Origin of the sequence: Paraburkholderia sp. SIMBA_054 (assembly GCF_046534875.1) — a bacterium.
Taxonomy (GTDB): Bacteria; Pseudomonadota; Gammaproteobacteria; order Burkholderiales; family Burkholderiaceae; genus Paraburkholderia; species Paraburkholderia hospita.
This window is the reverse complement of the sequence record NZ_JAWRXV010000084.1, coordinates 1-41381: the sequence shown is the minus strand read 5'-3', so window position 1 is coordinate 41381 and position 41381 is coordinate 1. Positions and strand designations below refer to the sequence as shown.

Below are 41381 nucleotides of genomic sequence, written 5' to 3'. Positions count from 1 at the left end.
AACAGGGGTGCCGTCACTACCGTTGCGCGTAAACGTCAGATCGGCGCGCGGTACACCGATTTATGCAACAACGCCGATCGCCAGCGAGATAACCCTTCTTAAGCAAAGCTCTGACCTTTTGCGATACCGACTTCTCGGACAGGCCGGTGCTCTTTTTGCATTGCACACGCGTCGCGTCAGGGTTCGCCTGGAAGAACTCACACACGATCCGCTGTTGCAGGCTCATAGTGCGGTTGCGATTGGTCGTTTTTTCGGTAATCACGCTGCCTCCCCATCCAATTCCTTCACCTCAATCTCGACGCGTGGCTCGCGCCCATATCTCTTCCTGGCTGACAACTCGACCACCTGTGAATCGTCTTCGTAGACAATCTCGTTCATCGCGTCCTTGACTGCCTTGACGACGTTGTCGGCGTCCGGCTTGTTCGTAGCGCGGACAACGTCCTGCGCGGCTTTCGTCTGTCGCGCCTTCGGCCAGCTAGCGGGAATCGGCAGATAAATCTCCACCTTCAGCGAGACGGGGCGCCCGAACGGAATGCCGCCGAACATCGCGGCGGTCGCTGCCGCGCGAATCTTCGATTCATACGATTTCGTCTTTTTCGGCGTGCGCATGCGGATACCGGTATCCGTGCGCGACGCGCGCGGGCGCCCCTTCGCCACCGGCTCGCCATCTACCGTGAATGACACCATGCGTTTCGCGATCGGCTCGTGCAAAGTGCAAAGGTCGAAGTCGTCGGGCTCTTGGACCGGCGCATTCCCCGTGACGCGCTCGATCTCGCGCTCGGCAAAGCCAACGACGCGTGCCGTCCCGAACTTGCCGTCTTGGATGGCACTTTCCGGATAGCGCATAGAGTTCGTGCGGCTCGTCACGCAACCTCCTTGCGAATCCAATAAATCCATGCCGCGCCTCTCAGCGGATGATCGTCCGGGAGAGCGCCGGAGTAACAAGCGTGCTCATTGCACCCGGGCTCTTCACCCGAAAGGAACACGCAGCCAATGCAGCCGCGCTCGCCCTCAGGCATCTTGGCCAGTTCGAATCCTTCGTGGGCGATGATCTGGTCGTTAAAGCGTGTGATGGTCATGCGGCCTCCGCGAGCGCTGCCTTATCGCGCGGGATGTCGTTGAAATAGGCATCAAGGGCTTCGTAACGCTCCTCGCTCTCACGGCCAACGGTGCGCAGCATGTCTTCGCGCCACTCGCCCGGCCCAGCCGCCTTGAACACCTTCGCCTTGAACTGTTCGAACAGTTGATCTGGCCGCTCGACGACGCCCAGTTGCTTCGCACGCTCACGGATTCCAAGGGCGGTCTTCCACCAATCCGCCGGAGCCACGCTGGCGCCCTTGGATTCGCTGGCGTCCTGGGCTTCCCACAACCCGGTCCAGCCACGTAGAACCGCTTCGTCGATTGCAGCAACGACATCGATACCCTTGTCGTGCAGCTTCGTGAGCTTCTTGACCGAGACCTTCGCGGCCGGTCGCGTCCACGGCACGCCGACCTTCTTTTCCTTCGCTTCGCGGTGCTCGCACCAATCGACCCACGATTCACGCGGCAGCCAGTCGGGAAGTTCGCGATTGAGAAGTTCGTCATGCAACGCAATTCGCGACGCACGTCGCGCGGGTTGACGGTTACCTGATGGTTCTTTGACGGTTACTGATGATTCGGGTGCAACAGCTATTGCACCCTTTAGTGCTGCGTTTTGCACCCTTTCGTGTTCCGGATTGCACCCTTTCGTGTCGACGTTTGCACCCTTTGCGTCGCCATCAATGGGTGCAATTTCTTCACCCTTTTCGTTATCCACAATGGGTGCAAGATCTGCACCGTTTATCCATGCAGGACTGATGCGGTATTCGCGGGACTTCCCACGACCGCCCTTCCCCTGGCCGACGAGAATCAACCAGCCGGACTTCTCCATACTGCGTAGCTGGTACTGCACCGCGCGCTCGGACTGACGCGTCTTCTCAGCGAGGCTGGCAATGCCGGGAAATATGTGGGTGCCGTCGTCGTGCGCGTGATCCGCCAGCTTCAACGCGAGAATCATCTCGCCGCCGCCGGTCGGATAACGGTCGAAGACCATGCCCATGATCTTTACGCTCACGCGGCCGCCCCCAGCTTCACACGGAAGCTCTCTTTACCACTTTTGATCACAAGCTCGACGAGCCCATCAGCGATCAGGGCGTGTAACTGGGTGCGCACGGCAGACGCGGACAGACCGCATTTAGCCGACAGCACACGAACCGACGGCGCGCACTCGCCCGTCGATTGCTGAGCGAAGTCGGCCAATGCGAGCAGGACGATCTTCTTCGCCGCGCGCACGTCGCACTGCCACGCGAGATTGACGAGATGGAAGCTCACGCGATCACCTTCGTCGCGAGAGCCAACAATTGCTGGCTCGATTGCGTGGCGAGGTCCTTGCGCTTGCCGACGACGACGAGGCGCTCAGCGTCGAGCAGCTCACGCACGCGGCCGCAGACGCTGCTCAGCTTCATGTTCGTAATCGACGCAATGTCTTCGCGCGTCAGCGGCGGCCGACCGTGATCGAACGCGTCGAGAACCATCCGCTGCTTTGCGGCCAGATCCTTGACGCCCAAAGCGTGAAAGGAGTCTTGCTGTGTCTCGGCGACGCGGCGGCCCGAGCGGCCACTGTAGATTTCCGTCTGCATGGCGGATCTCCGGTCAAAAGAACCAAGTGCTTGAGTGCTGCTGCATGGTCGGCGCCGAACGCTTTTCGCCGTTAGGGTGCGTGTCGACCATGTAGAAGCGCTTTGCGCGCTCCTGCTCCTTTAGGCCGGTGTGCGGCATGTGGTTGCGACTGGATCGCGACAGCTTGCGCGAGACGTAGCGACGCAACGCAGAGGAAACAGACGACGTGCGCGGACGATCGTCGCCGATGGTGACAACGTCGCCGCCGAACGAACGGCTAGCCATTGCACCAATCCCGGACGCCATCAGCGCGCCCAAAACAGCAATGCTTCTCGTGCTTCTCATGGGTGATCTCCTGCGGCGTCTGCCGCGTAGGACTACTAATCGGAAACAGAAGGCGGCTGGCATTTCAATCGCCTTGTGTTGCAGATCAGCTTCTGATCCCCGGTCGAGATGACCGCGTTTTCAGCGGCCATCCCTTCAATGCTTCGTTTCCTGATGAGCGTCGAGTAGCAGATGGCCAAATACTCGGAATGCTTCTGCCACTTCGGGTTTTTGCGCAGCTTGTTGTTCAATTCCTTTCAACAGTTCGTCTTTGTCATTGCCCCCAACCTGCTTCCGGGCTTCCTCTGCGGCCTGTCGGCCTATGCGAAGAGCCTCGTCGTGTGTCATTTCATAGAGTCTCCTGTCTTTGAATCACCTCTTCCATCAGGGTGAGCATCGCCATGCGTGTAAGCCATTGCGACACTGCGCGATTCCCTACAACGCGCTCGAAGTCAGCGACCAGGCGCGCCGGCAGATCTTGCCGAGGCTTTCCGTGACGGTCGACGGCTTCTCGGTTGAGCATGTTCGACATGTGCGACGGCTTCACGTCGAGCAGCTCGGCCAGCGTTCTTTGCGTCATGCCGCTCCTGGCTCGGTGTTTCCACCCCAGGAGCACGGCATCACGGAAAGTTGCGCAGGCAGCAATTGCTTCGCGCGGAAGGAAGCGCATCGACACACGCGGAGCGTCCGGCGGCGCATGATCCAAGGCATATGCAGGTGCCTTGTGCGGCGTTTCTTGTGTCTGCATGAATACGTCCCCGTTGAAAAATTCAATCGACTTACGACTGGAGTTACGACTCGGCCACCGCTTCAAATGAAGGCGTCCCAATGACGCCTTCATTCCATGACCGACCTACGAAACTGCTCTGGCTCGCGCCATCTTGCTATCCTTCTTGATCCCGCCAACGGGCGGTTGAACGTCGTCGGACGCATCCGGTCTGCCCGGCTCGATCAGTTCCGGCCAGATCGATTGCCAGTCGTCCGGCCGCAGCATCTGACGCGTGACAATGCCGCCGGTTGCCTGTTCGATCGGCGTACAGTGTTCGATCGGAACTCGACGGTCTGCCGACATCCATTGATGAACCGCGCCCTTCGTAACGCCAAGAATGTCGGCGAGCGCCTTGTAGCCACCAACGGCAGATGCGGCGAGCGCGACGGGGTGCTTGTTCATGTGGAGGTTGGCAATGAGTGAGCTTCCGGCCAAGTATAGGTTTTGTAGACTCGAAAGTAAAGAAAAACGAGACCCGCTCGGTTTAGATTTTGTATACCCTCCGCGCATGGAAATGAGAAACTGGATCAGGTCCGCCCGCAAGAAAGCCGACCTAACACAAGAACAGCTCGGCGAAAAGCTGGGAGTGACCAAGGGAAACGTGTCTGCTTGGGAAAATGGCAGGCATGAGCCCAGCTATGCTCAGATCCAAGAGATTTCGGTCATTACGAAGTACCCGATGCCGGACTCTCAGCCGGGCATTTCCCCTACTGTCGCGCTTGAGTCGAAAGACGTCGCCGAACGAGTACAGGAAATGCTTACTGAAACGGGTATGGATGCGGCAGCTTTTGCTGCTAAAGTTCAGATTCCGCTGGAGAGGGTGGAATCTTGGCTTAAAGGATCGGCGATCACCGTTGCCGACGCCGTGGCAATCCAGAACGCTTTTGGCTACAACAGCGCCTGGGTGCTGGCCCGCGTGGGCGAGAAGAAGGCCGCTATCCAGTACAACGACGAGTACCGACCAAAGGCGCTCGGCAAAAGAAAAGCACTGGCGGTGAAAGGCATGGCTCAGCTGGGCGATAACGGTTTTTGGGCGGCACTGGAATACCCAGTTGGTCATGGCGATGGTTACATCGACTGGCCGACCAGCGACCCGAACGCATACGCGATCGAATGCTCGGGCGACTCAATGCGGCCGCGCATCAAGCACGGCGAGTTCGTGATCATCGAGCCGAATCACCCGTTTCAGCCTGGCGACGAGGTGCTCGTCGCGTCGAAGGACGGTCGAGTAATGGTCAAAGAGCTTGCGTACAAGGCTGCCGGCCGCTATCACCTGCTCTCCGTCAACGAGGCGCATGGAAAAGTCACGCTCGAGGAAGCTGACATCGACCACATCCATTACGTCGCAGGCATTGCGAAGCCGTCAATGTGGCGACCGGATTGAAAGTCCACCGAACAAACAGAGCGCCAGATGGAAGTAGACCCCAAAGATAAGGAAATTTCGGAGCTAAAACGCAACCTAGCGATAGCTAACCGCGCCTTGAAAATATACAGCGAGATGTTCGGGGAGTTGCAATCGGCCGTTGGCGAAGTATTGACGGAGATGGATGAAGCTACAAAAGGCGGAGATCCCGTTACCGAAGGTGACCGTGCGCGCTTTGAGTTCTCGAAGAAAATACACAGAACGATGTCGGATACAATTGACAAACTGGCGGAGGCCCTTCGTGGGATCCGTTAGTGACCTCCGTCGCGAATTTTCCAATCTCCGGACACCGAATCCACCCTTCTCGAGTGGTTCATAGCGACTGCAATTGCGCTCACCGGCCTTGCATTCGCTGCGGCGAAGCTGATTCACAATCCCCCACTCTGGCGAATCACTAACGGCCCAATCCTGTCGGGCCGTTTTGCTTTTCGCCGCTGTTACAAATTTTCTCGCCCAGATAGTCTCGATTTTCTTGACTTCGGTTGTCTAGTTTTTCTATACTTCATCTCAAGCGCTGGATGCCGGCGCGGACGTGCGGAGCGCCCTAAGCTCAGAACATTGCAGCGCAGTGTTTTGTACTTAGAGCGCATCTCACACACCACCAGATAGTCTGGAGTGAGAGATGAACGTCAGAAAAGCGATGCACCGTGCAGCAGCAAAGAGCCTCGACGGCCATTGCCGTTTTGTGGTTCGCGTCGGTCGTTCCATTGCAGTCCGCACCCTCTCTGATCTGGTCCGTTACCGCGTGAAGGTAGACATCCAGATGGCCTTCGATAAGGGCCGTCCGCGTCTCCCCTCACTGAGCCACAGGTGATCGAGATGGAATCCGTTCAACCGCTGCACTCCTACGCGACGCGAGTCGTCGACGAAGTCGAGTACTTCGTCGCTATGCCGCCGCTGACCGATGCCGAGCTGGCGCAGTACTCGCGCCGCACGACGAAGCGTCCGCTGCTCTGCTTCGCGATGCTCGCTGCCCTGCCATTCGTTGTCGAAGGCGTCTGCCGTCTGCTGAAGGTGTGGTGATGCGCGAACAAATCCGAATCTGGGCAGGTGCAGCCGCGTTGATCGTCGTCTACCTGCTTATGTGCGCCACGTCAGAACATCGCGCGGCCGAAGTTGAACGCTGCAGCGTGGTTCGCTGCACCTGATCCCGTAAAGGCTCACCGATGGAAATCTTCCTTTACTTCTATTCAGGATTCCTACTCGTCGTTGCCATCGTGGTAGGTGCGGCAATCCTGATGAATCGACGCTGCGCGATGTACGACCAGCAGTTCGAAACGAAAGACGAACACGAAAGCGACGCGGCGCCCTACCCGCGTTACTACGAATAAGCGCAGTCCTTCAATCACGGAGAAAAGCAATGAAGAAGGCTTTTACGCAGACCCTCATGGAGTTGCGCGGGGGCGCAGTCGTCGAAGAGGCGACCAACGAACTCAACACGCTGGTCGCGATGGTCCGCGACACCGGCAAGGCCGGGAAGATCACGATCACCCTCGAGGTGAAGCCCTTCGCAAAAGTGCAAGACGCGCTCGAGGTGACGGGCAAGGTCGTCGCGACGCTGCCGCGCGAAAAGGAAACGGCCGAGGTGTTCTTCCCGACCGTCGAAAACAATCTCTCGCGTCACAGCGAGCGTCAAACCGAGTTGCCTGGTATCTCGCTGGCAGACAGCCCGCGTTCCGTCTCGATCGGCTAATCCCGCACGGCAATCAATCACCCTTCACTCTCATACGGATAAAACATGCTCCACGATTTCCAGGGCGAACAAAACGTCGCCGCCGTTCTTGCCGCAGGCACCTCGCTGGCCGGCGCACAAAAGAGCCCGCTGCAGGATGGCAAGCCGTTCGTGATCGTGCCGGAAGGCTACAAGGCTCAGATCGTCGACGAGGTGTTCAACAACCCGGCGCGAGTGACCGGCGTCGTGAAACTTCGCGACGCAACAAGCTTCGTGAACTACTTCAATCGCCAAAAGCGCCCCGAGAGCCTGATTTACGCGTCCCTCGACCCGGCGAAGATCCTCGGCGTCATCGACGATCACTTGGCATACGAATATGCCGGTGACGGCGATCCATCCAAGGGTGCCAACTGGCGCGGCTATCGCGTCGAGTTCCCGGTACCGGCCTCGCGCGAATGGAAGATCTGGACGGGCTCGGATCGCAAGGGCCTCAATCAGCTGCAGTTCGCCGAACTGATCGAAGACAACCTGCCCGACATCGTGACGCCGGATGGCTCGACGATGCTGAGCGTCGCGCTCAACTTCGAAGCCAGCAAGGAAGGCAACTTCGTGTCGGCAGCTCGCCTGCAGGACGGCAGCACCAACTTCGTCTGGAAGGAAGACGTCAACGCGACCGGCAACAAAGTCGCCATGCCGTCGCAGATCACGCTCGAAATCCCGGTGTTCGAAAACGGTCAGCCCTCGGCCGTCGAAGCTCGCGTCAAGTACCGCATCAAAGACGGCAATCTGACCATCTGGTACGAGCTCGTGCGCCCGCACAAGGTGCTCGAAGCTGCCTTCCGCTCGATCTGGTCGCAAATCGAAGAGCAGACGTCGACAACGATTCTGCTGGGCTCCCCCGAGTAACTGCGAGTGCGGCGGCTCCCCCGAGCCGGCGATTTGAGGGTGCAGTCCCGACCCTCTCTTTTTTGAACGAGATGGAGGACTCTGCCGCAGTCAACAGATCGTCCTGATTAGCGATCGATTGAGAGCTACCAGATCCCCCCGGACGCTGGCAGGTCTCGCGGCAGAGCAAATTCAGTTTAGGTCACACGGAACGACCATGAAAGAACGTCCGATTCTCTTCAGCGGCCCGATGGTGCGCGCTCTGCTCGACGGTCGCAAGACGCAGACGCGCCGCGTCGTCAAATCGCGTCCGTGGACGACCGGCGACTACTTCGCCAGCGGCGAGTACTCGACTGACCTCGGATACGAGGCCTCACGCGGTGAATTCTGGGCGGGATTCCGGCACCCATCGATCCACCCAGACGGATCGGCCTGCTATGAGAGGTGCCCGTATGGCGCCCCCGGCGACCGTCTGTGGGTGCGCGAGACGTGGCGCGGCGTCGTCGCGATTAACCCGCCCGGAAAGACGACCGAGTTGGGCGTCGCTCGATACGTACCGGACCAACAGTATTGCCGCCGCGTCGAATTCCAGGCAACGCAAGCTCGCGACAGCGAACCGTGGCGTCCGTCGATCCACATGCCGCGCTGGGCGTCGCGCATCACGCTCGAAGTGACTGGCGTGCGCGTCGAGCGGCTGCAGGACATCACGGAAGCCGACGCAGCGGCTGAAGGCGTCGAGAGCCTGCGCAACGAAGGCGAGTACTGGAAAGACTACCTGCGGTCAACCGCGCAATGCGACGAGCTGGTCTGCCTCAACGCCCGTGATTCGTTCTGGACGCTCTGGGACAGCCTCAACGCGGCACGCGGCTTCGGCTGGGATGCTAACCCTTGGGTCTGGGTAGTTGAGTTCACGAGGATCAACTGATGTCAGTCTCGAACGTTCTCAGCCATCAGTCGTGCTGTCTCCTCGCCCGCGCTCAGCGCCTCATCTTCAGATTCGTGGCGCAGTCCGCTCTCGACTCGACTTTCAGATTTCCCATCACGCTCATGTTTGATGTAGCTGATCGTCGCTGTAAAGCCTCCATCGGTAAGCGCCACGGAAGCAATCTTGAATTCGTGTTTGCCAGCACGAACCGTTCGTTCGGCCATGGTGACCTCCAAATGGTAGTCATCGAGAGTACCACGCCTAAATTCAGCCTAATTTGATCGCCGAGACATGACCATGCCAATGAGAGCGCAACCGGCATTACTCGCAGTCCCGGCGACCCTGACTGCTGCGTGTCTGTCAGTAATGGCAGGCTGGCAGCGTGGCGGGTTTCTGGCTGAGCGGGTGCTCTGGATCGCCGTCGGAGTCGTGCTGGTTGTCGCCGCTCACGTGCTCCCTGCCCTGATCCGTTCGCATGGCTGGCGCGTTCGGCTAGTCGGCGTCGTGCTCTGGATCGGCTGCATGGCGGCCACCTGCTACGGTCACGCGGTCTTTTTCCTCCTGGCTCAGAAGCATGCTGGCGAGGTGCGCGCGGCAGCCGTCCCGGCAGTCGAGACGACCGGCCGCAACCCCGCAGTCATCGCCGCCGACCGCGCCTCAGTCGTGGCGCGACTGGCCCGAGTCACCGAGCGCCGCTGTGCCGAACCGTGCCCGAGCCTGCGCATTGAGCGCGCGACGCTCGCCGCTCGGCTGGATGCGATCGACGTCGAGGCGACCGAGGCAAAGCGTCAGGAAGCCGCGCAGGACCGCGCCGACGCCGCGCGCGCCGCTGCCGTCGCTGACCCGGTAACGGGCGCTGTGACTGCGTTCGGCATCCCGTCAGGTCGCGTCGATCTGATCGCCGGTCTCGCATTCGCGGCAGTACTAGAAGCAGTCGCGTGCTTCTGTTGGCTGCTCGCGCTGCGCCCGGTTGAATCGCTAAAACCCAATACTGGCGCGGCAGTAACGCCGGTCACGGAACCGAGTAACGCCGTTACCGAACCAGCGATCGAGCCGGAATCGGCGCCCGTGAAGACCGTCGATGACGTTACTCGCGTTGCGGCGGCGATCGAGGCTGGACGACTTCGAGGGACAGTCACGGAGATCCGTAAATACCTCGGCTGCTCGCAGACGCGAGCCTCAGAGGTCAGGAGACAAGTGGTGTCGGCTCATGAGGTTGCGTCATGAGTGCCTACATACAACACCTCTATATCTCCTCGCCCTCCGTACACGGGCGTCCAAGGCAACCGTCGATGAATGCATGTGCTCGGCTCTCGCCGTATGAAAAAGCGGCATCGGGCGAAAAGAAATCGAGTTTCTCGGGAAGGCTTGCGATCGGCGCGGAGTTGCCATCCGACGAGAGGATGGACCAAGAGACGAAATATCGCCGGTCATATCCCTCAAGCGATACGACCGTGTCGGCAGTGACTTCTATGTCAATTGTGAAGCCGCGATATGGCGCGCAGGGTTTGTATCGCACGTGCATGACAGTTCCAATTTCACGTGATCGCCGGTATGCGAGACGAATGGGGCGCGCAATCGGTATGCCTGTCGGTTCACACCCTTGCAGCGCAATCGAGGCATAGAGGAAGAAATGAATGGCGGGCGCCGCTTACTACAACGAGATCGACCCATACGCCGCGCAGTGGCTGCGCAACCTGATAACGAGCACCGACAAATGAATGATCTACGCGAAGGCTCGGTACGTCTGTTCGACGAGGCGGCTCAGGAGTGGCGCATAGCCGAACCCGGCTCGATGTGGTTCAGCACGATCACGATCGGAGCACAGGAAGTGTATTTGAACGGCCAATGGGAACCTATTTTCCCAGACCAAAAGGACGACAACGATGCCTCTTGAAATGTGGATGTCTCCGCTGACGCACCGAATCTATATCGGCAAGGCAAAAGACGGCGTCGCGACCAGCAAACAGGACGTGACGGCGCAATGCATCAACGGCGCCGTAGCGCACCTGATCGCCATCGGCGACACCGAGATCATCGTGAACCTGGACGAAGGCCGCTACCGCGTGAAGATCACGCCCGAAGCCGCCTGATCTGATCTAACCGCAAGGACAACGATAACCATGAAAGACCACGAAATCGCCGCGCTCGTGAATAAAGTTCGCGACATCGCCGTCGAGTTCCACGGCGCGCAGCAGCTGCGCGATCGGATCGCAAACGTGCTGGTTCCGGTTCTCACCCCTTCCGCGCCAGCCGTCGATGCTGGAGCGCGGGAAGCGATGCGGAATGCAACGCGAGAAATGATCTTGGCCAACCCGGAAGGTGCGCGGCTCGAAATGGTGGAAATGGCACGCGAGACTCGTGAATTGCGCGCCGCACTATCCGCCCGCGCATCCGAAGCGGCGGCAGAGCCGGTAGCTTATTGCCTATCGGACGATGTCGAGCGGTTGAGGAGCGGTGGACAACGATGGGCGAAAGTTTTCACCGGCGCCGATGGCATACCAGATCAGATGACGGCGCTCTACACCGCCCCTCCAGCCGCTAGCGGGCAGAAGCTGTCGAAGGCGCAGATAACCGCCGTTTTCAATCGAACCATCCCGTTCACATACCAAGCCTTTGCGCGAAACCTCTTTGAAGAGTGGGCAGCGAAATGACCCTTGGCGAACTTCTCAAATCGCGCCGCGAAGCCCTTGGCATGACGCTTGAAGACGTGGCCGACTCTACAGGCTCGTCCAAGTCCTACGTGTGGGAACTTGAAAACGGCAAGGGATACAAGATGAGCCTTGTGTACGCGGCGCGGTTCGCCGTTGCGCTCGGGCTCAACGTCAACATGATGGCATGTGCAGCGCTGGAATCGGAGCGCGTCAAGCGCGCCTCTGATAGCGCCACAGCCAGCGACAAGGAGGGCGCGTGATCAAGGTTCTCGCAATCATTCGCGGCTGCAAGGAATGCCCGAAAAGGCAGTACGGCAGCGGTGGGATCTACGACTGCTCTGTCGTGCAACAAGAACTCGACGCCGGTGAAGTTATGCCGGGCTGGTGCCCGCTGCCCGATCATCCTGCCGCGGCGATGGTCGCGCAGGCAGCCCGCATCAAAGAGCTTGAACGCCGTCTCGCAGCCAGCGACAGCGCTGAAGGAGGTGTGGCGTGATGCAAACCTCTTCGTCAACCGTTATTGACGAAATCACCGCCATGGGCGATTCCCTCGATCACTTCCCTGCCATATTTAATCAGGATTCGACACGCCTCTTCTGCGGTGTGCGCGGGGTTTGCCCACTTCGGAGTGACCCGGGTCTCTGTGACATGAGAACCGTTCGTTTTATCGACGATCACTATCCACCCGGTGAAGCTAGTTTGTCCGGGAGTATTCGGCACGTTCGCATGGATCTCGATGCCGGGGCGGTATTCGGAAAGCTGGCTCGTCATAGCTGCCTCCACCGTGGTTATCAAGGAACCCTAGCATGACCGACAACATCAAGAGTCTGGAGCCGGTTGCGTGGGAATGCTCGTCACCTGAAGGCGAGAAGCCCGCGTTGGCTTTCCTCACATCCAAGAAGCCCACCGTCGAGCACTACGAGAATCAAGGCTGGCGCGTGCTGCCTCTCTACGCCGCCCCTGTCGCTGACAGCGCAATGGCGAAGGATGCGGAGCGTTATCGGTGGCTGCGCAACATCAAGAACATGAGCGCGCAGGAATTAGTCGAGATGTACCACGGCAAAAAGCTCGACGACATTATCGACGCCGCTATCGCGGCATCCGCAGAGAAGGGAGATAAGGCATGAAGCGCGTCGCGGTCCCGATAACCTGGAGGATGGCCTAATGACCCCCCCACCCCTCCGAATCGATAATTTCCTTGCCGCGCTCGTAGCACGCGAGCTCCGCGAGTTCTGGCGTCGTGTACGACTCTCCAGCCGCAGAATCGAAAACCCACGGAGATGGATATGCTTGATCGGACGCGAAAATAATTCGACCAAGGAAACCGTACGTCTCAACCTTACTGCGCTTCTGCGATTGCGCTGTGCATTCGACACTTCGGCCTTTGTACGAGAAAACCTGCATCGCACCCTCCGTTCGGTTTCTTGGGGAATCCTAGCATGAGCGAGAACAGCAAAATCGAGTGGACCGACCACACGTTCAACCCGTGGGAAGGTTGCCAGAAGGTTGGCCCCGGTTGCGATCACTGCTATGCCGAGACGCGCAACGCTCGTTTCGCGGGCGGTACCGCGATCAACTGGGGACCGGGCGCGCCGCGGCGCCGCACGTCGCCTGCGAATTGGCGCAAGCCGTTGCAGTGGAACGCGCAGGCTGACGCGTTCTACGCTGAGCACGGCCGCCGCCAACGTGTCTTCTGTGCGTCGCTCGCTGACGTGTTCGATAACGCCGTCGATCCAGCATGGCGTGCCGATCTGTTTGACCTGATCGAGAAGACACAGGATCTCGACTGGCTGCTGCTGACGAAGCGCATCGGCAACGTCATGCCGATGATCAGCGAGACGGCTCAGCGTCGGTTCGATCTCGAATGCCTCGAATCGCCGCGCCTTCCCTTCAACGTCTGGCTCGGCGCAACGATCGTCAACCAAGTCGACGCCGACCGCGATATTCCGAAGCTTCTGGGAGTGCCCGCGCGTGTTCGATTCTTGTCGATGGAGCCGTTGCTCGGGCCGGTCAAACTAGACGCACTCGCACATGGAGACGAGTCCGATCTAGACGCCCTGCGCGGCCAAATCGTCTACTCGACGCAGCATGTAGCAGTCCGCCCGCGAATCATCGGCGCTCGGTTGGATTGGGTCATCGTCGGCGGCGAGAGCGGCCACGGCGCGCGGCCAATGCATCCGGACTGGGCTTTGTCGCTGCGCGATCAGTGCGCCGCCGCTGGCGTACCGTTCCTGTTCAAGCAATGGGGCGAATGGCAGATTGCATCGACGGAGAACGGACACCACGACTGCGACATGGCGCGCAACGCTGCCCAGTGGGTGCACCTCGATGGAGTGCTGACGAAGCCGAGTTGGCATCGCGAAGGTTATGCGGACGCCGAGAAAGCATACGGCATGGTGAAGGTCGGCAAGAAGCTGGCCGGCCGCCAGCTAGACGGCCGCACCCATGATGCTTTTCCTCAGGGCACGGTAGGTTGAGATGGTCCGTCCGAGATTGCCTTACAGGCGCCAGGGTCGCGCAAGGACCATACGCCGGGTGGATCGCCATCGTGAGTGCAACGATGCATCCAGTTACCGCATACGGTGCACCTGTACTGATCGTAGCGCTTCGTCGGGTGGTTTGGGTATCCGAAGATCCCGCGGCCCATTGCGTACAGGTCGCCGTGAGGTGGTGTGGATGACAGCTTTCCAGACAGTGTTTTACAAGCGTTGCACGGTTCCATGTCACTCACCTGAGAGACGCACTTATTAAATCTAGCATGTTTGAAGCAGCACAACGGGTAATCGAAACAACGAGAAAACAATGGGGTATCGATGAGCGACTATCTCACCGCGCATGAGCTGGCCGACCTGGTCGGCTGCAAAGCGAACCAGCGCGCAGCCATGACGCACTGGCTCGAAAACAACCGTTGGCGATTCGTCGTCGACAAGAACGGATTGCCCAAGGTCGCGCGCGCGTATCGCGACCAGAAGCTCGGTCTCTCTAATGAATCGAAAACAACGAAATACGATGCCGCGCCGAACCGCCAAGCCTTCGCATGACGAGCAACAGATCAACGAGTCGACCGGCATCGATCGACTCTATAAGCGCCATGGGGTGCGCAAAGTCTCGTTCTGGTACAAGTACCCGGACGGCCGGAGCGAGACTTTGAGCACCGCACCGCGCGGCGATCGCCATGCAATCTCTGTCGCGGAGCGCAGCGCGAAGCGGAAGGCGCTCGACATTCAAGCCGGCCAGGTCATCGCCGGTTCGGTCGCCGAGATGATCGATCGCTTCAAGACCGACATCGCACCGACACACTATCGCGACCAGTCGAAGGAAGGTCTTGCAGTGCGCGAGGGTGCGTACGATCGTCTCACGAAGTTCTTCGGTCGCATGGCGCCGAAAGCGCTGGAGACGGTGCACGGCTATCAGTACCTCGACGATCGCGCGAAGGCTGGCGCGCCGATCGGCGCAAACAAGGACCTGGCGTTGATGCAGACCATCTGCAATTACGCCATTCGCTGGGGCGTCATTAAGGCCAACCCGTTCGTCGGGATGATGCTGAACAAAGCTGAGAAGGACGTGCGCACCGTCGAGCGTTCGCAGGTCGTCCGCTTCTATCTCTGGGCACTGAAGCAGGAACAGGCCTATCGGACGATGGGACTCGCAGCGATGTTCTGCTACCTGACCGGGTTCCGCGCGGCAGAGATCCGCCCGTACCACATGTCAGGTATCACGGGCGCAGGCGTGAAGGTCGTCAACGCAAAGCGCAAGAAGGGAGAAAGCGAGACGCTGAAGTTACGCCACTGGTCGACGCGGCTGCGTGTCGTGGTCGAGCGCGCGAAGCGTGATCGCAAGGTGGCGAGCCTGTTCCTGTTTCCGAATCGCCGCGGGCAGCCGTATTCGAAGAGCGGCTGGGGATCGGTTTGGCAAGACGCGATGTACACATACATCGGCTCGTTCGATCCGGCGATCGCGAAAGAGTTTGAGGCGAAGAAGATGCGCGAAGCAGCGCAGCGGATCGCGAACCGGGTCAACAGTCCGATTCATGGCGGCATGGATCTGCAACTGACGAACCACCCCGCCTACTTTTCGATGCTAGACATCCGGCCCGTTGCAATCACAACGAAGCTCGAAAATAGCGATCCGGACGCATACGACTTTGCCGGCCATGCGAGCCCGTCGACCACGGCGCGACACTACGATCGCCGCAAGGTGAAGGTCGCGAAAGCGACGGAGTAGATTCCGAAAACAAAAAAGCCGTTCCGAATTTCGCATTCCGGAACGGCTTCGTTTGCCTAACTGCTTGATGCAGTTGAATCTTTTGGGGTGGCTGATGGGACTCGAACCCACGACGACAGGAATCACAATCCTGGACTCTACCAACTGAGCTACAGCCACCACTGCACTACATCTTCGCCGCCTGCCGCAGAGCGGCGCTCAGCAACGAAGAAGCGAGATTATACAAACACGAACCGTATTTGCAAAGCCCTTTATTCAAAGATTTCGCTGGGTTCGCGCAAATGCTGTCGCGCTTCGTCGAAAATTGCGAGATCGCGCGCCTGGAGCTTCTTGCTGTCCGACAGCACGCGCCGCCATCCGCGCGCACCCGCCACGCCGCGATACAGCCCCAGCGCATGACGCACGATCGCGCCCGGATACGTGCCGCGCGCGAGTTCGGCGCGGCAGTACTCGATCAGCTTCGCTTCCGCTTCTTCGCGGGTCGGCGCGGCATCCGTCGAGCCGTAGAAACGCGCGTCGACATCGGCGAGCACGTAAGGGTTGTGATACGCCTCACGGCCCAGCATCACACCGTCCACATGCTGCAAGTGTGCTTCGACTTCGTCGAGCGTCTTGATCCCGCCGTTGATGATGATCTCGAGCTGCGGAAAATCGCGCTTCAGCCGATACGCGTAGTCGTACTTAAGCGGCGGAATCTCGCGGTTCTCTTTCGGGCTGAGGCCTTTGAGGATCGCATTGCGCGCGTGCACGATGAAGACCTCGCAACCGGCCTCGGCAATCGTGCCGACGAAGTCGCGCACGAATGCGTAGTCTTCGACGTCATCGACGCCGATCCGGTGCTTGACCGTCACGGGCACCGACACCACATCGCGCATCGCCTTCACGCAATCGGCGACGAGTTGCGGCTCGTTCATCAGACACGCACCGAATGCGCCGCGCTGCACACGCTCCGACGGACAGCCGCAATTCAGATTGATCTCGTCGTAGCCCCACTGCTCGCCGAGTTTCGCCGAGCGCGCCAGATCGTCCGGCTCGCTGCCGCCGAGTTGCAGGGCGACGGGCGCTTCGTCGGCGGTAAACGCAAGGTGGCGCTCGACGTCGCCGTGAATCAGCGCGCCCGTCGTCACCATCTCCGTATACAACCAGGTGTGCCGCGACAGCGTGCGGTGAAACGAGCGACAGTGGCGATCAGTCCAGTCCATCATGGGCGCCACGGATACGCGACGGGGACTGGAAACAGGCTTCGAAGACATGAGGCAGCGGACCAGAAAGAAAACAGCGTGAATTCAGCCCGCAATTTTACCGCAAGCGCGCCCCAAACCCCTCATTTTGCGCCGCAGCAACCCCGGAAGCCCATGATTTACATAAGGTTTTTCGAGTCGTGACGCCCCGCTTATAAGGGTGCATACGCGGCAAAACCCCGCCCAGCCTGCCTCCCAGCATTGTTTCTAATCTCAGAATAGTAATTTCAAATTATCGGCACAAAAAACCGATAGTAGGGGTATACACTGCATTCCATCGACGTTGCGAACAGACCGCTGCAAAGCAAAGACCGCAACGTCTTACTGAATCAAAACATTACGGAGAGTTCACCATGAAGACCAAGCTTATCGCCGCAGTTCTGATCGCCGCTTCCGCTACCCTGGCTGCTCCCGCTTTCGCAAGCGGCTACGGTCCGGCTCCGCACTACAACCCGACGGTTGGCGCACCGGCATCGCAACAAGGCCAGAACGCGGAAACGCTGGCAGCTGAAGCGCAACAAGCCAATGCAAACGCCTACGGCGGCGTGCAAAACGGTTCGTCGCAAGCTGGCAAGCATGAGCCCGTGACGGGCCCGGGCTCGGTGTTCTTCGGCCACTAAGCCGAAACAGGACCGCAAGCACACAGCAGTTTCGTAGCAGGCAGTACCCAGCAGTATCGAGCAGCACTGGTAGCACGCAGTACTTGCAGTTGCAGTCGTCGTAGAAGTGGCAGCAGGTAGTCTTGAAGTTGCAGTTCCAGATGTAGCAGTACCGCAATCAAAGCTTGACCGTAGTAAAGCAGTACCGTTGATGGCGAAGTAGCAGTATCTGGAAGTACCAGCAGTTGGAAGTTGCCGTACCCTGGCAGTACCACGCAGTCTGTTGTTGCAGGTGTAGTTCAGCCGGATGTTCTTCTCAGAGCATCCGGCTTTATTTTTTGCGCCGTGTGAAACGACTATCCGCCTGCGGCCAGCAGTTCGACATCGATGGCTTCGCGCGCTGCGCGGAAGCCCGCTTCGGCCGCTGCGTGCTCGGTCGGCCAGAAGCCGTCGATCGGCACCAGCCGCCAGTCCAACATCACCGCGTCGTCCTTCAGTATGCGGAAGTGCGCCTTGACGCCCGTCAGCACCTGCTCGACGCAGACCTCCATCTCGAACTCCTTGTAGCGCTCCTGGTAGTCGCCCATGTCGATGCCTTTCGGCTCCATCGCGCGTCCCTCCGTCTCAGGTTCAGTCGCCGGATCAGTCGCAATCGCCGGACAGATACTTCCTGCCGTCGCAGGTGATTTCGACGCCCGCGCCCTTCCCCGATTTCGCCACCAGCCCCGCTCCCAGCAACTCTTTCTCGACGACGGGCTCGACGGCAGGCGCCGCCTGCCCGGTTCCGATGTCGTTCAGTTGCCGTAAGGTATCGATTGCAACCGCACTCAAGGACTTCGTCATCGCAGCCTCCACATTCGTTGGCGGCGCGCCGCCCGTATGGCAATGCGCCAGTCGATGCTGAATTCATGCTAGCACTTCCAGCCAGGATTGCCGGGACGGGACGGGACGCGGTGCGCGCCCGCACGCGCTATCCGATGCAGAAGAACGCGCGGCCCGCAGCGGCTGGCACGCGCCTAGCAACAGGAGAAAAAAACCGCAGAGAGAACCCAATGATTGCGACGATGATGAAACTCAGACGTCATGCATGGGCGTCGATAGGAAGCGCCGCCGTGCTTGCGGCATCGGCGGGTGTCGCGCAGTTGGCGTGGGGCCAGACCGTCGCGCCGCAAACGGGCGGCACGACGATGGTGAAACCGCCGCCCGCGGCGGCCTCGGGCGCGGCGAGCGCGACCAATCCCGACAACATGCCCGTCAAGAAGCCGCGCAAGCCGCCCAACGACGACATGTCGGTTCACCCGCCCGCCAGCGCGACGAACGCGAAATAGCGGGCAGCGTCGGCGGCTTCGACAAAGCGCCGCGCGTCACAAGCAACAGCGGCAACAGCGCGCGTTACAGGCGCGCGATCGACACCTCCGTCGACTTGACGAGCGCGACCACTTCCGCGCCGACCTTCAGTTCGAGTTCGTCGATCGAGCGCGTCGTGATGACCGACGTGACGACGCCGAACGGCGTATCGACATCGACTTCGGACACGACGGGTCCGCGGATGATTTCCTTCACTTTGCCTTTGAACTGGTTGCGTACGTTGATCGCGGAAATGCTCATATCGGATAGCTCCGGTGGGTCGATGAAAAAGTATCCAGCCAGCGTTCAAACTGCCCAGCGGATATCGCGTGCATGCACGGTGCGGGCATCCTGAGGTGCGGGTTCGTCGGTTGCGCGTGTCTTCATCACACGCTGCAACACGCGTTCTTCGAGTTGCGCGAATGCCGCCGTCGCCCGCTCGCGCGGCCGCGCGAGTGGCACGGGTTGATCGAGCGCGATCCTGCCCTCCTCGATCAGCAGAATGCGATCGCCGAGCGCGACGGCTTCCTGCACGTCGTGCGTGACGAGCAGCGCAGTGAAACGGTGCTCACGCCACAAGCGCTCGATCAGCGCGTGCATTTCGATGCGCGTCAACGCGTCGAGCGCGCCAAGCGGCTCGTCGAGCAGCAGCAGTTGCGGCCGATGCACGAGCGCGCGCGCCAGCGCGACGCGCTGCCGCTGGCCACCCGACAGTTGCGCGGGCCAGTCGTTCGCGCGTTCGAGCAAGCCGACTTCGTCGAGCACCGCGCGCGCTTTGTCGCGTGATGAACGGCCGAGGCCCAGCATCACGTTCTGCAGCACCGTCTTCCACGGCAGCAGACGCGCGTCCTGAAACATGATCCGCGTGTCGAAGGGATGCGAGCCGTCGGCGTGTTTGTCGAGCGTGCCCGAGGTCGGCGCTTCGAGACCCGCGATCAGCCGCAGCAATGTCGACTTCCCGCAGCCGCTGCGTCCGACGATCGACACGAAGCTGCCGCGCTTGATCGACAGATCGAAGTCCGTGAGCACCGCGCGCTCGCCGTAGCGTTTGCCAACGCCGCGCAGTTCGACCGAAATATCGTGCTTTTCACGTGCGATCTCGCGCAGCGCGGGTGCTTGCGTCGACGCAAGCTCATGCGTGCCCTGCTGCCGAAGCTCGTCTTCGAGATCCGCGCCCGTGATCCCGCCCATCAATACGGACAATGTGCTCGCAATCATGCTTTCGTTCCTCGTTGATACGCGGGATGCCAGCGCAGCGACACCCGCTCGAGCCCTTTCGCGAGCATGTCGGCGAGCTTGCCGAGCGCCGCATACAGCAGAATCCCGACCACCACCACATCCGTTTGCAGAAACTCGCGCGCGTTCATCGTCATGTAGCCGATGCCCGATTGCGCGGAGATCGTTTCCGCGACGATCAGCGTGACCCACATCAGCCCGAACGCGAAACGCACGCCGACGAGAATCGACGGCAGCGCGCCCGGCAGGATCACGTCGCGATACAGCGCGAAACCCTTCACGCCGTAGCTGCGTGCCATTTCGATCAGATTCGCGTCGACGGAACGGATGCCGTGATACGTGTTCACATAGATTGGAAAGAACACGCCCAGCGACACCAGAAACACCTTCGCCTCCTCCTCGATACCGAACCAAAGGATCACGAGCGGAATCATCGCGAGCGCGGGGATGTTGCGGATCATTTGCACGGTCGTGTCGAGCGCGATATCGACGGGCCGGAACAGACCTGTCGCAAGCCCGAGCACGAAACCGATGCCGCCGCCGATCGCGAAGCCCGACACCGCGCGCCACGTACTGACCTTCACGTCAGCCCACATTTCGCCCGACTCGATCAGCGACCACGCGGCCTTCACGACGGCGAGCGGCTCGGGCAGCACACGCGTCGACAGCACGCCACTGCGCGCGGCGATTTCCCACGCGAGCAGGATGACGAGCGGCACGATCCACGGCGCGAGCCTGAGCGCGAGCGGCCCCAGGTTCAGGCGGGCGAGATTGAAACCCGCAGCACGGTTGCCAGAAACAGTCGACATAAACCAGCACTCCTTTCATGAAGCGACGCGTCGTTGCGCATCGCCTCCGGACAACGAATCAGCTTTGCGACGCCTTCGGCGCATAGTTGTTGCCGACGATTTCGCCGAACGGCCCCGACAGCGGCAGGCTGCCGCTCACCGCCGCCTGCTGCCGACCCGGCAGCAGCGGGAACACGAGCTCGGCAAAGCGGTACGACTCTTCGAGATGCGGATAACCGGACAGAATGAACGTCTCGATGCCAAGGTCCGCGTATTCCTGCATGCGCGCCGCGACCTGCTCCGGGCTGCCGACGAGCGCCGTGCCCGCGCCGCCGCGCACCAGGCCCACGCCCGCCCACAGGTTCGGATACACCTCCAGGTCCTGGCGCGAGCCGCGCTTGCCGCCGTGCAGTGCGGCCATGCGCCGCTGCCCTTCGGAATCCATCTTCGAGAACGACGCCTGCGCGCGGGCGACCGTTTCGTCGTCGAGCTTGCTGATGAGCTTGTCGGCGGCTGCCCACGCTTCGTCTTCCGTCTCGCGCACGATCACATGCAGGCGAATACCGAACTTGATCTTGCGGCCGTGCTGCGCGGCGCGCGCGCGGATGTCGGCGACCTTCTTCGCGACCGCTTCGGGCGGCTCGCCCCACGTCAGATACGTGTCGATGTGCTCGCCCGCCATCTCGTGCGCCGCCGGCGACGAGCCGCCGAACCACAGCGGCGGATGCGGGTCCTGCACGGGCGGATACAGCACCTTGCCGCCCTTCGACGTCAGATGCTTGCCGATGAAATCGAAGGTCTCACCCTGATGCGCGCTAGTCAGCAGGCCGCGCCAGATGCGCAGGAATTCATCGGTGATTTCGTAGCGCGTGTCGTGATCGACGAACAGCCCGTCGCCTTCGAGTTCCGCGGCATCGCCGCCCGTCACGACGTTGATCAGCAAACGCCCGCCCGACAGCCGGTCGAAGGTCGACGCCATACGCGCCGACAGCCCCGGCGACGAGATTCCCGGACGGATCGCGACGAGGAACTTCAGGCGCTTGGTGGCGGGAATCAGGCTCGACGCGACGACCCATGCGTCTTCGCACGAGCGGCCCGTCGGCAGCAGCACGCCCTCGTAGCCGAGCGTATCGGCTGCGACGGCGATCTGCCGGAAGTAGTCATAGTCGGCTGCACGCGCGCCTTGCGACGTGCCGAGATAGCGGCTGTCGCCGTGAGTCGGAATGAACCAGAACACATTCATCTGCAGTTCCTGCCTTGTTCGTCTGATGTCTTAGGGATGACGGGATGCGTTGCTTGCGGGCGCGTGCGAAAGGCGTGACACGCCCTGCCACGCACGCGCAGCGCATCGAAAACGGGTGATTGAAGAAGACCGCGTCAGCGGCGACAGCGAGGCGGCCTGCCCGGCAGGCCTGGATCGCGCGCCGCGGACGGCGCAGCCGGGCAAGCACGAATGGGCATCGGATGGGACATCGCGACGAGTTCTCTCAAGTGAATCGATGTGATCGGCGCACGCAGCGCGCCTCATCCAATGTGCGCGCTGCGTGTCGGGCAGCGGCGCCTCGCATGTGCTTCTCGCACACGCTTCATGCGTGCTTCATGCGTGCTGCGCCGCCTGCATGGGAAAACAGTCTATGGACCGCGCTCTTTCTTTTGAACGATTTTTTTGAGCTTAGGTTTTCCACTTTCGTGCTTTACCTGACGCTGCAGCATACGCCGCGCACGCGCACCGTCCGCCAGCGCACCTGATCCGCGCCGCGCAACCCATATAATGGCGCTCGTTCCGATCAACCTGCGCGGGCGTTGCGCAAAGTCAATGACGCCCGGCGACCGTCGCTGTCAAGCATGCAAAAAATCATCCTGCCGTTCGTGTCCGGCTTTCTGGCGTCGCTGTTCTTTCACGAGTCGACACTCGCGCTCCTGCACGCCGCCGGCCTCATCGACCCGACAGGGTTCTCGACCACGCCGTTCGTGCCCATCGGGCTGCCGGAATTCATCGCCAACGCGATCTGGAGTTCGGTATGGGGCGTGCTGATGGCGTGGCTGTTGCGCGTATCGCCCGAGCGGCCCGCGCCGTGGGTTCAGGCGTTCGTGTTCGGCGGCATCGTGCTGACGGCGGCGGGCGTGTTCGTCGTCGATCCCCTTCGCGGCATCTGGCCGACGGGCAACATGCTGCCGCGCCTTGCGCTCGGCTTCGCGTCGAATGCGATGTGGGGCTGGGGCGCGCTCGTATTCATGCGCGCCTTCATGGCGAGCGAGGACTAAGGCCGCCCGCCCGTTCGTTCGTCTTTTGCTTCAGCCCTGCAGGTCGCGCAGCGGATGCTCGTTCGCGGGCCAAGGGCTGTCGAACATCTTCTCGACGTCCGTGCGCGTCACGTCCTCGATGCGCGCAAAGCGCCACTGCGGCTTGTTGTCTTTATCGATGATGCGCGCGCGGATGCCTTCCGGCGCGTCGCCGCGTTCGAACGACGAGCGCGTCAGATCCAGATCGCGGCGCAGGCATTCCGCCATCGTGCCTTCGGCGCGCGTCACCACCTCCAGTGCAACGGCCATCGACAGCGGCGAGCGCTCGCGCAGCACGGCGCCCGTCTGGTCGGCCCAGTCGGCGTAGTTGCAATCGCCTTCGCGATCGAGCGACTGGATGATCTGCACGATGTCCGGCAGCGCGAAGTGCCGGTCGATCGACGTGCGCGCGTCGGCGAGCGGCGATGTGTCGGGCGTCGGCACGATCTTGTGCGATTGCGCTTCACGCAGCACGGCCGCGACGACGTCGGCGCCCTGCTCGAATGACTCCGTCTTCAGGCGGTCGATCAGTGAGGGAATCGCCTGATCGGGCAGCCAGGCGTCGGCGAGACCCGCGTAGAGCGCGTCGGCCGGGCCGATCGTCTCGCCCGTCACAGCAAGATAGCGGCCGATCGCGCCCGGTGTGCGCGCGAGAAACCAGCCCGCGCCGACATCGGGAAACAGGCCGATGCGCGATTCCGGCATCGCCATGCGCGTCGTCGAGGTCACGACACGCAAGCCGCCCGTGCGATGCGCGCCCTGCGAAATGCCCATACCGCCGCCCATCACGATGCCGTTCATGAACGCGATATACGGCTTCGTGTAGGTGAAGATGGCGTGGTCGAGCCGGTATTCGTCGATGAAGAACGTGTCCACGGCATCGCCGTCGCCACGGCGGAATGATTCATACAGGTAACGGATGTCGCCGCCCGCGCAGAACGCGCGCTCGCTCGTGCTGCGCACGACGACGGCCAGCACGTCGGGATCTTCGCGCCATTCGTCGAGTGCCGCATGCATCGCGCGCATCATGTCCAGCGACAGCGCGTTGAGCGCCTTCGGCCGGTTCAGTTCGATGAAGCCAATGCGATTGGCGACATAGGCGATCAGCTCGTCGGAGCCGCGGGGCGATTCGGGTATCGACATGGTGTGGGCGTGAAGCGGTTGAATGGGCGTGCGACGCAAACGGTAGCACGCGTATCGGACTTCTTCAGTGAAACCGGCAGGCGTGGATGCGCCGGCCTGGCCTTATGCGGCTTTCGGTTTCGATGATGCGGCACGCCGCGGCTTTGACGGCTTGTCGACGTGCTGCGTCTGAGCGGGCGTCGCGCCCTCGCCTGACGCTTCGTCCTTATTCGCTGCTGTTGTCGCGTCGCCCGCGCCGAACCACGCGACGAGCGCTGCGTCCACCACGGCATCGAGCGGCGCGCGCGGAAACACGGGGCACGTCAGATGCAACGCGACGATGCCGTGCATCGTCGCCCAGAACGCCTCGGCGCACACCTGGCTATCGGGCGCGTCCGGCAGACGGCCGCCTGCCTTGAGCGCATCGATCGAGTCGACCATCAAACGGAACGCCTTATCGTCTGCGTGGTCTGCATGGTCCTCGTCACCTCCGCCATCAGCGCCCGCCCCGCCAACGAGCGCGGCGCCCGTATAGGACGGGTCTTCCATGAAGATCAGCCGGTACGTTTCCGGATGCGCGACACCGAACGCGACATACGCGCGGCCGATCGCCTTGAGCCGTTCAGCGGCATCGGCGATGGCCGTCAACGGCTCGAAACTGGCCAGCAGTTGCGCGTAGCCCTCCGCGCACAGCGCGCGCGCAATCGCATCGCGGCTTTCGAAGTGCAGATACAGCGTGGCCGGCGAGTATTCGATTGCATCGGCGATCTTGCGCATCGACAGCGCGCCAAAGCCCTCGCGCATGACGATGCGCCGCGCGGCGTCGAGGATGCGCGTGCGCAGTTCCTGTTTCTGACGAGTCTTTCTTTCAGCGATTCCCATGACGCCGATTTTCCGGTTGACAAACTGAAAAGTCAATTTAAACTGAACATCGTTCAGTGAACAGTGTTCAGTAAATTTCTTGCGCTCAGTCTCAACGATAGAACGGGGCGCCGTCGACGGGAGATGTCATGGAAAACGCAGTACAGATCGGGCTGTTCGGCGCGGCGGGCGCCGCCGGACGCAGCATCGCCCACGCGCTCAGCGCGGCGGGCCGGCGCTATCGGGTGATCGGACGCGGGAGGCAGGCGCTACAGGCGTCGTTCGGTCACGATCCTCTGGCGGAAGTCGTTACGTGGAATCCGGACGATCCCGCCACGATCGCCGCCGCGGCAGCCGGCTTGCAGACGGCGGTGTATCTCGTCGGTGTGCCGTATCACCAGTTCGAACAGCATCCCGTGCTTATGCAAAAGACGCTCGACGGACTGCGCGCGGCCGGCGTGCAGCGCCTGATCCTGATCGGCACCGTTTATCCGTATGGACGCGCGCGCAGCACGCCCGTCACCGAGTCGCATCTGCGCGAGCCGCATACGTTCAAAGGCAAGATGCGGCTCGCACAGGAGAATCTCGTGATCGACGCGCATGGCCACGACGGGCTCGAAACGCTCGTGCTGCGCCTACCCGACTTCTATGGTCCGGGCGTCGAGCGCAGCTTCCTGCATGGCGTATTCGAAGGCGCGGCGAAAGGCACACGGGCGCAGATGATCGGCCCGATCGACGTGCCGCATGAATTCGTGTTCATGCCCGACGTGGGGCCAGTCGTCGAACGCCTTTCGCGCACGCCCGAAGCATTTGGCCGCGTGCTGCATCTGGCAGGCGCGGGCACCATCACGCAGCGCGAAATCGCTGAACGCGCCTACGCGCTCGCGCAACGCGAACCGAAGCTAATGGTGGCGAACAAGACGATGCTGCGCATCATGGGTCTCTTCAACCCGCTGCTGCGCGAAATGGTCGAAATGCATTACCTGCTGACGGACCCCGTCGTGCTCGACGACTCGGCGCTGACCAGGCTGATTGGTCCTGTCAGGAAGACATCGTATGAAGCGGGCATTGCGCAGTCGCTGGCGGCTGCGCAGCGTGCGGTGCAACAGGCCGCTGGCGCGCAGGCGGCGTGACGGACGCCGCCTCGCAAACGCTTCGTAATGTGCGCTGTTCAGGCACTCGCGAGATTGCCCGGCGGAAAGTGGCCGCTCTTGAGCAGAACCGGCGTGCCATTGCTGATCAGCAGATGTTCGCGCGCGACGGCTTCGATACGCTCGCGGCCCGCGTCGAATGCGCGGCGCCAGGCGTCGGTGTCGTTCGCGTCGGCGCCGAAATGATCTTCGAGCGCTTCGACGGAAATCGCGCACGGCACCCGCTCACCGTCGACCAGCGCCGGAAACACCAGCGTCAGATTGAAGTCGCGGTAAGCGGGCGCGTCCGCGGGAAAACGAATCTCCATGGTGACCTCATCGGGAAAATCCGGCGTTCCAGGCGAGTGGCCGCATAGGTGCGCGAGAACCGGCATGCGGACCACTGGCCCAATTAGCGGGCTTAATGGTACTCGTAGCGGCATGCGACGGTCCAGCGTCGGGTACGTCGCGTTTTGCCGGGCTTGCTTCAGCGGCGCGGCGCGTCCGTCCGGTCTGATGCGTGTGCTCGACCGGCGCGCGTAGGGCCCCGAATCACTCACCGTCCAGCAGCCGGTCGACATACGCGCGGCCCGCCTTCTCGACAAAGACCAGCGCTTCGTCTTCCGACGCGAAGCGATGCTCGTCGCCGATTTCGATCAGCGTTTCGATCAGGTGCGGATCATCGGGCCCGCGCTCCGACAGACTGACCGCTCCGACATACAGCCCTTCCCGCTCGCCCGCGCGCCGCGCCTGCTCATGCGGCGGCACGAGCCGCGCCGATGCGCTGATGTAATAGCCCCGATAAGGGCCGCTCACCCGCTCTGCCATGTTCGCCTCTCGTTCGATGTTGCTGCAATGGAATCGACAGCACGCGGCACGCCACGTGCGATACACGGTAAGTCCTCGCGCCGCGCGATAAGTTCTGCGCGGCCCTCCCAACAAGCGCACACGGGCGCGCCGCCTGCAATTTCCGGACGAGAACCGACGATATGGGAAAATATTTGCTTCGAGAGCGCGAGATCGCCGAACCGGACGCGGCCAACGCGTGGTTCGCATACGCGGAAAGTCACGGCATCGACATTCCGAAAGCGATCAGTATCTGGGAGGACGCGGCGACGGAAGAAGGCGCCGACAGCCGGCGCCTCGTCGGGCAGGCGGGCATCCGAATCGATCTGTCCGAAACGGGACACTTGAGCCTCCGACCGCAAGCCTGAGGCCCCCGACGTCTCGTCAAGCCACCATGGCCCGCGTCATGTCCGCAATGCGGCACGCCAGCGGTAGCTCGTCACCCATATCGGGAGGACGACGCTGGCGGCTCCCGTTCGCAGTGCTCGCGTCACAGCTTATTTCTGGAAGGAAACACAATGAAGTCGATCGAACGGCGCGCGCGCCACCCTCTTGTCTCCCACGCGATTCGTGCTGCCGCGCTGCCGCTTGCCGCACTCGCGATTGCGAGCCTTGGCGCATGCGCGTCGTCGAACGAAACGAAGCTGATCAACCTGCCCAACGGCGAAACCGGCTTCGCGGTCAGCTGCAGCGGCGCGGACGCGAGTTCGAGCTGGGCATCGTGCTACGTGCTGGCGGGCAAGGCGTGCGGCGCGACGGGTTACGACATCGTTTCGAAGGACAGCGACGATGGCGGCCTGGCAGGCGGCAGCGTCACGAACGTGGTGTCGGCGAGCGTGAAGAACCGTTCGATGGTGATTCGCTGCAAGTGATTCACTAGCTGTCAGCGCCGCGCGGCGTCAATGCGCCTGCATCTTCGAAAACAGGTTGAGCACGACGACGCCCGCGACGATCAGGCTCAAACCCGCGACAGCCGCAAGATCCGGCACCTGTCGATACATCACGATCGCGACCAGCGTGATCAGCACGATCCCGACGCCGGACCAGATCGCATACACGATGCCGACGGGCAGGCTCTTCAGCGTGAGCGACAGGCAGTAAAACGAAATGCCGTAGCCGAGCAGCACGACGAGCGCGGGCACGAGCCGCGTGAAGCCTTCCGACGCGCGCAGCGCCGAGGTCGCGATCACTTCGGCGACGATGGCGATGCCGAGCAATGCATAGGGCGGCACGCGCATGCGTCAGGCCTTCGCAAGCGCGAGCTTGCTGTAGTCGTGGCCGAGTTGCGCGCACAGCGCCTCGACGACGAGTTCGTGATCCGCGCGTTGCGGCAGCCCCGATACCGTCACCGATCCGATTACGCCCGCGCCCTTCACGGTCAGCGGAAACGCACCGCCATGCGATGCATAGTCGGCCACGGGAAGACTGTGTTTGTCGGCCAGCGTCGCGTTCGACTGTTGCAGCTTCAGCCCGACGGCATACGAGCTGCAGCGGAAATACGCGACCGTGTTGCCCTTGCGGCGCGCCCAGTTGACGTTGTCCGGCGTCGCGCCTTCCAGCAACGAGAAGAACATGGGCTGGCCGAACGTGCGGATATCGATGGCGAGCGCAAGGCCGCGCGCTTTCGCGACCTCGCGCAGATACGCGCCGAGTTGCCACGCGGTGTCGGCATCGAAATGAGGGAAGACAAGCGAGTGTTCCTGCGCAGCGATCGACTGCAAATCGTGAGCGATGTCCATGGCGTGTCGAGAGAGCATTGATGAATGCGGTGCCGCACGCGATAGAAGTCTCGTTCGGCACCGAAGAACGAGGATTCTAGCGCACGTGTCGTGCGCTACATGGCCATGCTCTCACAGTAACGACGGGCATTCGATGCGCCTTCGACGCACTTGTCGCGGCAAGCCAGATCACCGTCGCTTTCCACACTTTCATGTCGATTCTTAAAAACTGATTGCATTGAGCATGCGGTTGCCCTATAATCTTTTCTTCGACGGACGCGGGGTGGAGCAGTCTGGCAGCTCGTCGGGCTCATAACCCGAAGGTCGTAGGTTCAAATCCTACCCCCGCAACCAGTACTCACTGGTTACATGTTCCAAGCGTCATCAAGCCGTCGCACCATCAAACCCGCCCATGGCGGGTTTTTTGTTTTGCGGGTCGGCCTTCGCTTCAACACGAAATCATCACGCGCACGCAGCACTTACGTCGTCCGCCTCCGTCATCGTCACGCCGCTCCCCGGTGATACACTCCCATCACCGTTTCCCATCCGCTTCCTATGAAATTCTGTTCCGTCTGCGGCCACGCAGTGAGCCTGAGCATCCCGCCCGGCGACAACCGTGAACGCTTCGTCTGCGCGAGCTGCGGCACCGTGCACTATCAGAATCCGCGCAACGTGGTCGGCACCGTTCCCGTCTGGGATGACAAGGTGCTGCTGTGCCGGCGCGCGATCGAACCGCGCTACGGCTACTGGACTCTGCCCGCAGGCTTCATGGAAATGGGAGAGACCACCTCGGAAGCCGCCTCGCGCGAAACGCTGGAAGAAGCCGGCGCGCGCGTCGAAGTGCAAAACCTGTACACGCTGCTGAACGTGCCGCACGTGCATCAGGTGCATCTGTTCTACCTCGCGCGGCTGCTCGATCTCGATGTCGAAGCAGGCGAAGAGAGCCTCGAAGTGCGCCTCTTCGAAGAGCACGAAATTCCATGGAACGACATCGCGTTCCCGACCGTCGCGCAAACCTTGCGCTTCTTCTTCACCGACCGCGCGTCGGGCAACTACGGTCTGCACACGGGCGACATCTTCCGCTCGCTGCGCGACGGTTGACCACAACGACAGCTGTCGCATGGTTCCCTGGCTAGGCCCCGACGATCCGTTTCCGCCCGTCGAACGCGCGCTGTCCACAGCGAGCGGCGCGCCGGGCCTGCTCGCGGCAAGCGCAGACCTGTTGCCGTCGAGGCTGATCGACGCGTACCGGCGCGGCATTTTTCCGTGGTACTCCGACGGTCAGCCCGTGCTCTGGTGGACACCCGACCCGCGCATGGTCCTGCGGCCGCGCGAGTTCAAGATCTCGCCTTCGCTGAAAAAGACGCTCAAGCGCGTGCTGCGTGACGACGCGTGGGAAATCCGCGTAGACGCCGATTTCCCCGCCGTGATGCGCGCCTGCGCGCTCGCGCCGCGTCACGGCCAGCGCGGCACCTGGATCACGTCGGACGTGATCGAGGCTTACACGGCATTGCACCGCCGCGGCGAAGCGCACAGCATCGAAGCGTGGCACGAGGGAAAGCGCGTCGGCGGATTGTATGGCGTGTCGTTCGGCAAAATGTTCTTCGGCGAATCGATGTTTGCGGACGTCACCGATGCATCGAAAATTGCGCTCTCCGCGCTCGTCTTCCACTTGCGACGTCACGAAATAGAAATGATAGACTGCCAGCAGAACACGTCGCATCTGGCGTCGCTGGGCGGCCGCGAGATCACGCGCAAGGCGTTCGTCGCGCATGTGCGCGCGAACGTCGACGCAGCGCCGATCCCCTGGTCGTTCGACAAGACCGTCGTGCGCGATCTTTTTGCGCCGGCGGTGTGATGCGCAGCGTCGTCGAGGGCCAACGCCACGTGAACGATGACAATCGCCATGGACGCGTCCGCCGGGCATGCTGCACACTACCGTTGAGCAGCGAGCCGGATTGGCAAATCCAGAAACGCTTCGAGAGCTGCTAACGTGACTCACCCGAATGAGCTGCCGCTTTCACCGCTTTCGGCGCTGCAATTCTATGCAACAGCGCCTTACCCTTGCAGTTATCTGGAAGGGCGCGTCGCGCGCTCGCAGGTTGCGACGCCCAGCCATCTGATCAACTCCGACGTCTATACCGAACTCGTACGCGCGGGCTTTCGCCGCTCGGGCGTGTTCACGTACCGGCCGTACTGCGACGGCTGCCGCGCATGCGTGCCCGTGCGCGTGCCCGTCGAACGCTTCACGCCGAACCGCACGCAGCGGCGGGTGTGGAAACGTCACGGCAACCTGATCGCGACCGTCGCGCCGCTGCATTACGACGAAGAGCACTACGCGCTCTACATGCGCTATCAGTCGGCCCGCCACGCGGGCGGCGGCATGGACCGCGACAGCCGCGACCAGTACGAACAGTTCCTGTTGCAAAGCCGGATCAATTCGCGCCTCGTCGAATTCCGCGAGCCCGCCAATCCCGGTTACGCAGGCCATCCCGACATGCCCGGCACGCTGCGCATGGTCAGCATGATCGATATCCTCGGCGACGGACTGTCGTCGGTGTATACGTTCTTCGATCCCGACCTGCCGCACACGAGCTTCGGCACCTACAACATCCTCTGGCAGATCGAGCAGGCGCGCAGCCTCAAGCTGCCGCACGTGTATCTCGGCTACTGGATCCGCGAAAGCCCGAAGATGGCCTACAAGGCCAATTTCACGCCGCTCGAAGGGCTTTTCGACGGCGCATGGAAGGTGCTCGACACTGACGCGCTGGATCTCTCCCCCGTCGATGCCGCGAAAGCGGGCATGCGCGGCATGCGTGGCGAGCGAGGCTGATTGCTCGGACGGAGTAGCGGATTCGCAGCCGCCCTTTAGTCCCGATTCGCTTCAAAACCGAAACGTCGATAGCCGCCGCGCCGAACCGTTAAAATAGCGGGTTCTCATTTTCAGCCGCCAGGCGCCCCGCCGTGTTCAGTTCCCTCTATCCGCTCGTACGCGCCCAACTCTTCCGCATGGACGCGGAAGACGCCCACCATCTCACCCTGCGCATGCTTGGCGCGGCCGGACGCACCGGACTCGCGGGCGCGCTCGCGCCGCACGTGCCCGATTCGCCGCGCACCGTGATGGGGCTGACGTTCAGGAACCCGGTCGGCCTCGCGGCAGGTCTCGACAAGGATGGCGCGTGCATCGACGGTCTCGCGGCGCTCGGTTTCGGCTTCATCGAGGTCGGCACCGTGACGCCGCGCGCGCAGCCGGGCAATCCGCGCCCGCGCATGTTCCGCTTGCCGCAGGCGAATGCCGTGATCAACCGGATGGGCTTCAACAACGCGGGCGTCGACCAGTTCGTGAAGAACGTGCAGGCCGCGCGCTATCGCGGCACGCTCGGGCTGAACATCGGCAAGAACGCCGACACGCCGATCGAGCGCGCCGCCGACGACTACCTGTATTGCCTCGAGCGCGTCTATCCGTTCGCGAGCTACGTGACCGTCAACATCTCGTCGCCGAACACGAAGAACCTGCGCCAGTTGCAAGGCGCGGACGAACTCGACGCGCTGCTCGCCGCGCTGAAGGACAAGCAGCAGCGTCTCGCCGATCTGCACGGCAAGCTCGTGCCGCTCGCGCTGAAGATCGCGCCTGATCTCGACGACGAGCAGATCAAGTCGATCGCCGATACGTTGCTGCGTCACCGGTTCGAAGGCGTGATCGCGACCAACACGACACTCTCGCGCACTGCCGTGCAAGGCCTGCCGCACGCCGACGAAGCGGGCGGCCTGTCGGGGCGTCCTGTGTTCGATGCATCGAACGAGGTGATCCGCAAGCTGCGCGTGCAAGTCGGCAGCGAGGTGCCGATCATCGGCGTGGGCGGGATTTTCTCGGGCGCGGACGCGCAGGCCAAGCTCGATGCGGGCGCATCGCTCGTGCAGCTTTATACGGGCTTCATCTATCGCGGCCCTGCCCTCGTCGCCGAGTGCGCGCAAGCGCTTGCCAATCGCCGGGGCTGAGCGAAGCCGCGGCGCGACCGAACACCGCTAGAGATGCAACGTCAACGCGCCGCCACCGCATCGAGCCGCGTGCCGAACCGGTCGAAGCGCGGCTTGTAGAAGTGATCCGGGTCGAGCGAAAACGCGACACGGCGCGTGCGGCCCATCAGCTCTTCACGCGGAAAGAAACCGAAATAGCGCGAATCCGCGCTGTCATCGCGATTGTCGCCGAGCATCAGATATTCGCCCGCGGGCACCGTCACCGGGTCGAACGAGCGGCGCGGGCTCGGCGCGACTTCCGAGAGCCGCACGACATGCGCAACGCCCGCGAAGCGCTCTGTCAGATAATCGCCGGGTGAAGCAGCGTCGCCGGGCAACGGTGCGAGCGGAAGCGGTTGATAGCTCGCGCGCACGCCGTTCACGTACAGCACGTTGTCGCGCATCGCGACGATATCGCCAGGCAGGCCGATCAGGCGTTTCACGATCAGCTCGTGCGCGGCGGATGAATCGATCGTCACGATGTCGCCGCGCTGCGGGTCATGCAGATGTGCGATTGCGATGTGCGTGAGCGGCACGCGCAGATCGTAAGCCATCTTGTCGACGAGGATGCGGTCGCCCTCGCGGATGGTCGGCAGCATCGAGCCACTCGGCACGACGTTCCAGTCGGCGATCGCGCTGCGAAACAGCACCATCAGAACGATAAACGCGACGAGACTCTTGTACTCGCGCCACAGTCTGGCCAGCATGCGCATCATCGCGCTCCTCGAAACAGCTTGTCTACGGAAGGGAAACGAAACTGGCGGCCTTTGTTTTCAGGCGCGAACACAGGGCCGAACACCCACCTGCACCCGTCCACACCCGCACCGGCGGCGACGATCCTATCATTGCGCGCGCCCGTCGCGCAGCGTCACTCGCATGGAAACCTGAGCCCCAGTGCCGCGCGCGCCGCATCGGCCATCGCGATCATCTGGCGCGACTTCGCGTGCGTCATGATGGGACTTTCGAGCTCGCCGCTGCGAATCAGATCGCAGAAGTGCGCGGTCTCGTAGTTGAGGCCGCCGCCTTCGAACGGCGCATCGAGTTCAACGATGCGTCCGTCCACGTAGCGCACCGTCGCACGCGCCGGGTTCCACCAGTTCTCGTGAATCGTGATGTGGCCCAGCGTGCCCGCGATAAACGCATCGCCCTTGCCGAACAGGTCCAGTCCGCAAAAGATCTGCGCAATGCCGTTTTCGTGGCGGCTGTTGAGGCTCGCGAAGGTATCGACGCCCGTCCGCCCGAGCCGTCCCAGCGTCTGCACGTCGAGCGGCGCGCCGAGCCAGTCGACAGCAAGAAACATCTCGTAGATACCGATATCGAGCAGCGCGCCGCCCGCCTGTTCGAGCGACAGCGACGGATGATCGTCGGGCACGCCCGGCACCGAGCAGCCGGCTCGCACGAGGCCGATCGCACCGATAGGATCGTTCGCGAGATGGGCGCGCAGCTTCCTGTAGAGCGGATAGAACGGCGGCTTCATCGCTTCCATGAAGAGCCGTTGCGACGCGCGCGCGCTGTCGATCACGCGATCGAGTTGCGCCGCGTTGACCGTCGCGGGCTTTTCGCACAGCACATGAATACCGGCTTCGAGCGCGGCCGTCGCGTAGTGCGCGTGGCTGTCCTGCATCGTCGCGATATAGAGCGCGTCGATGCCGCTTTGAAGGAGTGCGTCGAAGCTGTCGAGCGCCTGTCCCCCATGTTGCTGCGCAAACGTTTCAGCGGGAGCGCGGCGGCGGGACCAGACTGCTGTCAGCCGCGTGTCGGGGACATGCGCGAGGCTTTGCGCGAAACGATGGGCGATGCGGCCTGTGCCAACGATGCCCCAGCGTAATGTCGCGAGATGCCCGGAATGGTGGTGGGTTGCTGCGTTATTCATCGGTCGCAAAAAGGGGTGTCCATCCAGTGAGTGACAGCCGACATTGTCGCCGATGTCGCGTATCACTTCGTCGGACTCGCCTTCGCACGGCCTGGGGTGCTACCGGTGTTGCCGGGTGAAACCTGTTGAAACCTGTTGAAACTGAGCTGCCCTGCCTCGTCCTGTTGCTATGCCGCAGCGTCCGGCATGGCACCGCTCAGGCGGCTCATCGAGAAATCGATCAACGCAATCGACGCCGTTTCCGCTTCCTTCGCATCGTGCCGCTCGATCGCCTCGACCACGCGCGAGTGCAACCGCACCGTTTCTTCCCATGCGCTGTGCGGCAGATCGACGAGCGGCTTCAACGCGGATAGCGCACCTCGAATAATCGCCGCCATCTGCTGGAAGAACTGGTTGCCGCTCGCAATCACGATGCGCGTATGCAGTACTTCATCCGCAGTCTGATGCCCGGGTTCGCCAGGCGGGCTGTTGCGGAAAGCCTCGAACGCATCGCGGATCGCGGCGATGTCCGAGGCGTTACCGCGCGTGGCCGCCTGTGCAGCGGCGCGCGGTTCGATCAGCACGCGGAACTCGATCACGTCGCGCAAGAACATCGGATCGGGCTTCGCACGAAAGCGCCAGTTCACGACGTCCTCGTCGATCATGCGCCAGTCGTGCATCGGCCTGATACGCGTGCCGATCTTGGGCCGCACGTCGAGCATGTGACGGGCGAGCAGCATCGACAGTGCCTCGCGCATCACCGTGCGGCTGACGTCGAATTCCTTCGACAATACGTCTTGCGGCGGTAACACCGCACCGTACTTCTCTTCGACGATCCCGGTCACAAGACCATCCATGACCTTGCTAACCAAGGAACGTTCTTTATTGGTTTGTTCCATCATCCTTCTCCCCGATGCGGCGTTTCTCGCCTGCGATGAATGTTGATCACGTGCCCTCGTGTCATTTTTTATTTTGTGAACAATACGTTGCGTTGCTTTATCTGGATGCGCCAGTCGGGAAATTACTCGACAGGGTATTCCCTCCGATCAATTGTTTCTTTCGTATAACGCGTCGTGAAGCGAATCTGGAAGCACATCGCCACAAGTTTGCGCAATGGGGAAAAATTGCATCGAAAGTACTGCACGCATAGGTCCGATAATCCCTTGCGGTTACATTCGTTACGTTTGTTACCGATCGAATCAATTAGCAGTCCGCATTCTTATACGTGCATATGACCCGTATGATTTATACGGTCCGCTCATCAATCGCGCGGCTCCGATTCGCCTGGATCGTCGTATCCCTCCGTCAACAACGGTCCGCCGCCACGCAAGCGTAGCGTCCGCCGAAAAACATCAGGCGACGCCTGCTCGAGCGAAAAGACCAATACTCCACTCCTATGAACAACCTGTGGTCGCCGCACGGATGACGGTCGACGATACGGGCTGCAAAGCGTGCCACTGCCCTCTCTAGCAGCCTCACGCCCGGCAGCCCATCCGCGGCGGAAAAACTGGGTGCCAGCCATGTTTACGGTTCGCCCGCGAAATGACGGCAATGCGGTTCCTGCTCGTTCGACAAAACACTTACGCTGAAGTGTGTGTCGTCCATCAATTCGAAAGCGTTGTTCATTGAAGGCGCACGGCATGGGTTTCACATCGATTTCACTGACGGGTGTCCGCGCATTCATTCGCCATCCCTTACGTGTATGTCTTTCTTGCGTCCGCTGCATGCCTCGACTCGAACATGCCAGCACGATGCAGCCATTCAATCAGACTTTTATGCTGCCGTTCTGTGCGTGCACACACAGAGCCGCTCACGATGCCGCGCCACACACATTGCCCGCACGCCAGCAGCACGCTCGCGATGATCCGCATGCGGCTGCCGCCGTCAGGCATCGCAATCGAATAGATGAGACAGAGCAGCGCCGACATCACGAGCATCAGCGGCGGCGCGGCAGCCGACCCTGCGGAAGACGCGCTTCCGCAGTCATTGAAGCTCGAACGTGTTGATGGGTGTCGCGTCTTCACGCTCGCGCCACTGCGCCGCGAACAGACTTTGGCTGCCCGTGCGCGGCTGCCATCTGAGCCCGATGTACGGCGTGCCGTGATCAAGAAACGGACCATCCGTCTTCCTGAAGCCGAACTGCTCGTAGAAGCCGCGCAACCCGACCTGCGCCGTCACACGCACTGCGCGTCCCGGCCAACGCTTGCAGATGTCATGCAGCGCGCGCTCGATCAGCGCAAGCGCTGTGCCATCGCTGCGCCGGGCCGGACTCGTCAGGATCTTGTCGATCACCACGTCGGGGTCTTCGCTGTCGCCCGGCTGGATACGCGCGTACGCGAGAATCGGCATCTGCCGGGTCATGTCCTCGGCGGCGAACAGATGCAGCGCGCCTTCATCGTGACCGTCCGCGTCGAGATGGATGTGCCATTGTTCGACGACGAACACAGCGCTGCGCGCCCGCATGATCAGGTACAGCTCGCGCGCGCTGAGTTGGTCGAACTCCAGCGTCTTCCAGTTCATCACGTTTCCCCTATGGCTTATGGTCAGGTGAGCACAGTGCGGCGAGCGTGATCCCTTTGTTACGACGACACATTACTTCCAGGACCTCCGTATTTCCGTGCGGAATCGCACCGACGCTCCAGCATCCGGATACGTCAAATACGATCACTGAAGCGAGCCGTCACGCCGGTGCCGCGCGCCATTCACATGGACCGGAGGGCGCGCTCTGCGCTCGACACGACGCTGTTCCGTCTGCTGCACGGTCGACGTCAAACGATTTCGCTAACTCCGCTCACCGGGCGTGTTACAGGCTTGACGCCAAATGGCGAAGCGCATGGAATCAACAGCACCGCGCCCGCCTTCTATGGCCGATACGCCGCGCTTGCGCCGAAACAGCCGGATTGCCCTTGTTGCAAGGGCGGCTTCGCGCAAACACCCGGCCCTGTGACGTTGGCGTGCGTCGAACACACTCACTGCGCAAGCAACGAAATCGCGTCGCCAAAGCACGCGTCCGTGCGGCAGCGTACTCAAGCCATGCAACATATCTGAATCAATTCTGGCGAGTCGTCGAAACGTCTATGTGACACACTTTTGGCGTGTACCGCGCCGTTGACGGGCCACTCCCGCGCATCGAGTTTCTTATTCAAACTTCAATCTGATCAACGACTTGCAGATCGTATTTAATGAAGAATCGGTCGTACAGCGCAAAAAAAGCCGTTTTGCATATTTGAAACAAAACTGCGCGTTTTGCCATTTCTCAAACCAGGCGTCGCGAGGCAAGCCCGCATGGGTGCTTGCTATCGGGGTTATTGGCATGGTTGTCGCTAAAGGTAGCGCACGGCAACAGCGCCCCCCCACGAATCGGAATCGTGAAGGCGCGGGAAAGCCGGACGGGGCCGACCCTGCGTATCGCCGCTTGCCAGGCGGAACAACAAACGACGCAGAGACGGACAAAAACAGCCATGCGCACAATGCGCGGGCTTCATGCGAGGACCGATCATGTTGACCCTTCAATCCGATCTGCACGGCAACCATTTGCTGGGCTCCCTGCCGCCCCATGAGTGGCAGGCGCTCGTCCCTCATCTTGAGCTCGTTCATCTGCGCACGGAGCAATTGCTGTGCGACTCCGGGCAGCGCATTCATCACGTGTATTTCCCGACGAGTGCGATCATCTCGCTGCTCTCCACGATGGAAGACGGCGGCTCGGTCGAGATTGCCGCGGTAGGCCGCGAAGGCATGACGGGCGTGCCCATCCTCACGGGCGGTGAAACCATGCCGAACCGCGTGCAGGTGCAATGCTCAGGCTTCGCTTACCGCATCAGCGCACAGGCGCTGCGCCAGCAGCTGCAACGCTCGGATCTGCTGCGCCGGCTGATGCTCCTCTACATGCACGCACTGCTCACGCAGGTCGCGCAGACGGCTGCATGCAACCGCCATCACTCGCTCAGCAAGCAGCTGTGCCGCTGGCTGCTGATCGAAGTGGACCGCGTCGCCTCGAACGATCTGACCGTCACGCAACAGCTGATCGCCGATATGCTCGGCGTGCGCCGCGAAGGCATCACGGAAGCGGCCGGCAAGCTGCATGATGAAGGCCTGATTCATCACAGCCGCGGCCATATCAAGGTGCTCGACCGCAAGGGCCTCGAAGCCCGCGCCTGCGAATGCTATGGCCTCGTGAAGCGCGAGTTCGACCGTCTGCTGCCGCGGTGCCTGCATCAAGTCGAAGCGGTGAACTGAAGAGGTTGGTGGGTTCCGTATCAAAAGCGTCGCACGCGGCTTGGATGCGCTATTCGTCATCGCAGGCGCGCTGAACGCGCACTGAATGCGCTGTTCGGCGCCGACCGGTCTCACCGATACCGAACGGCTGCTGATCGCATGTCAATGCGCGCTCGCGTCGCCGTCGACGAAGCAAGCGCCGATCCGCGCAGCGTGCTATTCGTCGATCAAAGCGGCGAACCCGGCGGCGCGGAGTTCTGCTGCTGCTCGTGCGGGCGTGCGCATCGCGCGGCGAAGTGCTGCTGCACTCCGATGGCGCATTCCGCGAACGTCTCGAAGCGCTCGGCGTGCGCGTGAAGCTCGCGCGCAATGCACGCGTGTGGGACGTTTCGAAAAACGCGCCGCATCACGCGCGATCACTTAGGCCGCGCGCAGCTGACGATCATCAAACGGCTGTGCAGACTCGTCGCCGACAAGGGCATCGCCTGTTCACACGCATCCACGCAAGGGCTTGCCACGCTCACTGGACGCACAATCGAATCATGCTGCTTGCGATCCAGTGCGTCCTTCAAACGTTGCGCTACATTGCGTGCTGCAAAACAAAACGCGCCGCCTTGCACCATGCGAGGCGGCGCGTTCGTTTTGAGGCTTGAATTGCGGTGTGATTAGCTGCGTGAGTAGTCGATCCTTTCAACGCCCTTGTCCGTGCCGAGCAGGCACAGGTCCGCGCCGCGCGTCGCGAACAGGCCGACCGTCACGACGCCCGGCCACGCGTTGATGTGCGCTTCGACTGTACGCGGATCGCTGATGCGCAGACCCTTGACGTCGAGGATTTCGTTGCCGTTGTCGGTGATGTACGGCGAGCCGTCCTTCGTCACGCGCACGACGGGCACGCCGCCCTTCGCTGTCACGCGGCGGCCGATTGCCGTGCGCGCCATCGGTACGACTTCGATGGGGAGCGGAAACTGGCCGAGCACGTCGACGACCTTGCTCGCGTCCGCGATGCAGACGAACTTCTCCGACACCGACGCGACGATTTTCTCGCGCGTGAGCGCGCCGCCGCCGCCCTTGATCATTGCGCCGCCGTGATCTATTTCATCGGCGCCGTCGACATAAACGGGCAGCGATTCGATGTCGTTCAGATCGAACACCTGGATGCCGTGCGATTGCAGGCGCGCCGTCGTCGCGACCGAGCTGGACACTGCGCCGCGATAGCGCGACTTGTGGGCGGCGAGCGCGTCGATGAAGCAGTTCGCCGTCGAGCCGGTGCCGACGCCGATGATGGCGCCTTCGGGCACGTTTGCGATCACGTAGTCGGCGGCGGCTTGGCCGACCAGTTGCTTGAGTTCGTCTTGAGTCATGATGAGAAATGCCAGGGCAAACGGAAAAATGCAAGTTTACCGGAGTCGAGGCGCGGGGCCGGATTTATTGCACGTGTTGAGCGTGCGCTTGCCGTTCATGGCGCGGGCCGTGCCGGTTCTGGCGGGGCGGCCTGCGTGTACTTGTCGAGCAGCGCCTGCGCGATCGCATCGGTTTGCGCATCGGGATTACCCGAGTAGTCGGCGGGACGGAAATGCACCTGGAACGCGGCGAACACGCGGCGCGTGCTGTCGTTGAGCACGCCATCCGTCGCGACTTCATAGCCGTAGCGTGCGAGCTTTTGCTGGAGCGCGCGGACGTCTGTAGGCGCATGCGGATCTCGGCCTGCGAGTTCTTTTGCGACGGTCGCATCGTCGGGCCATGCGCCGACGCCTGCATCGTAGAGTTGCTTCCACGGGAAGAGCGGGCCCGGGTCGATCTTGCGTTGCGGCGCGATGTCGCTGTGGCCGACGATGCGCGTCGGCGGAATGTTATATCGCGTGACGATGTCTTTTGCGAGGCGGATCATCGCGCTCACCTGCTCCGGCGGATAGGGTTGCCAGGTGCGGCCCTGCGGTGTGTCGATGGGGCCGAGGTTCACGTTTTCGATGCCGATCGAGGCGGCGTTCAGTTCTGTTGTGCCTTGCCAGGAACTTAGGCCTGCGTGCCAGGCGCGTTGTGATTCGGGCACCAGTTGCCAGATGATTGGTTCGCCGTTTTTTTCTTTTGGATGATCGGGGATGACGTAGTGGGCGCTGACCTGTTCATGCGTCAGGACGTCTAGCGACTGTTTTTCATCGATCTCGGTGTAGTGCATCACGAGGAAGCGGATGCGGGTGTCCTGGTATTGCGCTGTGTGCGATGTGTCTGTGTAGTAGGTGGTGTGGTGGATGATGGTCGAGGTGCAGGCTGTTGTTAGTAACGTTGCTGCTAGCGCTGCCGCGCTGATTGAGGTGGGTTTCATCGCTGTTGGGGTCTTTCGGTTCCTGGCTCTTTGCGGTTTTTGCACCGGTCGGTGTTTTGGCCTTTGCGGTGGCATCCGCGTTTTGTCTCTGGTTCGCATGCGTTGCCCCTGTGCGGGGCGACGCTTGAACACCAAAGACATAACTCGGATGCCAGCGCAAACCTAAACAGGGAGTGTCTGAATTTTTGTGTGCAAGGCAGCTAAAAGCCTGCGATCTGGCAGGCTCATCAATTGCATTCTACAAATGATTCCTGGTGAAGCGATCCTCGTAGAGGATCGCGAACTGGTTC

General features: G+C 61.7%; 60 protein-coding genes and 2 tRNA genes. 31 read left to right on the top strand and 31 right to left on the bottom strand.

Annotated features, from left to right (window positions below; translation table 11 throughout):
* Positions 1-258: 258 nt before the first annotated feature.
* The 9 genes from SB822_RS49470 to SB822_RS49430 form a co-directional block, all read right to left on the bottom strand.
* Positions 259-867, bottom strand: a complete 609-nt coding sequence (locus SB822_RS49470; protein WP_244144507.1) for a RusA family crossover junction endodeoxyribonuclease — start codon at positions 865-867, stop codon at positions 259-261.
* Positions 864-1079 carry a hypothetical protein gene (locus SB822_RS49465; protein ID WP_090838935.1) on the bottom strand — a complete coding sequence of 72 codons (216 nt, stop codon included), beginning with the start codon at positions 1077-1079 and terminating at the stop codon, positions 864-866. Before SB822_RS49465 ends, SB822_RS49470 begins: the two co-directional genes overlap by 4 nt.
* Complete coding sequence (locus SB822_RS49460; protein WP_167449591.1) at positions 1076-2077, bottom strand: helix-turn-helix domain-containing protein; 1002 nt, start codon at positions 2075-2077, stop codon at positions 1076-1078. The genes SB822_RS49465 and SB822_RS49460 overlap by 4 nt, the downstream gene beginning before the upstream one ends.
* Before the next feature lie 11 nt (positions 2078-2088).
* The gene (locus SB822_RS49455) at positions 2089-2349 is read right to left on the bottom strand and encodes a helix-turn-helix domain-containing protein (RefSeq protein ID WP_158660495.1); all 261 of its coding nucleotides are present in this window, start codon (positions 2347-2349) and stop codon (positions 2089-2091) included.
* Positions 2346-2657, bottom strand: a complete 312-nt coding sequence (locus SB822_RS49450; RefSeq protein WP_090838929.1) for a hypothetical protein — start codon at positions 2655-2657, stop codon at positions 2346-2348. Before SB822_RS49450 ends, SB822_RS49455 begins: the two co-directional genes overlap by 4 nt.
* Before the next feature lie 13 nt (positions 2658-2670).
* Complete coding sequence (locus tag SB822_RS49445; RefSeq protein ID WP_090838927.1) at positions 2671-2955, bottom strand: hypothetical protein; 285 nt, start codon at positions 2953-2955, stop codon at positions 2671-2673.
* Positions 2956-3117: 162 nt separating this feature from the next.
* Complete coding sequence (locus SB822_RS49440) at positions 3118-3309, bottom strand: hypothetical protein (protein WP_090838925.1); 192 nt, start codon at positions 3307-3309, stop codon at positions 3118-3120.
* 1 nt (position 3310) lies between these two features.
* Complete coding sequence (locus SB822_RS49435) at positions 3311-3709, bottom strand: helix-turn-helix domain-containing protein (protein WP_090838962.1); 399 nt, start codon at positions 3707-3709, stop codon at positions 3311-3313.
* A 105-nt stretch (positions 3710-3814) separates the two neighbouring features.
* Complete coding sequence (locus SB822_RS49430) at positions 3815-4132, bottom strand: transcriptional regulator (RefSeq protein ID WP_090838923.1); 318 nt, start codon at positions 4130-4132, stop codon at positions 3815-3817.
* A 13-nt stretch (positions 4133-4145) separates the two neighbouring features.
* Between SB822_RS49430 and SB822_RS49425 the strand changes: the two genes are divergently transcribed.
* From SB822_RS49425 to SB822_RS49390, 8 genes are all read left to right on the top strand, one after another.
* Complete coding sequence (locus tag SB822_RS49425; protein ID WP_158660496.1) at positions 4146-5114, top strand: XRE family transcriptional regulator; 969 nt, start codon at positions 4146-4148, stop codon at positions 5112-5114.
* 27 nt (positions 5115-5141) lie between these two features.
* Complete coding sequence (locus SB822_RS49420) at positions 5142-5408, top strand: hypothetical protein (protein WP_090838920.1); 267 nt, start codon at positions 5142-5144, stop codon at positions 5406-5408.
* A 367-nt stretch (positions 5409-5775) separates the two neighbouring features.
* Complete coding sequence (locus tag SB822_RS49415) at positions 5776-5967, top strand: hypothetical protein (RefSeq protein WP_143055832.1); 192 nt, start codon at positions 5776-5778, stop codon at positions 5965-5967.
* A gap of 5 nt (positions 5968-5972) precedes the next feature.
* The gene (locus SB822_RS49410; RefSeq protein ID WP_090838918.1) at positions 5973-6176 is read left to right on the top strand and encodes a hypothetical protein; all 204 of its coding nucleotides are present in this window, start codon (positions 5973-5975) and stop codon (positions 6174-6176) included.
* Between the two features lie 143 nt (positions 6177-6319).
* On the top strand, positions 6320-6484 hold the full coding sequence (locus tag SB822_RS49405; protein WP_158660497.1) for a hypothetical protein: 165 nt from the start codon (positions 6320-6322) through the stop codon (positions 6482-6484).
* A gap of 29 nt (positions 6485-6513) precedes the next feature.
* A complete protein-coding gene (locus SB822_RS49400; RefSeq protein ID WP_410858164.1) occupies positions 6514-6846 on the top strand; it encodes a hypothetical protein in 333 nt (110 codons plus the stop codon).
* 45 nt (positions 6847-6891) lie between these two features.
* A complete protein-coding gene (locus tag SB822_RS49395) occupies positions 6892-7731 on the top strand; it encodes a YfdQ family protein (protein WP_090838915.1) in 840 nt (279 codons plus the stop codon).
* Positions 7732-7927: 196 nt separating this feature from the next.
* On the top strand, positions 7928-8635 hold the full coding sequence (locus tag SB822_RS49390) for an ASCH domain-containing protein (protein ID WP_090838914.1): 708 nt from the start codon (positions 7928-7930) through the stop codon (positions 8633-8635).
* A 2-nt stretch (positions 8636-8637) separates the two neighbouring features.
* On the opposite strand, the gene SB822_RS49385 is transcribed toward SB822_RS49390, so the two are convergent.
* Positions 8638-8859 (bottom strand): hypothetical protein, encoded by a 222-nt coding sequence (locus SB822_RS49385; RefSeq protein ID WP_143055831.1) that lies wholly within the window; start codon positions 8857-8859, stop codon positions 8638-8640.
* A 79-nt stretch (positions 8860-8938) separates the two neighbouring features.
* Between SB822_RS49385 and SB822_RS49380 the strand changes: the two genes are divergently transcribed.
* From SB822_RS49380 to SB822_RS49355, 6 genes are all read left to right on the top strand, one after another.
* Positions 8939-9862, top strand: a complete 924-nt coding sequence (locus SB822_RS49380; protein WP_322790650.1) for a hypothetical protein — start codon at positions 8939-8941, stop codon at positions 9860-9862.
* 490 nt (positions 9863-10352) lie between these two features.
* Positions 10353-10532: a hypothetical protein gene (locus SB822_RS49375; RefSeq protein ID WP_090838910.1), complete on the top strand. Its 180-nt coding sequence runs from the start codon at positions 10353-10355 to the stop codon at positions 10530-10532.
* Entirely contained in the window at positions 10522-10728 is a 207-nt protein-coding gene (locus SB822_RS49370) for a hypothetical protein (RefSeq protein WP_410858163.1), read from the top strand. Before SB822_RS49375 ends, SB822_RS49370 begins: the two co-directional genes overlap by 11 nt.
* Positions 10729-10758: 30 nt before the next feature.
* On the top strand, positions 10759-11289 hold the full coding sequence (locus SB822_RS49365) for a hypothetical protein (RefSeq protein ID WP_090838906.1): 531 nt from the start codon (positions 10759-10761) through the stop codon (positions 11287-11289).
* Entirely contained in the window at positions 11286-11549 is a 264-nt protein-coding gene (locus SB822_RS49360) for a helix-turn-helix domain-containing protein (RefSeq protein WP_090838904.1), read from the top strand. The genes SB822_RS49365 and SB822_RS49360 overlap by 4 nt, the downstream gene beginning before the upstream one ends.
* Entirely contained in the window at positions 11546-11785 is a 240-nt protein-coding gene (locus SB822_RS49355) for a hypothetical protein (protein ID WP_090838902.1), read from the top strand. The genes SB822_RS49360 and SB822_RS49355 overlap by 4 nt, the downstream gene beginning before the upstream one ends.
* 14 nt (positions 11786-11799) lie before the next feature.
* On the opposite strand, the gene SB822_RS49350 is transcribed toward SB822_RS49355, so the two are convergent.
* Positions 11800-12060 carry a hypothetical protein gene (locus SB822_RS49350; protein ID WP_090838900.1) on the bottom strand — a complete coding sequence of 87 codons (261 nt, stop codon included), beginning with the start codon at positions 12058-12060 and terminating at the stop codon, positions 11800-11802.
* A 35-nt stretch (positions 12061-12095) separates the two neighbouring features.
* On the opposite strand from SB822_RS49350, the gene SB822_RS49345 reads away from it, so the two are divergent.
* The 4 genes from SB822_RS49345 to SB822_RS49330 all read left to right on the top strand — a co-directional run bounded on the left by SB822_RS49345 (position 12096) and on the right by SB822_RS49330 (position 15513).
* Positions 12096-12416: a hypothetical protein gene (locus SB822_RS49345; protein ID WP_090838898.1), complete on the top strand. Its 321-nt coding sequence runs from the start codon at positions 12096-12098 to the stop codon at positions 12414-12416.
* Positions 12417-12728: 312 nt separating this feature from the next.
* A complete protein-coding gene (locus SB822_RS49340; protein WP_090838895.1) occupies positions 12729-13766 on the top strand; it encodes a phage Gp37/Gp68 family protein in 1038 nt (345 codons plus the stop codon).
* Positions 13767-14102: 336 nt separating this feature from the next.
* The gene (locus SB822_RS49335) at positions 14103-14330 is read left to right on the top strand and encodes a DUF4224 domain-containing protein (RefSeq protein WP_090838893.1); all 228 of its coding nucleotides are present in this window, start codon (positions 14103-14105) and stop codon (positions 14328-14330) included.
* Complete coding sequence (locus SB822_RS49330) at positions 14299-15513, top strand: hypothetical protein (RefSeq protein ID WP_090838891.1); 1215 nt, start codon at positions 14299-14301, stop codon at positions 15511-15513. The genes SB822_RS49335 and SB822_RS49330 overlap by 32 nt, the downstream gene beginning before the upstream one ends.
* A gap of 83 nt (positions 15514-15596) precedes the next feature.
* Here the strand turns inward: SB822_RS49330 and SB822_RS49325 are convergent.
* Positions 15597-15672 (bottom strand) — tRNA-His (locus tag SB822_RS49325).
* Between the two features lie 92 nt (positions 15673-15764).
* Entirely contained in the window at positions 15765-16766 is a 1002-nt protein-coding gene (dusA, locus tag SB822_RS49320) for a tRNA dihydrouridine(20/20a) synthase DusA (RefSeq protein WP_090838831.1), read from the bottom strand.
* A 341-nt stretch (positions 16767-17107) separates the two neighbouring features.
* On the opposite strand from dusA, the gene SB822_RS49315 reads away from it, so the two are divergent.
* Positions 17108-17374: a hypothetical protein gene (locus SB822_RS49315; protein ID WP_007588017.1), complete on the top strand. Its 267-nt coding sequence runs from the start codon at positions 17108-17110 to the stop codon at positions 17372-17374.
* A gap of 335 nt (positions 17375-17709) precedes the next feature.
* On the opposite strand, the gene SB822_RS49310 is transcribed toward SB822_RS49315, so the two are convergent.
* Positions 17710-17961, bottom strand: a complete 252-nt coding sequence (locus SB822_RS49310) for a hypothetical protein (protein ID WP_007588019.1) — start codon at positions 17959-17961, stop codon at positions 17710-17712.
* A 34-nt stretch (positions 17962-17995) separates the two neighbouring features.
* Complete coding sequence (locus SB822_RS49305) at positions 17996-18196, bottom strand: hypothetical protein (RefSeq protein WP_007588020.1); 201 nt, start codon at positions 18194-18196, stop codon at positions 17996-17998.
* A 209-nt stretch (positions 18197-18405) separates the two neighbouring features.
* On the opposite strand from SB822_RS49305, the gene SB822_RS49300 reads away from it, so the two are divergent.
* On the top strand, positions 18406-18681 hold the full coding sequence (locus SB822_RS49300; RefSeq protein ID WP_079499489.1) for a hypothetical protein: 276 nt from the start codon (positions 18406-18408) through the stop codon (positions 18679-18681).
* 64 nt (positions 18682-18745) lie between these two features.
* On the opposite strand, the gene SB822_RS49295 is transcribed toward SB822_RS49300, so the two are convergent.
* The 4 genes from SB822_RS49295 to ssuD are packed head-to-tail and all read right to left on the bottom strand — an operon-like array spanning position 18746 to position 21967.
* Positions 18746-18961, bottom strand: coding sequence for a molybdopterin-binding protein (locus SB822_RS49295; RefSeq protein WP_007588023.1), 216 nt, complete (start codon positions 18959-18961; stop codon positions 18746-18748).
* A 45-nt stretch (positions 18962-19006) separates the two neighbouring features.
* Positions 19007-19918: an ATP-binding cassette domain-containing protein gene (locus tag SB822_RS49290; RefSeq protein WP_090838829.1), complete on the bottom strand. Its 912-nt coding sequence runs from the start codon at positions 19916-19918 to the stop codon at positions 19007-19009.
* Positions 19915-20745 carry an aliphatic sulfonate ABC transporter permease SsuC gene (ssuC, locus tag SB822_RS49285; protein ID WP_090838827.1) on the bottom strand — a complete coding sequence of 277 codons (831 nt, stop codon included), beginning with the start codon at positions 20743-20745 and terminating at the stop codon, positions 19915-19917. Before ssuC ends, SB822_RS49290 begins: the two co-directional genes overlap by 4 nt.
* Positions 20746-20803: 58 nt before the next feature.
* Positions 20804-21967, bottom strand: a complete 1164-nt coding sequence (gene ssuD, locus SB822_RS49280; protein WP_090838825.1) for an FMNH2-dependent alkanesulfonate monooxygenase — start codon at positions 21965-21967, stop codon at positions 20804-20806.
* Between the two features lie 602 nt (positions 21968-22569).
* On the opposite strand from ssuD, the gene SB822_RS49275 reads away from it, so the two are divergent.
* Entirely contained in the window at positions 22570-22989 is a 420-nt protein-coding gene (locus tag SB822_RS49275; RefSeq protein ID WP_079500145.1) for a hypothetical protein, read from the top strand.
* A gap of 30 nt (positions 22990-23019) precedes the next feature.
* On the opposite strand, the gene SB822_RS49270 is transcribed toward SB822_RS49275, so the two are convergent.
* Together SB822_RS49270 and SB822_RS49265 are read right to left on the bottom strand one after the other, a co-directional pair.
* On the bottom strand, positions 23020-24150 hold the full coding sequence (locus tag SB822_RS49270; protein ID WP_090838819.1) for an enoyl-CoA hydratase/isomerase family protein: 1131 nt from the start codon (positions 24148-24150) through the stop codon (positions 23020-23022).
* A 102-nt stretch (positions 24151-24252) separates the two neighbouring features.
* On the bottom strand, positions 24253-25011 hold the full coding sequence (locus SB822_RS49265; protein WP_090838817.1) for a TetR/AcrR family transcriptional regulator: 759 nt from the start codon (positions 25009-25011) through the stop codon (positions 24253-24255).
* Positions 25012-25139: 128 nt separating this feature from the next.
* On the opposite strand from SB822_RS49265, the gene SB822_RS49260 reads away from it, so the two are divergent.
* On the top strand, positions 25140-26123 hold the full coding sequence (locus tag SB822_RS49260; protein WP_090838815.1) for an NAD-dependent epimerase/dehydratase family protein: 984 nt from the start codon (positions 25140-25142) through the stop codon (positions 26121-26123).
* 38 nt (positions 26124-26161) lie between these two features.
* Here the strand turns inward: SB822_RS49260 and SB822_RS49255 are convergent, their stop codons facing one another.
* Positions 26162-26449 carry a DUF1488 domain-containing protein gene (locus SB822_RS49255; RefSeq protein WP_090838832.1) on the bottom strand — a complete coding sequence of 96 codons (288 nt, stop codon included), beginning with the start codon at positions 26447-26449 and terminating at the stop codon, positions 26162-26164.
* A gap of 223 nt (positions 26450-26672) precedes the next feature.
* The gene (locus SB822_RS49250; protein WP_079499483.1) at positions 26673-26948 is read right to left on the bottom strand and encodes a hypothetical protein; all 276 of its coding nucleotides are present in this window, start codon (positions 26946-26948) and stop codon (positions 26673-26675) included.
* 161 nt (positions 26949-27109) lie between these two features.
* Between SB822_RS49250 and SB822_RS49245 the strand changes: the two genes are divergently transcribed.
* Both SB822_RS49245 and SB822_RS49240 read left to right on the top strand, forming a co-directional pair.
* A complete protein-coding gene (locus tag SB822_RS49245) occupies positions 27110-27334 on the top strand; it encodes a hypothetical protein (protein WP_090838813.1) in 225 nt (74 codons plus the stop codon).
* 150 nt (positions 27335-27484) lie between these two features.
* The gene (locus SB822_RS49240; RefSeq protein ID WP_007737316.1) at positions 27485-27838 is read left to right on the top strand and encodes a hypothetical protein; all 354 of its coding nucleotides are present in this window, start codon (positions 27485-27487) and stop codon (positions 27836-27838) included.
* Positions 27839-27865: 27 nt separating this feature from the next.
* Here the strand turns inward: SB822_RS49240 and SB822_RS49235 are convergent, their stop codons facing one another.
* Together SB822_RS49235 and SB822_RS49230 are read right to left on the bottom strand one after the other, a co-directional pair.
* Positions 27866-28204 (bottom strand): DMT family transporter, encoded by a 339-nt coding sequence (locus SB822_RS49235; protein ID WP_007588046.1) that lies wholly within the window; start codon positions 28202-28204, stop codon positions 27866-27868.
* 3 nt (positions 28205-28207) lie between these two features.
* Positions 28208-28705 carry a heme-degrading domain-containing protein gene (locus SB822_RS49230; protein WP_007588048.1) on the bottom strand — a complete coding sequence of 166 codons (498 nt, stop codon included), beginning with the start codon at positions 28703-28705 and terminating at the stop codon, positions 28208-28210.
* 256 nt (positions 28706-28961) lie between these two features.
* Here SB822_RS49230 and SB822_RS49225 point away from each other — a divergent pair.
* The 5 genes from SB822_RS49225 (at position 28962) to SB822_RS49205 (ending at position 32683) form a co-directional block, all read left to right on the top strand.
* A tRNA-Met gene (locus SB822_RS49225) sits at positions 28962-29038 on the top strand.
* Positions 29039-29239: 201 nt separating this feature from the next.
* On the top strand, positions 29240-29785 hold the full coding sequence (locus tag SB822_RS49220; RefSeq protein WP_007737311.1) for an NUDIX hydrolase: 546 nt from the start codon (positions 29240-29242) through the stop codon (positions 29783-29785).
* A 19-nt stretch (positions 29786-29804) separates the two neighbouring features.
* Positions 29805-30542, top strand: a complete 738-nt coding sequence (gene aat / locus SB822_RS49215) for a leucyl/phenylalanyl-tRNA--protein transferase (protein WP_090838811.1) — start codon at positions 29805-29807, stop codon at positions 30540-30542.
* Positions 30543-30677: 135 nt separating this feature from the next.
* Positions 30678-31517, top strand: a complete 840-nt coding sequence (locus tag SB822_RS49210) for an arginyltransferase (protein WP_090838810.1) — start codon at positions 30678-30680, stop codon at positions 31515-31517.
* 131 nt (positions 31518-31648) lie between these two features.
* Entirely contained in the window at positions 31649-32683 is a 1035-nt protein-coding gene (locus tag SB822_RS49205; RefSeq protein WP_086916363.1) for a quinone-dependent dihydroorotate dehydrogenase, read from the top strand.
* 41 nt (positions 32684-32724) lie between these two features.
* On the opposite strand, the gene lepB is transcribed toward SB822_RS49205, so the two are convergent.
* The 4 genes from lepB to SB822_RS49185 form a co-directional block, all read right to left on the bottom strand.
* Positions 32725-33414: a signal peptidase I gene (gene lepB / locus SB822_RS49200; RefSeq protein ID WP_007737308.1), complete on the bottom strand. Its 690-nt coding sequence runs from the start codon at positions 33412-33414 to the stop codon at positions 32725-32727.
* Between the two features lie 155 nt (positions 33415-33569).
* Positions 33570-34574 carry a Gfo/Idh/MocA family protein gene (locus SB822_RS49195; protein ID WP_090838804.1) on the bottom strand — a complete coding sequence of 335 codons (1005 nt, stop codon included), beginning with the start codon at positions 34572-34574 and terminating at the stop codon, positions 33570-33572.
* A gap of 167 nt (positions 34575-34741) precedes the next feature.
* A complete protein-coding gene (locus tag SB822_RS49190; RefSeq protein WP_090838802.1) occupies positions 34742-35452 on the bottom strand; it encodes a FadR/GntR family transcriptional regulator in 711 nt (236 codons plus the stop codon).
* Between the two features lie 1084 nt (positions 35453-36536).
* Positions 36537-37073, bottom strand: a complete 537-nt coding sequence (locus tag SB822_RS49185; protein WP_090838799.1) for a GNAT family N-acetyltransferase — start codon at positions 37071-37073, stop codon at positions 36537-36539.
* 978 nt (positions 37074-38051) lie between these two features.
* Here SB822_RS49185 and SB822_RS49180 point away from each other — a divergent pair.
* Together SB822_RS49180 and SB822_RS49175 are read left to right on the top strand one after the other, a co-directional pair.
* Complete coding sequence (locus SB822_RS49180) at positions 38052-38789, top strand: Crp/Fnr family transcriptional regulator (protein ID WP_090838796.1); 738 nt, start codon at positions 38052-38054, stop codon at positions 38787-38789.
* 138 nt (positions 38790-38927) lie between these two features.
* The gene (locus SB822_RS49175; RefSeq protein ID WP_143055825.1) at positions 38928-39125 is read left to right on the top strand and encodes a hypothetical protein; all 198 of its coding nucleotides are present in this window, start codon (positions 38928-38930) and stop codon (positions 39123-39125) included.
* Between the two features lie 308 nt (positions 39126-39433).
* Here SB822_RS49175 and rpiA read toward each other — a convergent pair whose 3' ends face one another.
* Both rpiA and SB822_RS49165 read right to left on the bottom strand, forming a co-directional pair.
* Positions 39434-40129 carry a ribose-5-phosphate isomerase RpiA gene (rpiA, locus tag SB822_RS49170; protein WP_090838790.1) on the bottom strand — a complete coding sequence of 232 codons (696 nt, stop codon included), beginning with the start codon at positions 40127-40129 and terminating at the stop codon, positions 39434-39436.
* Between the two features lie 95 nt (positions 40130-40224).
* On the bottom strand, positions 40225-41091 hold the full coding sequence (locus SB822_RS49165; RefSeq protein WP_090838788.1) for an N-acetylmuramoyl-L-alanine amidase: 867 nt from the start codon (positions 41089-41091) through the stop codon (positions 40225-40227).
* Positions 41092-41381 lie beyond the last annotated feature (290 nt).

Excerpts from the sequence above, each read along its gene's own strand:
- SB822_RS49465 (WP_090838935.1), bottom strand. The coding sequence starts at position 1,079 with ATGACCATCACACGCTTTAACGACCAGATCATCGCCCACGAAGGATTC.
- SB822_RS49460 (WP_167449591.1), bottom strand. The coding sequence starts at position 2,077 with ATGGGCATGGTCTTCGACCGTTATCCGACCGGCGGCGGCGAGATGATT.
- SB822_RS49450 (WP_090838929.1), bottom strand. The coding sequence starts at position 2,657 with ATGCAGACGGAAATCTACAGTGGCCGCTCGGGCCGCCGCGTCGCCGAG.
- SB822_RS49440 (WP_090838925.1), bottom strand. The coding sequence starts at position 3,309 with ATGACACACGACGAGGCTCTTCGCATAGGCCGACAGGCCGCAGAGGAA.
- SB822_RS49435 (WP_090838962.1), bottom strand. The coding sequence starts at position 3,709 with ATGCAGACACAAGAAACGCCGCACAAGGCACCTGCATATGCCTTGGAT.
- SB822_RS49430 (WP_090838923.1), bottom strand. The coding sequence starts at position 4,132 with ATGAACAAGCACCCCGTCGCGCTCGCCGCATCTGCCGTTGGTGGCTAC.
- SB822_RS49425 (WP_158660496.1), top strand. The coding sequence starts at position 4,146 with ATGAGTGAGCTTCCGGCCAAGTATAGGTTTTGTAGACTCGAAAGTAAA.
- SB822_RS49420 (WP_090838920.1), top strand. The coding sequence starts at position 5,142 with ATGGAAGTAGACCCCAAAGATAAGGAAATTTCGGAGCTAAAACGCAAC.
- SB822_RS49415 (WP_143055832.1), top strand. The coding sequence starts at position 5,776 with ATGAACGTCAGAAAAGCGATGCACCGTGCAGCAGCAAAGAGCCTCGAC.
- SB822_RS49410 (WP_090838918.1), top strand. The coding sequence starts at position 5,973 with ATGGAATCCGTTCAACCGCTGCACTCCTACGCGACGCGAGTCGTCGAC.
- SB822_RS49405 (WP_158660497.1), top strand. The coding sequence starts at position 6,320 with ATGGAAATCTTCCTTTACTTCTATTCAGGATTCCTACTCGTCGTTGCC.
- SB822_RS49400 (WP_410858164.1), top strand. The coding sequence starts at position 6,514 with ATGAAGAAGGCTTTTACGCAGACCCTCATGGAGTTGCGCGGGGGCGCA.
- SB822_RS49395 (WP_090838915.1), top strand. The coding sequence starts at position 6,892 with ATGCTCCACGATTTCCAGGGCGAACAAAACGTCGCCGCCGTTCTTGCC.
- SB822_RS49390 (WP_090838914.1), top strand. The coding sequence starts at position 7,928 with ATGAAAGAACGTCCGATTCTCTTCAGCGGCCCGATGGTGCGCGCTCTG.
- SB822_RS49385 (WP_143055831.1), bottom strand. The coding sequence starts at position 8,859 with ATGGCCGAACGAACGGTTCGTGCTGGCAAACACGAATTCAAGATTGCT.
- SB822_RS49380 (WP_322790650.1), top strand. The coding sequence starts at position 8,939 with ATGAGAGCGCAACCGGCATTACTCGCAGTCCCGGCGACCCTGACTGCT.
- SB822_RS49375 (WP_090838910.1), top strand. The coding sequence starts at position 10,353 with ATGAATGATCTACGCGAAGGCTCGGTACGTCTGTTCGACGAGGCGGCT.
- SB822_RS49370 (WP_410858163.1), top strand. The coding sequence starts at position 10,522 with ATGCCTCTTGAAATGTGGATGTCTCCGCTGACGCACCGAATCTATATC.
- SB822_RS49365 (WP_090838906.1), top strand. The coding sequence starts at position 10,759 with ATGAAAGACCACGAAATCGCCGCGCTCGTGAATAAAGTTCGCGACATC.
- SB822_RS49360 (WP_090838904.1), top strand. The coding sequence starts at position 11,286 with ATGACCCTTGGCGAACTTCTCAAATCGCGCCGCGAAGCCCTTGGCATG.
- SB822_RS49350 (WP_090838900.1), bottom strand. The coding sequence starts at position 12,060 with ATGACGAGCCAGCTTTCCGAATACCGCCCCGGCATCGAGATCCATGCG.
- SB822_RS49345 (WP_090838898.1), top strand. The coding sequence starts at position 12,096 with ATGACCGACAACATCAAGAGTCTGGAGCCGGTTGCGTGGGAATGCTCG.
- SB822_RS49340 (WP_090838895.1), top strand. The coding sequence starts at position 12,729 with ATGAGCGAGAACAGCAAAATCGAGTGGACCGACCACACGTTCAACCCG.
- SB822_RS49335 (WP_090838893.1), top strand. The coding sequence starts at position 14,103 with ATGAGCGACTATCTCACCGCGCATGAGCTGGCCGACCTGGTCGGCTGC.
- SB822_RS49330 (WP_090838891.1), top strand. The coding sequence starts at position 14,299 with ATGCCGCGCCGAACCGCCAAGCCTTCGCATGACGAGCAACAGATCAAC.
- dusA (WP_090838831.1), bottom strand. The coding sequence starts at position 16,766 with ATGTCTTCGAAGCCTGTTTCCAGTCCCCGTCGCGTATCCGTGGCGCCC.
- SB822_RS49315 (WP_007588017.1), top strand. The coding sequence starts at position 17,108 with ATGAAGACCAAGCTTATCGCCGCAGTTCTGATCGCCGCTTCCGCTACC.
- SB822_RS49310 (WP_007588019.1), bottom strand. The coding sequence starts at position 17,961 with ATGGAGCCGAAAGGCATCGACATGGGCGACTACCAGGAGCGCTACAAG.
- SB822_RS49305 (WP_007588020.1), bottom strand. The coding sequence starts at position 18,196 with ATGACGAAGTCCTTGAGTGCGGTTGCAATCGATACCTTACGGCAACTG.
- SB822_RS49300 (WP_079499489.1), top strand. The coding sequence starts at position 18,406 with ATGATTGCGACGATGATGAAACTCAGACGTCATGCATGGGCGTCGATA.
- SB822_RS49295 (WP_007588023.1), bottom strand. The coding sequence starts at position 18,961 with ATGAGCATTTCCGCGATCAACGTACGCAACCAGTTCAAAGGCAAAGTG.
- SB822_RS49290 (WP_090838829.1), bottom strand. The coding sequence starts at position 19,918 with ATGATTGCGAGCACATTGTCCGTATTGATGGGCGGGATCACGGGCGCG.
- ssuC (WP_090838827.1), bottom strand. The coding sequence starts at position 20,745 with ATGTCGACTGTTTCTGGCAACCGTGCTGCGGGTTTCAATCTCGCCCGC.
- ssuD (WP_090838825.1), bottom strand. The coding sequence starts at position 21,967 with ATGAATGTGTTCTGGTTCATTCCGACTCACGGCGACAGCCGCTATCTC.
- SB822_RS49275 (WP_079500145.1), top strand. The coding sequence starts at position 22,570 with ATGCAAAAAATCATCCTGCCGTTCGTGTCCGGCTTTCTGGCGTCGCTG.
- SB822_RS49270 (WP_090838819.1), bottom strand. The coding sequence starts at position 24,150 with ATGTCGATACCCGAATCGCCCCGCGGCTCCGACGAGCTGATCGCCTAT.
- SB822_RS49265 (WP_090838817.1), bottom strand. The coding sequence starts at position 25,011 with ATGGGAATCGCTGAAAGAAAGACTCGTCAGAAACAGGAACTGCGCACG.
- SB822_RS49260 (WP_090838815.1), top strand. The coding sequence starts at position 25,140 with ATGGAAAACGCAGTACAGATCGGGCTGTTCGGCGCGGCGGGCGCCGCC.
- SB822_RS49255 (WP_090838832.1), bottom strand. The coding sequence starts at position 26,449 with ATGGAGATTCGTTTTCCCGCGGACGCGCCCGCTTACCGCGACTTCAAT.
- SB822_RS49250 (WP_079499483.1), bottom strand. The coding sequence starts at position 26,948 with ATGGCAGAGCGGGTGAGCGGCCCTTATCGGGGCTATTACATCAGCGCA.
- SB822_RS49245 (WP_090838813.1), top strand. The coding sequence starts at position 27,110 with ATGGGAAAATATTTGCTTCGAGAGCGCGAGATCGCCGAACCGGACGCG.
- SB822_RS49240 (WP_007737316.1), top strand. The coding sequence starts at position 27,485 with ATGAAGTCGATCGAACGGCGCGCGCGCCACCCTCTTGTCTCCCACGCG.
- SB822_RS49235 (WP_007588046.1), bottom strand. The coding sequence starts at position 28,204 with ATGCGCGTGCCGCCCTATGCATTGCTCGGCATCGCCATCGTCGCCGAA.
- SB822_RS49230 (WP_007588048.1), bottom strand. The coding sequence starts at position 28,705 with ATGGACATCGCTCACGATTTGCAGTCGATCGCTGCGCAGGAACACTCG.
- SB822_RS49220 (WP_007737311.1), top strand. The coding sequence starts at position 29,240 with ATGAAATTCTGTTCCGTCTGCGGCCACGCAGTGAGCCTGAGCATCCCG.
- aat (WP_090838811.1), top strand. The coding sequence starts at position 29,805 with ATGGTTCCCTGGCTAGGCCCCGACGATCCGTTTCCGCCCGTCGAACGC.
- lepB (WP_007737308.1), bottom strand. The coding sequence starts at position 33,414 with ATGCGCATGCTGGCCAGACTGTGGCGCGAGTACAAGAGTCTCGTCGCG.
- SB822_RS49195 (WP_090838804.1), bottom strand. The coding sequence starts at position 34,574 with ATGAATAACGCAGCAACCCACCACCATTCCGGGCATCTCGCGACATTA.
- SB822_RS49190 (WP_090838802.1), bottom strand. The coding sequence starts at position 35,452 with ATGGAACAAACCAATAAAGAACGTTCCTTGGTTAGCAAGGTCATGGAT.
- SB822_RS49185 (WP_090838799.1), bottom strand. The coding sequence starts at position 37,073 with ATGAACTGGAAGACGCTGGAGTTCGACCAACTCAGCGCGCGCGAGCTG.
- SB822_RS49180 (WP_090838796.1), top strand. The coding sequence starts at position 38,052 with ATGTTGACCCTTCAATCCGATCTGCACGGCAACCATTTGCTGGGCTCC.
- SB822_RS49175 (WP_143055825.1), top strand. The coding sequence starts at position 38,928 with ATGTCAATGCGCGCTCGCGTCGCCGTCGACGAAGCAAGCGCCGATCCG.
- rpiA (WP_090838790.1), bottom strand. The coding sequence starts at position 40,129 with ATGACTCAAGACGAACTCAAGCAACTGGTCGGCCAAGCCGCCGCCGAC.
- SB822_RS49165 (WP_090838788.1), bottom strand. The coding sequence starts at position 41,091 with ATGAAACCCACCTCAATCAGCGCGGCAGCGCTAGCAGCAACGTTACTA.